The organism is Pseudomonas sp. C5pp (assembly GCF_000814065.1).
GTDB classification, from domain to species: Bacteria; Pseudomonadota; Gammaproteobacteria; order Pseudomonadales; family Pseudomonadaceae; genus Aquipseudomonas; species Aquipseudomonas asiatica.
In genome coordinates this window covers 53499-99055 of the sequence record NZ_JWLN01000023.1, presented here as the reverse complement: position 1 = coordinate 99055, position 45557 = coordinate 53499, and the positions used below count along the sequence as shown (strand labels likewise).

At 54.9% G+C, this 45557-nt stretch carries 41 protein-coding genes (1 of these 41 only partly in view); 17 read left to right on the top strand and 24 right to left on the bottom strand.

Annotation, left to right across the window (positions count from 1 at the left end; translation table 11 throughout):
- The 3 genes from RR51_RS18945 to RR51_RS18940 form a co-directional block, all read left to right on the top strand.
- Positions 1-582, top strand: a 582-nt coding sequence (locus tag RR51_RS18945; RefSeq protein WP_236693279.1) for a hypothetical protein, incomplete at its 5' end; no start/stop codon positions are given.
- Positions 583-633: 51 nt separating this feature from the next.
- The gene (locus tag RR51_RS29505) at positions 634-2061 is read left to right on the top strand and encodes a hypothetical protein (RefSeq protein WP_196997244.1); all 1428 of its coding nucleotides are present in this window, start codon (positions 634-636) and stop codon (positions 2059-2061) included.
- Between the two features lie 189 nt (positions 2062-2250).
- A complete protein-coding gene (locus RR51_RS18940; RefSeq protein ID WP_012269855.1) occupies positions 2251-2778 on the top strand; it encodes a hypothetical protein in 528 nt (175 codons plus the stop codon).
- A gap of 101 nt (positions 2779-2879) precedes the next feature.
- On the opposite strand, the gene RR51_RS18935 is transcribed toward RR51_RS18940, so the two are convergent.
- The 3 genes from RR51_RS18935 to RR51_RS18925 all read right to left on the bottom strand — a co-directional run bounded on the left by RR51_RS18935 (position 2880) and on the right by RR51_RS18925 (position 5828).
- Positions 2880-3203 (bottom strand): hypothetical protein, encoded by a 324-nt coding sequence (locus RR51_RS18935; RefSeq protein WP_010951457.1) that lies wholly within the window; start codon positions 3201-3203, stop codon positions 2880-2882.
- A 117-nt stretch (positions 3204-3320) separates the two neighbouring features.
- Positions 3321-3995: a heavy metal response regulator transcription factor gene (locus RR51_RS18930; protein ID WP_003253420.1), complete on the bottom strand. Its 675-nt coding sequence runs from the start codon at positions 3993-3995 to the stop codon at positions 3321-3323.
- Positions 3996-4484: 489 nt separating this feature from the next.
- Positions 4485-5828, bottom strand: a complete 1344-nt coding sequence (locus tag RR51_RS18925; protein ID WP_003253422.1) for an OprD family porin — start codon at positions 5826-5828, stop codon at positions 4485-4487.
- Between the two features lie 404 nt (positions 5829-6232).
- On the opposite strand from RR51_RS18925, the gene RR51_RS18920 reads away from it, so the two are divergent.
- From RR51_RS18920 to RR51_RS18895, 6 genes are all read left to right on the top strand, one after another.
- Entirely contained in the window at positions 6233-7504 is a 1272-nt protein-coding gene (locus tag RR51_RS18920) for a TolC family protein (protein ID WP_010951456.1), read from the top strand.
- 68 nt (positions 7505-7572) lie between these two features.
- The gene (locus RR51_RS18915) at positions 7573-8823 is read left to right on the top strand and encodes an efflux RND transporter periplasmic adaptor subunit (protein ID WP_010951455.1); all 1251 of its coding nucleotides are present in this window, start codon (positions 7573-7575) and stop codon (positions 8821-8823) included.
- Between the two features lie 24 nt (positions 8824-8847).
- On the top strand, positions 8848-12009 hold the full coding sequence (locus tag RR51_RS18910) for a CusA/CzcA family heavy metal efflux RND transporter (protein ID WP_010951454.1): 3162 nt from the start codon (positions 8848-8850) through the stop codon (positions 12007-12009).
- 476 nt (positions 12010-12485) lie between these two features.
- Entirely contained in the window at positions 12486-13907 is a 1422-nt protein-coding gene (ltrA, locus tag RR51_RS18905) for a group II intron reverse transcriptase/maturase (RefSeq protein WP_010952877.1), read from the top strand.
- A gap of 184 nt (positions 13908-14091) precedes the next feature.
- Positions 14092-14415 (top strand): DUF2790 domain-containing protein, encoded by a 324-nt coding sequence (locus RR51_RS18900; RefSeq protein ID WP_003253432.1) that lies wholly within the window; start codon positions 14092-14094, stop codon positions 14413-14415.
- A 202-nt stretch (positions 14416-14617) separates the two neighbouring features.
- Positions 14618-16615 (top strand): heavy metal translocating P-type ATPase, encoded by a 1998-nt coding sequence (locus tag RR51_RS18895; RefSeq protein WP_010951452.1) that lies wholly within the window; start codon positions 14618-14620, stop codon positions 16613-16615.
- Between the two features lie 92 nt (positions 16616-16707).
- On the opposite strand, the gene RR51_RS18890 is transcribed toward RR51_RS18895, so the two are convergent.
- The 4 genes from RR51_RS18890 to RR51_RS18875 all read right to left on the bottom strand — a co-directional run bounded on the left by RR51_RS18890 (position 16708) and on the right by RR51_RS18875 (position 20870).
- Entirely contained in the window at positions 16708-16932 is a 225-nt protein-coding gene (locus RR51_RS18890; RefSeq protein WP_010951451.1) for a hypothetical protein, read from the bottom strand.
- A gap of 127 nt (positions 16933-17059) precedes the next feature.
- On the bottom strand, positions 17060-18085 hold the full coding sequence (locus RR51_RS18885; RefSeq protein WP_010951450.1) for a hypothetical protein: 1026 nt from the start codon (positions 18083-18085) through the stop codon (positions 17060-17062).
- Positions 18086-18383: 298 nt separating this feature from the next.
- Entirely contained in the window at positions 18384-19691 is a 1308-nt protein-coding gene (locus tag RR51_RS18880; RefSeq protein ID WP_009395904.1) for an OprO/OprP family phosphate-selective porin, read from the bottom strand.
- A gap of 210 nt (positions 19692-19901) precedes the next feature.
- Positions 19902-20870 (bottom strand): LysR family transcriptional regulator, encoded by a 969-nt coding sequence (locus RR51_RS18875; RefSeq protein ID WP_010951447.1) that lies wholly within the window; start codon positions 20868-20870, stop codon positions 19902-19904.
- A gap of 257 nt (positions 20871-21127) precedes the next feature.
- Here RR51_RS18875 and RR51_RS29500 point away from each other — a divergent pair, with 257 nt between their 5' ends.
- The 3 genes from RR51_RS29500 to RR51_RS18865 are packed head-to-tail and all read left to right on the top strand — an operon-like array spanning position 21128 to position 23944.
- Positions 21128-21547, top strand: coding sequence for a GtrA family protein (locus RR51_RS29500; RefSeq protein WP_010951446.1), 420 nt, complete (start codon positions 21128-21130; stop codon positions 21545-21547).
- A complete protein-coding gene (locus tag RR51_RS18870; RefSeq protein ID WP_010951445.1) occupies positions 21513-22496 on the top strand; it encodes a glycosyltransferase family 2 protein in 984 nt (327 codons plus the stop codon). The genes RR51_RS29500 and RR51_RS18870 overlap by 35 nt, the downstream gene beginning before the upstream one ends.
- The gene (locus RR51_RS18865) at positions 22490-23944 is read left to right on the top strand and encodes an ArnT family glycosyltransferase (protein WP_039614377.1); all 1455 of its coding nucleotides are present in this window, start codon (positions 22490-22492) and stop codon (positions 23942-23944) included. Before RR51_RS18870 ends, RR51_RS18865 begins: the two co-directional genes overlap by 7 nt.
- 83 nt (positions 23945-24027) lie before the next feature.
- Here the strand turns inward: RR51_RS18865 and RR51_RS18860 are convergent, their stop codons facing one another.
- Positions 24028-24249 carry a hypothetical protein gene (locus RR51_RS18860; protein ID WP_039614376.1) on the bottom strand — a complete coding sequence of 74 codons (222 nt, stop codon included), beginning with the start codon at positions 24247-24249 and terminating at the stop codon, positions 24028-24030.
- A gap of 266 nt (positions 24250-24515) precedes the next feature.
- On the opposite strand from RR51_RS18860, the gene RR51_RS18855 reads away from it, so the two are divergent.
- The gene (locus tag RR51_RS18855) at positions 24516-25103 is read left to right on the top strand and encodes a hypothetical protein (RefSeq protein ID WP_010951442.1); all 588 of its coding nucleotides are present in this window, start codon (positions 24516-24518) and stop codon (positions 25101-25103) included.
- A 57-nt stretch (positions 25104-25160) separates the two neighbouring features.
- Here the strand turns inward: RR51_RS18855 and RR51_RS18850 are convergent, their stop codons facing one another.
- Positions 25161-26579, bottom strand: a complete 1419-nt coding sequence (locus RR51_RS18850) for a heavy metal sensor histidine kinase (protein WP_010951441.1) — start codon at positions 26577-26579, stop codon at positions 25161-25163.
- Positions 26576-27250, bottom strand: coding sequence for a heavy metal response regulator transcription factor (locus RR51_RS18845; RefSeq protein WP_003253457.1), 675 nt, complete (start codon positions 27248-27250; stop codon positions 26576-26578). The genes RR51_RS18850 and RR51_RS18845 overlap by 4 nt, the downstream gene beginning before the upstream one ends.
- Before the next feature lie 689 nt (positions 27251-27939).
- Between RR51_RS18845 and RR51_RS18840 the strand changes: the two genes are divergently transcribed.
- Positions 27940-28266, top strand: coding sequence for a DUF2790 domain-containing protein (locus tag RR51_RS18840; RefSeq protein ID WP_010951440.1), 327 nt, complete (start codon positions 27940-27942; stop codon positions 28264-28266).
- 32 nt (positions 28267-28298) lie between these two features.
- Here the strand turns inward: RR51_RS18840 and RR51_RS18835 are convergent, their stop codons facing one another.
- The 3 genes from RR51_RS18835 to RR51_RS29495 form a co-directional block, all read right to left on the bottom strand.
- Positions 28299-28649 (bottom strand): DUF3147 family protein, encoded by a 351-nt coding sequence (locus RR51_RS18835; RefSeq protein WP_011953105.1) that lies wholly within the window; start codon positions 28647-28649, stop codon positions 28299-28301.
- A 157-nt stretch (positions 28650-28806) separates the two neighbouring features.
- On the bottom strand, positions 28807-29712 hold the full coding sequence (locus RR51_RS18830; protein WP_010951438.1) for a cation diffusion facilitator family transporter: 906 nt from the start codon (positions 29710-29712) through the stop codon (positions 28807-28809).
- A 54-nt stretch (positions 29713-29766) separates the two neighbouring features.
- Entirely contained in the window at positions 29767-30105 is a 339-nt protein-coding gene (locus RR51_RS29495) for a zinc ribbon domain-containing protein (protein WP_079732563.1), read from the bottom strand.
- 490 nt (positions 30106-30595) lie between these two features.
- On the opposite strand from RR51_RS29495, the gene RR51_RS18820 reads away from it, so the two are divergent.
- On the top strand, positions 30596-32293 hold the full coding sequence (locus RR51_RS18820; protein ID WP_003298414.1) for a phosphoethanolamine transferase: 1698 nt from the start codon (positions 30596-30598) through the stop codon (positions 32291-32293).
- 122 nt (positions 32294-32415) lie between these two features.
- Positions 32416-32544, top strand: a complete 129-nt coding sequence (locus RR51_RS31775; RefSeq protein WP_003253468.1) for a hypothetical protein — start codon at positions 32416-32418, stop codon at positions 32542-32544.
- Between the two features lie 143 nt (positions 32545-32687).
- Here the strand turns inward: RR51_RS31775 and RR51_RS18815 are convergent, their stop codons facing one another.
- From RR51_RS18815 to RR51_RS18765, 11 genes are all read right to left on the bottom strand, one after another.
- Complete coding sequence (locus RR51_RS18815) at positions 32688-32894, bottom strand: hypothetical protein (protein ID WP_003298411.1); 207 nt, start codon at positions 32892-32894, stop codon at positions 32688-32690.
- Positions 32895-32908: 14 nt separating this feature from the next.
- On the bottom strand, positions 32909-33118 hold the full coding sequence (locus RR51_RS18810) for a hypothetical protein (RefSeq protein ID WP_003298409.1): 210 nt from the start codon (positions 33116-33118) through the stop codon (positions 32909-32911).
- Between the two features lie 220 nt (positions 33119-33338).
- Positions 33339-34262, bottom strand: a complete 924-nt coding sequence (locus RR51_RS18805; protein WP_010951435.1) for a hypothetical protein — start codon at positions 34260-34262, stop codon at positions 33339-33341.
- Positions 34263-34572: 310 nt separating this feature from the next.
- Positions 34573-35442: a hypothetical protein gene (locus tag RR51_RS31290; RefSeq protein ID WP_016497350.1), complete on the bottom strand. Its 870-nt coding sequence runs from the start codon at positions 35440-35442 to the stop codon at positions 34573-34575.
- Positions 35443-35444: 2 nt separating this feature from the next.
- Positions 35445-36128, bottom strand: coding sequence for a transcriptional regulator (locus RR51_RS18795; RefSeq protein ID WP_126404318.1), 684 nt, complete (start codon positions 36126-36128; stop codon positions 35445-35447).
- Entirely contained in the window at positions 36125-36967 is an 843-nt protein-coding gene (locus RR51_RS18790) for a TIGR04255 family protein (protein WP_010951432.1), read from the bottom strand. The genes RR51_RS18795 and RR51_RS18790 overlap by 4 nt, the downstream gene beginning before the upstream one ends.
- A gap of 645 nt (positions 36968-37612) precedes the next feature.
- The gene (locus RR51_RS18785) at positions 37613-37972 is read right to left on the bottom strand and encodes a histone-like nucleoid-structuring protein, MvaT/MvaU family (protein ID WP_010951431.1); all 360 of its coding nucleotides are present in this window, start codon (positions 37970-37972) and stop codon (positions 37613-37615) included.
- A 56-nt stretch (positions 37973-38028) separates the two neighbouring features.
- The gene (locus tag RR51_RS18780) at positions 38029-39945 is read right to left on the bottom strand and encodes a TniQ family protein (RefSeq protein ID WP_010951430.1); all 1917 of its coding nucleotides are present in this window, start codon (positions 39943-39945) and stop codon (positions 38029-38031) included.
- Positions 39946-40020: 75 nt separating this feature from the next.
- Positions 40021-40980 carry a TniB family NTP-binding protein gene (locus tag RR51_RS18775; protein ID WP_010951429.1) on the bottom strand — a complete coding sequence of 320 codons (960 nt, stop codon included), beginning with the start codon at positions 40978-40980 and terminating at the stop codon, positions 40021-40023.
- Entirely contained in the window at positions 40977-42935 is a 1959-nt protein-coding gene (locus RR51_RS18770; RefSeq protein ID WP_016497347.1) for a DDE-type integrase/transposase/recombinase, read from the bottom strand. Before RR51_RS18770 ends, RR51_RS18775 begins: the two co-directional genes overlap by 4 nt.
- A complete protein-coding gene (locus RR51_RS18765; protein ID WP_011953077.1) occupies positions 42916-43554 on the bottom strand; it encodes a TnsA endonuclease N-terminal domain-containing protein in 639 nt (212 codons plus the stop codon). The genes RR51_RS18770 and RR51_RS18765 overlap by 20 nt, the downstream gene beginning before the upstream one ends.
- Before the next feature lie 1360 nt (positions 43555-44914).
- Here RR51_RS18765 and RR51_RS31600 point away from each other — a divergent pair.
- Positions 44915-45557, top strand: the 5' portion of a protein-coding gene (locus RR51_RS31600) for a hypothetical protein (RefSeq protein ID WP_039614375.1). Its footprint extends 89 nt past the window's final position; only the first 643 of its 732 coding nucleotides appear in the window; it begins with the start codon at positions 44915-44917; its stop codon lies off the right edge, out of view.

The following is a 45557-nucleotide window of genomic DNA, read 5'->3' as shown; positions in this document are numbered from 1 at the left end:
CCCAAAGCTGTCCTTCAAGAAAGGCAGCTAACGGCGAGAAGCGGTCATTTTGTATCTACAGGTTTCGGGGCGATTCACTCGTCTGATGCTCAGGAGCACCAGGATGGGCGTCAAGGAGGTGGTCATCTTGAGGTGGACTATGCTGACCAGTTGCTCTCAAATCTAATCGTGAGGTCCTCCATGGCAAACCCCAATCTGCTGGCTCTATTCAGAGATGAAGTCCTTCTGACCGGGCCTGAAAGCTCCCTACCTAGCAACCTATCTCAGTTCTGGCTTGAGGAGCTCCAGAATCATCTGGAGAGGTATTTCGACGGTTTGAACTCGGAGTCAGATGCAGAAGAGAAGGATCTCGACATCTCCCTCCCACTCGCAGCGATCATCCACATCTTGTTCGCAAAAAATGGTGGGGAGGAGATATCCGAGAGCTCTGAAAAGCTGTACGAGTATTTCCAAGACTACCGGCTCGAACTGGCCCTTGAAGAGATCACGCGAAAGACTCATGTGGCTGCCGAGGCTGCAACCATTGAGACCATCTTCACCAACCGAGACGTCCTGGTGGAGCAAAGCCCCCTTCTTCAATAGGTACCTCCACCGATGCCATCGCCGGCGGGCACGCTCCGAGGCATTGATGGAATGCATTTTGACGACTGCCGAGATCAGCGAATGAAAGAAATTGCTGCGCCGATGTTCGATCTAATCGCTTTGTCGCTTCCACGAGGGTTGGGGTTTGGGGACAGCCCGCCAGTAGGGGCATGGCTTAGTGAGGACGGAATTTCTTGTGCCGCTCTAACCCGAAATATCAATTCCGGCAGCTTCGGAATTGTCACCTTGCGGCGTCGTGTCGATAGCGTGTGGGTGCTCCTCAGCCATGGTGAGTGCACCACTGGCGAGTCCGAAGCCCGCGCCTCAATCAGCCATTTTCTCTATACCCAAGCCCATCCGCTTCCACTCCCTTCAGGTGAACGACGACGTGCTCCTCTAAGCAGAATGGGTAAGCGCACACCAAGCGTGGTGTTCAAATCACTATTTGATCCAAGCCGCCGTATTGGGGCGTGGGCGCTGAATCAACTGTATCTCGCACTGCCATCCCCAGACAGAAATTGGGTTCCCGATTGCCAGACTGAGAATTTTCACACCCGCCTCTGGGAAGCCCACCTATTAGCGATTTTTCGTGAACAGGGACTCTTGGTCACCCAGCCTAAAGAATCACCCGATTTTCACATCGAGAATAGGCTGGGAGATGAGGCCTGGGTTGAAGCAGTGACAGCCAACCCGGAAGAGCGGTATGAGCATTTTGGCGCCTCGCCGGTCCCCCCACCCGCTGACCGACATGAGCGTTTCTTAGGAGCGGCTGCAGAAAGGTTTGCGAGGACCATCCAAAACAAATTGGACAAGCGTTACGAATCCCTACCGCACGTGGAGGGTAAGCCGCTCATTCTGGCCTTAGCCGATTTCCATGCGCCCAGTTCAATGCTGTGGAGCAGGGAGTCGCTCATCAGCTATCTCTATGGCTTTGCAGTTCACTCATCTGCGCATCGTGGTACGCACCTGATAACTGTGGAGGAAGAGACATCTCTGCTATCAGGGCGCCCCAACGGCCTATTTACGCTAATGGAAAATGCCCATCTTTCAGCGGTCATTTTCACCAATGCCTGCACAGTGCCAAAGCTCAGCCGAGTGCCGATCTCAGGTGGAGCTCATCTAGACGGGTACCGATACTTGCGGTTTGGTGAGTTTTTCGACCGTTCTCCGGGAGCATCACGAGGTATCCCATTTCTGTTGGATGTAGCGTCCAGCGACTACGGTCAGCTCTGGCCGCAATATGGCTACGAGCCGTGGTCTGCTGAAGTGGAGGTATTCCATAACCCTATGGCACTATACCCGGTGCCTAATGAGTTGATACCAGAAGTCACCCACTGGAGAGAAGTAAACGGAAGAGTCGAGTGCGAATCTTTCTTTGATGTATCCATACTCCGATCCAGAACACTCGTCCTCAGTGCAAACGCTAAGGTTCCGTCACTCGATGAGTTGCTGACAGCAGCCAGTCCTCCAGAGCTCTGACGGCGGCGGGGTGGCCGCATCGTTGCCACGCAGGTAGATGAGAATTTCTCAGCAAGCTACCCAGCCAGGGGAAGGACATGAGATCCCCTGCGCAATTCAGGACCGTTGAAGCGTCACCTCTCTTCGGGTAAAAGCATGACCGTCATACAACGCTACAACAGCGTCATACCCGAGAGCATAGGAAGAAAAATGTCGATCCAAGGACTAAAACGATACTTTGGAAACAAGATTCACGCAGTGATAATGATGGCCCCGCTTAAGCGGGAAATGATACGCCTCGGCATATGCACCCTTATGGCGATTATTCTGAATATCATCTTGTATACCGGCGTTGAAGTAGACGGCACCATCAAGCCGTGGGCAGAAACCCCGATAAAACTGTTTGCATCGTCGATGTTATTCGCCTTCATGATCAAGGCTTTTCTGCCAGTTCTCGGCTGGACGATACTGAAAGCAATGCTGTTGAGTGCGAACAATGCCTTCAGCGGCATACTGAGTTTTTTGGGCAATCAGTTCACAGGCGTCATGTACTGTACCGGAATTATTATGGGTTCTATCACGATTAAATTGTATATGGTTTCCGGGGTTTTAGACTCTGAGTTTGCTTATCTGTCCGCAATCGTATTTGCTTCCGGGGTTTTATATTTCTATGTGCTGCAATGCGCCATTCAAAAAACAATGAGTCCGGCCCTGCGTACACCAGCAGTACCGCGTTAAACCACTAGGCTGTGACTATTCATCTCTGGTGCTCAGTAGGCGCTCGCTCTGCTGAACCCTCACCCATACACAACCATTAATGGACTGGCCCGCCTTCGACTTTATGAAGAAGGCGAGCGAGCACGTGACTGATTGCGCATGTATTCCGAGATGAGACTTTCGAAATTGATGTCCGCCTCCTCAACGAGAATATTGACGTGACAGTACAGCTCTTCAGGACCTCTGAGATAATTGAAAATCCTTGATCTAACGATGCCGCAAACCCCTTCTTTGACCGCCGTAGAGGGGAGGTTGATAACATCGCCAACGCACGGGATAAGAGCTAGGCCATGGTCGCTGTTGAAGACAATGTCAGCTGGACAGGCATCAATGCTGGCATCGGATTGTCCTTGCGAAACCTGCTGATAATCAATGCTATACCTCATGTACAGCCTACCTCATTTGTTGAGTGAGGAATCAGCGCCGCGGATCGTAAACAGAAACCTCAAGTTCGCAAGCGACGGGAGCATGTAGCGGATTTTCGGTACTAGAGAGCTTGGCAACTATCGTTTTTCAAGCACATACCCTACGCCCCGAAGCGTATGTATCAGTTTGGTCTCGAAAGGGTCATCTATCTTGGCTCTGAGTCTTCGAATCGACACCTCTACAACGTTTGTGTCGCAGTCAAAATTCATATCCCAAACCTGCGAAATAATTTGGGTGCGGCTCAGCACCACACCGGTATTACGCATCAGGTAATGCAGTAACGCGAATTCTTTCGTGGTCAGGTCAATGCGCTGACCGTCCCTGAATGCCCTGTGCCGGCTCTGATCAAGCTCCAGGTCAGCGACGCGAATGACCTCTACGGATGCAGGGTGATCTGACCTGCGCATCAAGGCGCGAACCCGGGCCAGCAGCTCAGGGAACTCAAATGGCTTGATCAGGTAGTCATCTGCTCCGTTCTCCAGCCCCCGGACCTTATCCGCCAGCCGGCTTCTCGCCGTCAGCATCATGATACGGGAAGGGCAGTTTTTACGACGCAACAACTCAAGGACCTGCCAACCGTCCATCTCTGGCAGATTTATATCCAGGATAATCAGCTCATATTCGTGCTGCTTAGCCAAGAATAATCCATCTGACCCGGTGTGGACGCAATCTACGACATAGCCACATTCCGTCAGACCTTGACGCACATACTCCGCAGTTTTTACTTCATCCTCAATTACCAGAATTCGCATGGGATTTTGTCTCGATATCACTGAGCAATTAACCGCGCACGCGCGCCGGCATTATTGAAAGGGATGGTAAATCAAAATGAGCGTGCCGGGGCTCAAATGACGGATTTGTAATTTCTAGGTAATACAGTTGATAGTCTGGCGGTATATCTTGTCGCGGTTTGGGTTTGACAGTTGCGGGCCCTCTCTCCAGCAGGTGATTTGACCTTATGAAGTATTGGGTTATTTTCTTCTTTGTGCTGGCTTCGTTCCGCTCAGATGACGGCGAGGTCGCTCACATTGAAGAGACTGGTCATTGGTGTAGTCATGAACTTCACCGGCATGCGATGCGTACAATCGAACGCCTACTTGAATTTTAGGCAAAAAAAAGGCGCCCAATGGGCGCCAAATATCCACCTTTTACCAAAGGAGCACTTAAGCCACTCAAGGTGAATGCGTAATGCTCGTTTTACTAACAGGACCCGCCAATGGATAACTGGCCCAGTTAGCGAATTACAGAATCGAAAGCGGGTACTCGATGATTACACGAGTTTCATCCAGATCCGATTCGAAAGCAGTGGCACGCGTGGTTGCCTGGCGCAACCGGAAGGACAGATCTTTTGCCGGACCGGTTTGGACAACGTATTTGACTTCGACGTCACGCTCCCAACGCTTCTGATTGTCGAGCGGGTTGCCGTTGTCGTCGGTGCGCATGTAGAACTGGTTAGCGTTCGAGTAATCCGCACCCGAGCCTCTGGCGTAGCGCGTCATGAACGTCAGGCCTGGAATGCCGTAGCTGGTGAAGTTCAGGTCATAGCGCAGCATCCAGGAACGCTCTTTCGGCGAGTTGAAGTCGCTGTACTGGATGGAGTTGTCGACGAAAATCGAGTCCGACTGACGCAGGTAGTCGAAATCGTCGTCGCCGTTGTTGCGCTGATGCGACAGGGCCAGGGTGTGGGCACCGTAACGCACACCGACCTTGGCACTCCAGATGTTGTTGTCGAATTCACCCAGGCGCTTCTTACCTTCATCTACGGCTTTGTAGTAGTTGAAGCCACCGATCAGCGCCAGATCGTCGCTCAGCGGGTAAACCACGCTTGTGCCGGCGTAGTACTGATTCCAGACGTCTTTCAGCTGGCTGGCGTAGACGCTCACAGTCCAGTTGTCGTTGATCGAGTAGTCACCGCCACCGTAACCGATCCATGGCGAGTTGACCGGGCCGCCGTAGAACGTCACGAAGTTGTCGTTCAGGTTGCTTGAGACCGGCTGGCTCATCGCATGCAGACGACCACCCTGGAGGGTAAGGCCCTGGATGCTGGTGTTCTCAACGGTCACACCGCGGAAACTCTCTGGCAGCAGGCGAGAGTCACCCGATGCGACGACCGGGGTCGATGGGAAGACATCACCCACTTTCACGATGGTATCGAACAAGCGGACTTTGGCTGCGCCGCCGACCTTGGTGTATTCGTCGCGAGCTTCACCCTTGTTATCAACGGGCAGCACGTCGAAGGAGCTACGGCCGCCGTTGCGCCCATCACCGGTGTCGAGCTTGAGGCCGATCATGGCAAAGGCATCAACGCCAAAGCCAACGGTACCTTGGGTAAACCCGGAGTTGAATTTGCTGATGATCGCGTGCGCCCAGGCTTCGGAGTAGCCGTTCGTATTGCCCTTGCCACTGTTGTAAGTGGGGGCGGTGCTGTCGCGGTTATCACGGTTGAAGTAGAAGTTACGGTTCAACACTGTAAGGCTGCTGCCTTCAATGAAGCCTTCTGGCTTGTCTTCAGCTTGTGCCGAAATAGCATAGCTTCCAGACAGCGCAGAAACTGCCGCCAAATACAGTGGTACTTTGATTTTCATCCGATGCTCCTTTGATTCACGGCAGTTTTTATTATGTTTACCGGCGCGGGTGTCGTTAGTTGTTCTGACCCGGCGGCGCGCCTAGCGTAGCGCGAGCTCATATTTGCAGGCCGAAGATAACGGGAGGGTGATAGGACAATTACAATTTCGTCATCTACCTGTTATTCGGCACCTTCGCACCGCGTGTTTGCCATCTCTGTTGCTTGTATCGAAATCATCGTGTCGGGTTGGGTTTCCCAGTATTTACGGGCATTACAAAGCTTTCTTACGAAATTGTAATTTTCTAGCCACCCCTCTGATAGCTACCGCTCATTAGAGTGCCATCACCTAATCAAGTGGGGCTTGGCAGCTGTTTCGGCGTTCTCGCCAAGCTTTATCGAAGTTTGTGCACGAGGACCATCAAAGTGCCCCGGTATAACCGCAATGTCTTACCCAAGACCCCCGTCTCGCCCTGGAAGATCGCTGCACTCTGTGCAGTCATCTCTGGGTTGATGGCGCCTGCAGCCCTTGCCCAAAGCATCAGCTTGCCCCAGGCGCTTTCGACGGCCATGGATGCCAACCCAGACCTGGCCGCGGCCAGGCAAGAAATTGGGATCGCTGATGGTGCTCGCAAGCAGGCCGGGCTTATCCCCAACCCCACAATCTCGTATGACGTGGAAGACACCCGTCGTAACACCAGCCAGACGACTGTCTCTCTCAGCCAGACCCTTGAGCTGGGCGGTAAGCGGGGGGCTCGTGTTGACGTCGCCACATACGGGCAGACCGCCGCACAGCTTGAGTTAGACCGTCGCGTTAACGGCCTGCGTGCAGATGTCGTCCAAGCCTTTTACGCCGCGTTGCGGGCCCAGACAGGTCTCGACCTGGCCAAGCAATCTCTCGAACTGACTGAGCGCGGTCTTCGCATCGTCGATGGCCGTGTTCGCGCAGGTAAGTCGTCCCCAGTGGAGGCGACCCGCGCTCAAGTGCAACTGGCCGAAGCCCAGCTGCAAGTTCGACGTGCAGAAACGGAAAAAGCGACCGCTTACCAACAGCTCGCTCAAATTACCGGGAGCTCAGTCACCGTGTTTGATCGACTCGAATCGCCAACCCTCTCCCCGGGCTTGCCACCTCGCACTGAAGATCTGCTGGCTAAGCTCGACCAAACAGCAGAAATGCGTCAGGCCGTGGTGCAGATAGACAAGAGCGATGCCTCGCTCGGCTCAGAGAAAGCTCAGCGTATCCCGAACCTTACTGTCAGTGTAGGTAGCCAGTACGACCGCTCTGTGCGCGAGCGGGTCAACACTGTGGGCCTGTCTATGCCTTTGCCGCTGTTCGATCGTAACCAGGGCAACATTCTTTCCGCTTCTCGTCGTGCAGATCAGGCCCGGGACCAGCGCAATGCTGTTGAGCTGCGCCTGCGCACCGAAACCCAAACCGCGTTGAACCAATGGTCCACCGCCATGCAGGAGGTCGAGTCCTACGACAAGACCATTCTGCCTTCAGCCCAACAAGCCGTAGAGACCGCAACCCGCGGCTTCGAGATGGGCAAATTCGGTTTCATCGAAGTGCTGGATGCCCAGCGCACCTTGATCGTCGCTCGTGGCCAATACCTCGAATCGTTGGCAGCGGCGACCAATGCGCGTGCGCAGGTGGAAAGGGTTTATGGCGAAGTCGGCTCAACCGCCGGCACTCGCTGAACGGGCCAAACATTTTCTTCGGCACACAGCCTTGAACAAGCCGGTGCCTACGATCAGCAGGAGTAGCAATGGATAACAAACGCAAGATCGCCCTCGCGGTAGCCGCTGTGGCAGCCCTCGGATTTGGCAGCCTTGCCTGGAACAACAGTTCCGGACAGCAGGCCGCCAGTACTGCCGAGCATGGCGCTAACGATGGCCATGGCGACGAAAAGAAAGCCGCATCTGCCGCCAAAGAGGAAGGTGATGAGGGCCATGGTGAAGAAGGCCACAGCGAAGAGGGCGGTGAAGAAGAGGGCAAGCTGACGCTCAGCGCTGAACAGATCAAGGCCGCTGGTGTTGCCCTGGAAGCTGCAGCGCCTCGTGACCTCGGTACCGTCGTGAGCTTCCCTGGCGAAATTCGCTTCGACGAAGATCGTACTGCCCACGTGGTTCCTCGTGTTCCTGGCGTTGTTGAGGCTGTCCAGGCCAACCTGGGCGAGACGGTCAAGAAAGGGCAAGTCCTCGCGGTAATCGCCAGCCAGCAGATCTCTGACCTGCGCAGCGAACAACAGGCCGCACAGCGTCGCGTCGAACTGGCGCGTGTGACCTTCGAACGTGAGAAGCAACTGTGGCAGGACAAGATCTCTGCAGAGCAAGACTACCTCCAAGCACGCCAAGCGCTGCAAGAAGCGGAGATCTCCTTGGCCAACGCCAAGCAGAAGGTCGGCGCAATCGGTGCCTCGGTTAACTCCGTTGGCGGTAATCGTTACGAGCTCCGCGCTCCCTTCGACGCCGTGGTAGTGGAGAAACACCTGACCGTCGGCGAAGTCGTCAGCGAGGCGACCAACGCCTTCATCCTTTCCGACCTGAATCAGGTCTGGGCGACCTTCGCAGTTCCGCCGACAGATCTGGGCAAGGTCACGACTGGCCGTGCAGTGAAAGTCTCTTCGCCTGACATGAACGTCGAGGTCGAAGGGAAGGTGGGTTATGTCGGCAGCCTGCTGGGCGAGCAAAACCGTGCAGCTACTGTCCGCGTCACCTTGACCAACCCCAACGGCGCCTGGCGTCCAGGCCTGTTCGTAAACATTGCGGTCACCTCCCAGACCGATCGAGTTGCCGTAGCGGTCCCTGAGCACGCTGTGCAGACCGTTGAAGACAAACCTTCGGTATTCGTACGCACCCCAGATGGCTTTGACACCCGCCCGGTAAAACTGGGTCGCCGCGACAATGGGTACGTGGAAATCATCGACGGTATTGAAGCCGGCGCCCAGGTAGCAACCAGTGGCAGCTTCACACTCAAGTCCGAGCTCGGCAAAGCTTCTGCCGAACACGGTCACTGATGCGAACTGACAGGATGATTTCTCATGTTTGAACGTATCATCAGATTCGCCATCGAGCAGCGCATCGTAGTAATGATCGCCGTTCTGATCATGGCGGGTATCGGTATCTACAGCTATCAAAAGCTGCCCATCGATGCGGTACCCGATATCACCAACGTCCAGGTGCAGATCAACACTGCAGCGCCTGGTTACTCGCCCTTGGAAACCGAACAACGGATCACGTTTCCAGTTGAAACGGCCATGGCCGGTCTCCCGGGCCTTCAGCAGACCCGTTCCCTGTCTCGCTCTGGCCTGTCTCAGGTCACCGTGATCTTCAAGGATGGCACTGACATCTTCTTTGCCCGCCAGTTGATCAACGAGCGGCTGCAGGTTGCGAAGGAACAGCTGCCAGAAGGTGTAGAGGCCGTCATGGGTCCGGTATCTACCGGCCTCGGCGAGATCTTCCTGTGGACTGTTGAAGCCGAAGATGGCGCGGTCAAAGAGGACGGTACGCCGTACACCCCGACCGACCTGCGCGTGATCCAGGACTGGATCATCAAGCCTCAGCTGCGTAACGTCCCGGGTGTGGCCGAGATCAATACCATCGGCGGTTATGCCAAGCAGTTCCTGGTTGCGCCGGATCCAAAGCGCCTGGCTACCTACAAGCTGACACTCAATGACCTGGTCGCAGCGTTGGAAAGTAACAACGCCAACGTCGGTGCCGGCTACATCGAGCGTAATGGTGAACAGTTGCTCATCCGTGCACCGGGTCAGGTAGGCAATATCGAAGACATCGCCAACATCGTGATCACCAGTGTGGATGGTGCACCGATTCGCATCAGCAGCGTTGCTGACGTCAGCATCGGTAAAGAGCTCCGTACAGGTGCTGCTACTGAGAACGGCCGCGAAGTCGTGCTCGGTACCGTGTTCATGCTGATTGGTGAAAACAGCCGCACCGTATCTCAAGCTGTCGCCGCCAAATTGGCGGACATCAACCGCACCCTGCCAAAGGGCGTGGTGGCTGTGACTGTTTACGACCGTACCAACCTGGTTGAAAAAGCCATCGCGACGGTGAAGAAGAACCTGGTGGAAGGCGCGATCCTGGTTATCGCCATTCTGTTCCTGTTCCTCGGCAACATCCGTGCGGCTCTGATCACCGCGATGGTGATTCCGCTGTCCATGCTGTTCACCTTCACAGGCATGTTCAACAACAAGGTCAGTGCCAACTTAATGAGTTTGGGGGCACTCGACTTCGGCATCATCGTCGACGGTGCCGTGGTTATTGTAGAAAACGCGATCCGTCGACTGGCTCATGCGCAACATAAGCATGGCCGCATGCTCACCAAAACCGAACGCTTCCACGAGGTCTTTGCCGCGGCGCGAGAAGCTCGCCGGCCGCTGATCTTCGGTCAGCTGATCATCATGGTGGTGTACCTGCCGATCTTCGCCCTCACCGGCGTCGAAGGCAAAATGTTCCACCCGATGGCCTTCACCGTTGTGATGGCGCTGCTGGGTGCAATGGTCCTGTCCGTTACCTTTGTTCCTGCAGCTATTGCCATGTTCGTCACTGGCAAGGTGAAGGAAGAGGAAGGCGTGGTCATGCGCACAGCTCGACTGCGCTATGAACCGGTTCTGCAATGGGTGCTGGGACATCGGAACATCGCTTTCTCGGCCGCAGTAGCCTTGGTCGTGCTCAGTGGTTTGCTGGCAAGTCGTATGGGTAGCGAGTTCATCCCAAGCCTCAGTGAGGGTGACTTTGCGATGCAGGCCATGCGTGTGCCTGGAACGAGCCTCACTCAATCTGTCGAGATGCAGCAGCGTCTGGAGAAAGCGGTGATTGCGCAGGTGCCTGAAGTTGAGCGGATGTTCGCACGCTCGGGTACCGCAGAAATTGCATCTGACCCGATGCCGCCGAACGCCTCTGACGCCTACATCATGCTCAAGCCTCAGGATCAGTGGCCTAACCCGAAGAAGCCTCGTGATGAGCTGATTGCTGAAGTGCAGAAGGCCGCAGCGGGTGTTCCAGGAAGCAACTACGAGTTGTCGCAGCCAATCCAACTGCGTTTCAACGAGCTGATTTCGGGCGTGCGTAGTGACGTCGCTGTGAAAGTCTTCGGCGATGACATGGACGTGCTCAACAACACCGCCAACAAGATCGCGGCAGCGCTCAAAGCGGTCCCGGGCTCATCGGAAGTGAAAGTTGAGCAGACATCCGGCCTGCCGGTGCTGACCATCAACATTGACCGCGAAAAAGCAGCACGCTACGGCCTGAACATCGCGGATGTTCAGAACTCGATCGCTATCGCCGTGGGTGGCCGTCAGGCCGGCACGCTGTATGAGGGCGACCGTCGGTTCGACATGGTAGTACGCCTACCAGAGACCGTTCGCACCGACGTAGCGGGTATGTCCAGCTTGCTGATCCCGGTACCTGCCAATGCGGCACAGGGTGCCAATCAGATCGGCTTCATCCCGCTGTCCCAGGTCGCCAATCTGGACCTGCAACTGGGCCCGAACCAAATCAGCCGCGAGAACGGCAAACGTCTGGTTATCGTCAGCGCCAACGTTCGAGGCCGCGATCTGGGGTCCTTCGTTGAGGAGGCGACCGCATCGCTGGACAAGAAGGTGCAAATCCCTGCGGGCTACTGGACGACTTGGGGGGGCCAGTTCGAGCAGCTGCAGTCGGCTGCCAAACGCCTGCAGATCGTTGTTCCAGTCGCCTTGCTGCTGGTCATGACCTTGTTGTTCCTGATGTTCAACAACCTGAAGGACGGCATGCTGGTCTTCACCGGTATTCCATTCGCACTCACCGGTGGTGTTGTGGCGTTGTGGCTGCGGGACATCCCACTGTCGATCTCGGCAGGTGTCGGCTTCATTGCACTGTCCGGCGTTGCAGTACTGAACGGCCTGGTGATGATTGCCTTCATCCGCGGGCTAAGGGAGGAGGGACGAACGCTCAGACAGGCAGTCGATGAAGGTGCATTGACCCGTCTGCGACCTGTTCTGATGACAGCCTTGGTAGCGTCCCTGGGCTTCATCCCGATGGCTTTGGCCACCGGCACCGGTGCCGAAGTTCAGCGGCCATTGGCGACGGTGGTGATTGGCGGGATCCTGTCCTCCACCGCACTGACCTTGCTGGTACTGCCTGCCCTGTATCACTGGGCACACCGCAAGGATGAAGACGGCGACGAGGCCGAAGTGGTTAGCTAACAGCCTCCGCTAAAGAGAAGCCCACAACACGTGTTGTGGGCTTTTTTGTGTGCGCCAGGCATGGCGCGTTGCGCGTAAGCGCAACCCGCTTGGTTGTGGTGGCCAAGTGGGTGACTTGGAGGTGAAAGTCCTCTACACACCCGGCAAGGGGAAGTGCTAGCCGGAGGCAAGGGTGTCGCGGGTGACCGCGAATCTGAAGGAAGCCCGAGGCAAAATGCTGGCCTGACGAACAGGAAGCGGATAGAGGCGGCACAGCGGGGTGAGGTGGCACAAATCGCCAAAGCCCAATACTTGCACGGAACGCTGTGACGTAGATCCGACAGGCATAAGCAGGAAGGTCGCGCGAATTACCCTGGGAGATCTGTACGCTTGCCACTGTGCTACCGCGCGTCGAAAGGCGACGGGATGAGCGTGCAGAAGTCAGCCGAAGCCGTAGTAAGTGGCGGTTAACCGCGCCACCAAGGGCCGAACAGGTTATGCCGCCAGTAGGCGTCGCCGTCTCGTTGGTAACCGTAATGCAGAAATTTCCCACAGCGGAAACTGTCATCCCGAATCCCGGCCAGAAGCCGAGGGTGATGCCTGACAGTGCAAAGGTGCCGGCGGCGTCAGCGACGTGGACGAACGCGGAGCCGGACACGCTGATGGAGCGGGTGCTTGCACCGGCCAACCTCAGGCGTGCGTATCAACGCGTGGTTAGCAACAAGGGGGCTCCGGGTGCCGATGGCATGACGGTCGCTGACTTGGCGGGCTACGTGAAACAGTATTGGCCAACCCTCAAGGCCAGGTTGCTGGCCGGTGAATACCATCCCCAAGCAGTGCGAGCGGTTGAAATTCCCAAGCCGCAGGGCGGCACACGGCAACTGGGTATCCCCAGCGTCGTGGATCGCCTGATCCAGCAAGCACTGCAGCAGCAGCTCACACCTATCTTCGACCCACTGTTCTCGGACTACAGCTATGGTTTTCGTCCGGGCAGAAGTACGCATCAAGCCATCGAGATGGCTCGTGCTCATGTGACAGCGGGACACCGCTGGTGCGTGGAACTCGATCTGGAGAAGTTTTTCGATCGGGTCAATCACGACATCCTCATGGCCTGCATCGAACGTCGGATCAAAGACAAGTGCGTACTCAGGCTTATTCGCCGCTACCTTGAAGCCGGGATCATGTCGGGCGGTGTCGTCAGCCCACGGCAGGAGGGGACGCCGCAAGGCGGCCCGCTTTCGCCGTTGCTGTCGAATATCCTGCTCGACGAACTCGACCGCGAGCTGGAGCGGCGGGGCCATCGCTTCGTACGTTATGCCGATGATGCGAACATCTATGTACGCAGTCCCCGGGCCGGCGAACGGGTGTTGGTCAGCGTCGAGCGCTTCCTGAGAGAACGTCTGAAGCTGACGGTGAACAGGAAGAAAAGCCAAGTGGCAAGGGCGTGGAAGTGCGACTACCTAGGCTATGGGATGAGCTGGCACCAGCAGCCAAGGCTGCGCGTGGCAAGGATGAGCCTAGACCGCTTACGCGACCGGCTCAGAATGCTGCTGCGCAGCGTACGGGCTCGCAAAATGGCGACTGTCATCGAGCGGATCAACCCCGTCCTGAGAGGCTGGGCTAGCTACTTCAAGCTCAGCCAGAGCAAGCGGCCGCTTGAGGAACTGGATGGTTGGGTCAGGCACAAACTCCGCTGCGTCATCTGGCGTCAATGGAAGCAGCCTCCCACGAGGCTGAGAAACTTGATGCGCCTAGGGTTGAGCGAGGAGCGTGCCAACAAGTCAGCCTTCAATGGCCGAGGTCCATGGTGGAATTCGGGAGCGCAACATATGAACTACGCGCTGCCAAAGAAACTGTGGGACCGGCTCGGGCTGGTCTCGATACTGGATACGATTAACCGGCTTAGCCGCGTAACCTGAACCGCCGTGTACGGAACCGTACGCACGGTGGTGTGAGAGGACGGCGGGTGTGAATCCGCCTCCTACTCGATTTAAAGTGAAGTAGATGCACTTACCTTTCAAAATTGTAAGTTTCTCGTCATGCCGGTGATGCCTATGCATTGCTAAGGTTACGCCCGAGAAGTTTTGAAATTGAGAGGGTTTTATGAAAAAGCTAATTATCGCTGCTGCACTTGTTGTTTTCTCGGTGGCTTCGCAGGCCAACACTTTCTCCGAGAGCAAGCAGCTTCAATACACCAAGGAACACCAGACCGCAGTGGCCAAGTACGCGGAGAAAAATGGCAAGCCAATGCCAGAGATTCAGGATTACAAATATGGCATGAAGATAGACGTTGCGAAATTCGTACGTCAGTCGCAGGACCCCCGTACCTGCCAGGTCTATCCACGGTTGATGACCTTCGAGGACTCCCAGGGCACGCTCAAGACTGTTCGTTACTCGATGTATTCGCAATGCATCAACAACAAGTAGTAAACGATTTGAACAGAACAATTAGAGAATTCATAAATGCCAGGCAGTGCCTGGCATTTTTTATTACGCCCGATACCCCATAGCTTCGAAATGTTAACGCCTGGGCTCGGGCAAACCGTGCAATAGATCTTAGCCAACCAACAGAGACGGCTCCCCAACTGCAGAGGGCAATTGGAAGCCTTGACCCCAGAAGGGACGAGTTATGAAGAGTTTGCTTGAACGCCCTGATGACCAAGCCGGGCATGAAGGTCATAGCCATGAGCATGGCGGCATTTTTGGAATGAACACAGAGCTGATTTTCGCGCTGATCTGTGGTGCTCTCCTGGGTGCCGGAGCTCTCGCAGGAAAACTTGGCCTGATTGATCGTCTGCCTCTGATTCTGTACGTGTCGGCCTACGTGTTCGGTGGATGGTTCACCACTAAGGAAGCGGTTACCAACATCCGTCAGAAACGCTTCGAGATCGACTCGCTGATGCTTCTCGCCGCAGTCGGTGCCGCGAGCATCGGCGCCTGGGCGGAGGGGGCTCTGCTGCTGTTCCTGTTCAGTCTGGGGCATTCCCTTGAAAGCTACGCGATGGGGCGGGCCAAGAAAGCGATTGAGGCACTGTCCAAGCTCGCACCAGCCACCGCGATCGTACGCAGAGCAAATGGCACGGTGGAGATGCCCGTGGAGCTGCTGGTTCCCGGTGACGTTGTCATCGTGCGCCCCAATGACCGCCTGCCGGCCGATGGTTTTGTAGTCGTAGGCTCCTCAAGTATCAACCAGGCGCCAGTAACCGGTGAGAGCGTCCCCGTGGACAAGCAACCTGTTCCTGATGCCGAACTCGCACGCAGCAAGCCAGATGCAGTGGATGCAGCCTCGAAAGTCTTCGCCGGTACCATCAATGGCGAAACGCTCATCGAGGTTGAGGTAACACGGCGCTCTACGGAGAGTACCTTGGCGCGGGTCATCAAGATGGTCAGTGAAGCCGAAGTCAGGAAGTCACCGACCCAGCGATTCACGGACCGCTTCCAACGCATATTCGTCCCGTTGGTTTTACTGCTGGTAGTCGGGCTGCTATTTGCCGGCATTTTCCTTGACGAGCCGTTCCGTGACTCGTTCTACCGGGCGATGGCCGTACTGGTTGCAGCCAGCCCCTGCGCGCTCGCGATCGCTACACCAAGCGCCATTCTCTCTGGCATCGCCAGGGCAGCCCGAGGTGGCGTGCTGATCAAGGGCGGTGCGCCACTTGAAGAGCTTGGATCATTGAATGCCATGGCATTCGACAAGACCGGTACCCTGACCGAAGGGCGCCCACGTATCACCGATGTAATACCCATAGGCGGCACGCAGATCGAGGATCTGCTAAACGTCGCCATCGCTGTGGAGTCGATGAGCGACCATCCGCTGGCTGCGGCAATTGTGCGTGACGGTGAAGAGATGATTGGCACACGGCGCCGATTCCAAGCCAAGAACATGAGCAACATGATTGGCCGCGGCGTGCGTGCTGAGCTTGATGGGCAGTTCGTCTGGATTGGCAAGGTCGAGATGTTCGGTACCAATGGTATTCCCGCACTCAGCAAGGCAGCCCTGGAGGCTGCGGAGCGTCTACGTCAGTCAGGCCGTACCACCATGGTGGTACGGCGTGCTGACAAGGATCTGGGCGCTATCGGGCTATTGGACACACCCCGGGAGGGGGCCAAAGAGGCACTCCAGAAGCTTAGAGAGATGGGCATCGAACGCATGGTCATGATTTCTGGAGACCACAACCGCGTTGCAGAGGCTGTAGCCAAACAAGTTGGCTTAGATGAAGCGTGGGGAGACCTGATGCCGGAAGACAAGGTCAAGGCCATCAAAAACCTGCGCCTTAGCGCCAAGGTGGCCATGGTGGGTGACGGCGTCAATGATGCCCCTGCCATGGCCAGTTCGAGCGTTGGTATCGCAATGGGGGCTGCTGGATCTGATGTTGCCCTGGAAACGGCTGATATCGCGCTTATGGCTGACGACATCAGGCAACTCCCATTTGCGGTGGGGCTGAGCCGTCACACGCGATCGATCATCCACCAGAATCTGTTCGTCAGCTTGGGGATTGTGGCCATCCTGGTTCCGTCCACCATCATGGGCTTGAGCATTGGTGCCGCTGTTGCGATCCATGAGGGCTCCACACTGTTGGTCGTCTTCAACGCCTTGCGCCTGTTGGCCTACCGCAGAAGCACCTGATCCCTGAGCTTCAATCATGAAGCTAAGCAGGGAAATGACCTGAAGTAGAAGTACGGGTCGTGCGCGATCAGCGCACGACCCGTACTTTTCTCTCACTCGTCGATCCCGATGCGCTTGAGGCTTTCAAGGGCCTTTCCGCACTCAGGTGAGCCATGCCGTAAGCCGCAGGCCAATGCAGCTTTGAGGCTCATGACACCGGCTACGAAACCGACTTGATTGCCGACTCCGTGTCCGTCCGCAAATCCCTGATCATACGCAATCTCGACAAGCGCATTGATCGCCGCCAGGGTGTCCTGTTTGTTTTTACTCTTTTGCATATCTACTCCGCGAGCATTCAGCTCATATCGCTCGGTTAGGTGGCGGCGCCTTCAGGTTTGGGGTGAGCGAATCCCGCTCCCATAGCCAATCCCTAACGGGGGGCTCAGCCCGCCACCGTAAGGAAAATCAGCTATTGAGAGCAGATGACTCGTTTTGGTCACCCGTGCTGCTCGCCTCACCGCATTGGCACTGAGTGGGTACATCCGGGTAGTCGCTGTGATTCTCAATGAACAGCGTTCGGCAGGTTTCGCACCCATAGATCCGGGGCAGGGATTTAAGGCCGCTCGGAAGCACGTCACTCAGAGGCTCGTTATGCCAAGGAGCCCCGTCAAGGATTCTTGAACGCAGGATGTTTCCCAGGCGCCAGGTGTCACTTTGTGCGCGCCAGGACCACATAGGCGCAGAAAGCGAATACTGGATGAAGGTCTCTTGTGACTGCCTGGATAGCGGGTACTTGGGGCGGGTCCAGCCGGAATCGATGATGCTGAACCCCATGCCCATTTCTGCGCTCGGGTGGGTCTTTTCACCAAAGAAACGGTCATGCGTCGCTGGAGCCGTCGCATGATGGTCAGTCGGTGGGAATACCCACAGATAACACTCATCCCGGTTGACCATGCTGATGAGCTCGCTTGGCCCCCGCATGGGGGAATTTGCAGCCAGGGCGAAGCGATCCTTCCACGACATTTTGGGAGGCGGCGCAATACCAGCAGCGATGGCCAACGTGGCAGTCTTGGGGACGAAGCGATCGCCTAGCTCGTTCAGATCCAGGTTCTTGCAGAGAGCCTTGAAGGCCTTTTTGCGAGTCTTCGAGCTGAAGGAGGGGTCAAGGAGCAGGCGAACCTGGTTCACGCCGATTCCCGCAGTTCGTAGCACCTCAATGACTTCTTCAGCCACACCGACTGCTTGAAGATCGGTCAATCCTAAGCACGTTTTCGCCCGCTCGACCGCCGCGTAGAGGTTGTACTGCCGTGTCTCGTTGTCACGACAGACCTGAATTGGCAGCTTGTCTTGGATGGCAACTTGCGGTGCAACGGAGCCGATGGCCGCGTGGAACAGCTGGTGGAGGTGCAGATGAGAGTACGGGCGGCCAGAAGCCGAGAACGAGGCGTGCAGCTGAGCAGCGAGAGGTTGAAGCAGCTTTTTTGCAGGCATGACTATCCCCTAATGAGCGACGTTGGGGTAGCTGCGCTTGTAGGGCCGTTAGACGCGAAGCTGGACGTCGAATCAGGTTCAATCATGAATAGGAGTCAGGTTTGATTTGCTTGCACGGCCACCATGCAAAGCCCGACGCGGCAATCACATCAGATTCGCCGAGCTTTGGCAAGAGCGGTCATCGGTAAGCGAAAGCAGGTAGGAGGAGGGCGCTCCATGCTTGATCACCTCCAGAAACAGGAAAGCCGGAAGCACGTTGAGCGCTTCCGGCTTTCTCACGTCAGACTGATGAGAGGGATCAGAAGACGTATTGCAGGCGGGTCACGATGGCATTGCCGCTGTCGTCGCCCACGGTGTTCTCGTTGTTGTCGGTGCGCACGTTGATGTAGTTGGCACTGACTTTCACCGCCTCGTTGACGTACCAGTTCACACCCACCGTGTGGCTCTTGGCCTTGCGCTCGTTCGATTGGTCCGCCGCGGTGACCAGGTTGCCGTCTTCGACCTTGATATCGTCAAAGCGGTAGAAGACTTCCCAGGCCCCCAGTTCCTTGTTCTCTGGTTTGATAGTGTCGAACTTGGCACCATCGAGCTTGTAGATACGCGGCTCGCCGGTCAGGGTGTAAGCCATCTGGGCGTAGTAACCGGAGGCCTTCATGTCGTTGTTGGCCTGGTCAGCTTTCAGCTTGCGGCGAAGGTATTCCGCTTGAACCGAGAACGGGCCGGTGGCCCAGGCACCTTCGAGACCCCAGACCGAGTCGTCCTTCCACAGGCCATCTTGTGCAGCAGCACCGCCAAACAGCATGCGGTTGCCGTTGGTGCCGGCATCGCCGCCGCCATTGGTATCTACACCGCGGACGCCCAGACGCGAACGAATCCGGGTATCGACCGCACTGTTTTTGAGGTCGCGGTAAGCGTACTGAGCACCGACGTGCAGGACGTTGCCATCACTGTGCAGCGGTGCGAACACGCCACGTACGTTGTAGCGCTTGGTGCTGTCGCCATCCGAGTTGTTATTGGTTTCGCTGAAAACGCTACCGGAAACATAAGCCATGTCAGCGATGGTGCTGGTGGCTTGAACACCCATGCCGGCGTTGTCGTTGATCCAGTCCGCCAGGTCGTACGAGAGGTTCCGCTCCATGGCGGTGGTCCACTTCGAACTGGTGGCTTTCTCAAGACCGAAGTCGGTGTAGAAACGGCCAAAGCGCAGTTGCACCGGCTTGAAACCCGTGTAGGTCAGGCTGGCTTCGTCGAAGTAGCCGTCGGAGTCGTTGCCCGTGTTGCGGGAAAGGTCGTAGTTGAGCTGATACTTCCAGTCGCGGTACAGCACGCCACCGAGCTCAAGGTAGGCGCGACGGAAGTAGCCTGCGTCAGCGGTATCGCCATTCTTGGTGAAGACACCATCGAAACGGCCGTAGTCGGCCTGAACTCGGCCGCCCAGTTTGAAACTGAATTCCTTGTCAGAAGTCGATACTTCAAGACCGCCCTTGGTCTTCAGAACGATGTCAGCTCCGTCAGTGGTTACTGTTCCGGAGAATGCTTGCGAGGAAAATGTGCCTATTATTGCGGCAGCCAACAGCTTTTCCCGCATGTTCGAAGAACGGATCATTGCTTGCCTCTCGTATGTTAAGTGCTTAGCTACCGACGTTATATTTCGCCCTGCGCCGGCCTAAATTTATCTTGCAGATGGGAGCAGGCCACGGTTGTCACCTGCTGTAACAAGATGCCTTTGTTCTAAGCACTCTGACTAGGTTGCAAGCGAATATGACAGTTGTGTTTCTGTAGTGTTAACGGAGGAGTTTCAAACCTAACAAAACTGTTACCGAACAAGCCAGTCCTTCTTATCAAAGAAGCTCTTCTTGATCAATCTTCGAATTTCCAAAACCTGCGGATTGCGGACAAGCTTCGTTTTGATAACAAGATAGACATCTTTCTCCTCCAGGTCGTCCAGGAAACCCGGCACGGGTAGGATATTTCTCTCCAGTTTTCGGCTGTAGTCGGGCAGCACTCCAATACACGCACCGCCAACGACAAGGCCTCGTGATAGGTTGTAGCTCTTTACCCGAGTGGTACCGCCCTGATGCTCAGCCATTATCGATGCCCACTTTCGTGAGCCCGCCAAGATCTCTTCATCCCAAGGGACAACGAGCATGAAGTTGTGCAAATCCAAGCTCTCCACTGGAAGGGTGACGCTTCTTGAATAGCGGCTGGAAATGAACAGGGCGTGCCCAATCCGGCCAAGCCGTTCAAACCTATACGTAGGATGGCGATCAAGCGCGCCTTTATCATCTGGGCTCACCAAAGCGATACCCACATCGACTTCACACTCAGAAAGCATCTGCGTTGTGCATTCTGAATGGATTTCCAGCTGCATTTCGGCATGATCACGCACGTAGGCGACTAGATCGCGGTTTACGATGTCGTTCAGCACTGGCTCTGTGATCGCGATGGTAAGCCTGGGGACTTCCTTTTCACCGGACTTGCCAAGGCCGTCTGGGCCGAAGAGCTGGCACAGGTAATGGCTGACCCTCTCGCCTGTGCGGGTCAGGGCAAGCTTGTTGTGTTTGTAGACAAACACGGGAGCACCAATGTGCTCTTCCAGTTTCTCCAAGCGTTTCCGCAGGCCTACCACTGGCACATTGAGCCCTCGGGCAGCCTGTTTGAAACTGGCACAACGTGCTGTTGCGAAAAACTCTACGGCCAGCTGATCATCAATTGGCAAATCATCCAATATGTCAGGGCTGTAAGGAACAACGGTGCTTGTATATGTTTCATTTTGTGTAACCATTAGGTCCCCCTTAATTCGGGGAATCTATCTCAATGCCACCCGGTGTTTCCTTATCTTGTCAACATTGTAATCCACGGGTCATGCATGCGTTATCGGAAGGCTTTTATTTCGAAAGCGTAATTTTCAGGCAATCCCTCTGATATTGTAGCGTGCTAGCCTAGTGCGCCGACTTGTTACTTACCATATATAGATTCGGCTAATTACGCATTTACATTTAGTTCACTATTTTTTCACCTTTGCCTCCATAGGCTTTGGGCATGGAAAATCAAACCCCACCTCTTACTACCTTACTGATTCGTTATCTGGGGATCGGCTTCATAGCAACGGGAGTCCATTATGCGGTGTTCCTATTGCTGGTTACGACAGAATTCGTTACTCCGTTACTGGCCAGTATCTGTGGCGGCATGGTTGGCGCAATCGCGAGCTTCATTGGAAATAGGGCGCTCTGTTTTGTGGCAGATGGCTCTCGTAAGTTTCAGCCTGTCAGGTTTGCACTGGTCGCGTTAACCACAAACTTCGGCAATGGCGTGGGTATGTGGTTCCTCATCAAGTCGAATCTGTCACCGCTCATCTCCCAAGTCGTAGTGACCTTAAGCCTCACTGCACTTGGATTCATTGCACATCGTTTTTGGACATTCAATCATGCAGACATTACATCGCTTTCCCGAGCGCCCTGATCCCTTGTTAACCATCGTGGTCCCTTGCTTCCAGGAAGAGGAAACCATCCCCGAGTTCCACCAGCGAATCACCCGCGTGGTGAAGCGCTTACCCGTCTCCTGCGAAATCCTCTATGTCGACGACGGCAGTAATGACCGGACGGCCGACATTCTTCGCCACTATCAGGATGGGTCATCTGTACGTTGCCTGTCCCTGAGTCGCAACTTCGGCAAAGAGGCTGCACTGAGCGCCGGGATAGACCATGCCCGTGGCAGTGCGCTGATCTTCATTGATGTCGACCTGCAGGATCCACCAGAGCTCATCGCGGCCATGGTGGACTACTGGCAACGCGGCTACGACGTGGTGAACATGCAGCGCAACCTGAGAATCGGTGATTCGTGGTTCAAGCGCATGAGTGCCCGGGCTTACTACTGGGTCATGCAGCGCCTGGTGGAGAAGGTGGACATGCCGGCCGATGTCAGCGATTTCCGATTGATTGGGCCTGCGCCGCTGGCAGCCCTGCGGGCCCTGGATGAACGCTCCAGGATTCTCAAAGGCATGATCGGCTGGGTAGGCTTTCGTACCATCGAACTGCCCTACAATCGCACTGTTCGCCATGCCGGGAGCACCAAATGGAATGCAGCTGGCCTGTTCAATCTGGCCATCGAGAGCATCGTCAGCTTCTCTCGCAAACCACTGCGCATTTTCAGCCTCATCAGTTTCGGTCTTTTCGTCTCCAGCATCTGCTACATGCTTGCGTCGCTTGTGGCAGGCAGTTTCGACATCCATCACCTGATCGTCGGAATGGCTTCATTCATGTGCGTCGGTGTCGCCATGGTGGGGGAGTACCTGGGCGTGACACTCGCGGAAGTGAAGCGCCGGCCTCTCTATTTCCTGAAGCACAGCAACAAGGCAGATCCCGTGTCACTCCACCCTTCGATGGCTTCGATCGAGGGTAAGAAATGCTGAACCTGAAGAACGAGAGGACGCTGTGGTGGGTCCTGGGTTCGATTTTGCTATTGCGTTTGGTGGGGCTGGGCATCTACCCGCTGATGGACACATCTGAGGCCCGTTACGCTGAAATGGCTCGCAAGATGGTCGAGTTGAATGACTGGATCACGCCCATGTTCGACTACGGGGTACCGTTCTGGGGCAAGCCTCCGTTGTCCTTCTGGACCCAGGCCGCGAGCATGACGGTCTTCGGCGTTAACGAGTTCGCTGCGCGCTTCCCAGCGTGGCTACTCCACCTGGCAAGCTGTTTCATCATCATCAAACTCGGCACGCAGCAGATTTCTCGTAACGCCGGCATCTGGGCTGCCATTATTTTTTCCAGCACCACACTTGGCCTGGTCTCCAGCGGTGTTGTGCTGACTGACCCTGTTTTGTCGTTCTCGATTCTGCTGGCCAGCTACGGTTTCTGGCGTTGGATGAAGTGCGCCAGCAAGGCGGATGCCTACCTGATGTTCGCAGGTCTCGGGCTGGGCTTGCTTGCCAAAGGGCCGCTGACCCTGGTGCTTATGGGGGCGCCGGCATTCGCCTGGTTCGTTATCTACAAGGAATGGGGACGGGTACTGAAGCTTCCCTGGATCAGCGGCCTTGTGCTTATGTTCGGTATATCCGTGCCTTGGTATGTCGCGGCCGAGATGAAAACGCCCGGCTTCATGGAGTACTTCTTCGTTGGTGAGCACTGGAGCCGCTACGTCGTCAGTAACTGGGCGGGCGACCTGTATGGCAGTGCTCATGCAAAGCCATATGGCACCATCTGGATCCAGCTCGGATTGTCGCTCCTTCCATGGGCCTTGTTCCTACCACTGCTGATCCGCAAGCGTGGATCGATGCAGCGCTTCGAAGCCTACCTATGGCTCTGGGCCTTGGCGACACCGGTCTTCTTCACATTCGCTGGCAACATTCTGTGGACCTACCTGCTACCTGCACTGCCAGCTTGGGCATTGCTGCTGTCCGCACGGATCAGCGAAGTTGGCCCGAAGACCACCTGGGCTTCCGCTGCGAGCGCTTTAGTGTTGCCAATCATCGGTGCGGGCATCATCTACGCCGGAGTACTAGAAGAGCGACCACAGAATCAGCGAGATGTGGTTCAAGCGTGGCTGAATGTGCAGACCGCTCACTCTGCTCCCCTGATCTATCCTGGCCGCCGCTCATACTCATCGGAGTTTTACAGCAGCGGGAAGTCCGAGAACATCAAGGATCCTGCCCAGTGGCCGCAGGATGGCTCGTTCTATCTGTCCAGACGCTTGCGAGACAGCAAGGATGGTCTGCCCGCTGATCTGGCTTGCACCCCGATCACCGAAGCGAACGCCAGCCAGCTCCTGCTTTGCCATTGGAAACGTACCGTACAAGGTGCCGAGGGGCTGGCTGGAGAAAGCAATGCGGGAACGCCTCGCAAGAACGAAGGCTAAATTCCATGCACAAAAAAGCCAGGTTTTTACCCTGGCTTTTTTGTCGATTACTTTCGTCATTTGAAGTCCTATATAACCGCCGATTAATTGTCGGTTTGCTCCTTACCATCCTTGCTTTCTTTCTTTTTCTCTTGAGCGACTTGTTGTTTGTTCTGGTCCGAAGAGTCATCGCTCCATAGGCGAGCCTGTTCGGTTCGGAAGTTCTCGTTGAACTGTTTCGTTCGCTCGAAGCCGCCTTCAGCGTAAGCGGTACCCATGAGACCCAGCAGCAGGCTGCCAATAGCGATAGATTTGACAAATTTCATTGTGAACCTCGGTTCATACTAGGCCAACCTGATTAGCGGCCTTTGTTGGTTTGTAGTTTAGGAACGCGAAGCTAACGACAAGGTGAGTCAATAATTACAATTCCGTAATTTTGGCTGCAGATAGGATGCGTTAAATCTTCAAATCTGGAAGGATCATGTCTATCTCGGCACTGTCGAGGGCGACTTCGAATTTTCTCTTAAATTACAATTTTGATATCTAGCGCGTTAATTCAGCGCGGCGTTGTTGGCCGCCCTAGGAGATAGCCATGAATGACATAGAGCCCTGGGCAGTTGCTATCGGTGACTTTCGCCGCTGCACTGAAAAACTCACTGTCCAGCTCGATGAGCTGACCTCGCAGACGCGCACCTCCAGCGCTGTTCTGGAGAGGTCGAACGAACTGGTGGAGCAGGTGGACGCTGTCGGCCGGCAGATTCAGGAGGAGGTGCGAAAGGCGGAGAAGGCTTGGTCGAACGCGGAGGAGGTTGCCTTGCGCGCCGCTGCATCAGCGTATTCAGCTGCATGCCGCGGAGTCGACACCGCCATCCAGCCACTGATCTCGGAGCTTACAGCAGCGACAAAGGCGGCGGACGCCTCTATCCAGGAGCTCAAGCGGGCACCGGTGCTGGCCAAGCGTTATGTGATGGTGGTCGCCACGGCGTTCTTCATTCTGGCGCTGATCTGTGTCTACTCGACCATGCGCCTGATCGATGCCGCCGGCAGCGTAAGTGCTCAAGAGAAAGTGAATGCTCAGTACTTCTCACACCTGTGGAAAAACGCCAATCCTGACGAACAGAAGATTATTAAGTCGGTGATTCTGCGGTCGCCCATGGACCCTGTGGTCCTTCGGCACTGATGCATTGAGGCAAACAAAAGGCCCGTCGATTGACGGGCCTAATCGTGTCTGCGCAATTTAAGCGGCGGTCATTGCCGGCTGCATTTGCTGGGCTTCCGGAAAGTGAAGGTGGAACCAGGTGAAGTTTTCTTCGGTCACCTCCACGCTCGCCGATCCCTGGTGCAGACTCATGATCGACTGCACAATGGCCAAGCCAAGACCGGTACCGCCTTCGCTCCGTGCTCGGCTCTTGTCCACACGGTAGAACCGCTCAAACAAGTGCGCGTGGTGTTCCTTGGCAATACCACGGCCGGGGTTGCCGACACTCAACGTCGTACCGCTCGCACTATGCTGCACCTTAACGTAGACCGTGCGGCCGCGAGGGCAGTAACGGATCGCGTTCGAGACCAGATTCGAGACGGCACGTTGAACCATCAGGCGATTCCCGCGCACCACGTCATCACTGCCGGAGATCTGCAGCTGAATCTCGCCTTCTTCTGCTGAAATGCTGAAGAGATCGCACACTCGCTGAACCTCGTCGACCAAGGAGACGGATTCGAACTCCACCATTGATGCTGGATGACTGACCTGGGCCAAGAACAGCATGTCGGAAACCATGCGGCTCATGCGGTCCAGCTCTTCTGTGCACGACTCCAGAACCTCCCGGTACTCGGAAAGCGATCGTTCTCTGGTCAAGGCAACCTGGGCCTTGCCCATCAGGTTGGAAAGCGGTGCTCGAAGTTCGTGAGCAAGGTCGTCAGAAAACTGCGAGAGCTGCTGAACCCCATCATCCAGGCGAGCCAGCATGATGTTGATGCCGTCGGCGAGCATTTTGAGTTCTGCCGGCATCCCATCAGTTGGAAGGCGATGGTCGAGGCTCTCGGTTGAGATTTTCGAGGCGATCTTGAGGAACTTGGTCAGTGGTAGCAGGCCTCTGCGCACAGTCCACCAGCCAATGGCCAAGATCAGTGCGAGGATGACGGGGGACATCATCAAGGCCCAGGTCAGCAACGCATCGAGCAGCGCCTCACTGGATGACTGGTCCATGGTCATATAGACGCTGACCTCTGTTCCATCGCCCAAACGCATGATTCGAGAAGCACTCAGCAGAGGACGGTCCTGCGTATCACGCCATTCGTGCTCTTTGGGCTGGGCCGCCGGCTGAAACTTGTGCACCTCCAGATTGACCTGTTTCGAGCCAATCGAGAGCAGGGGAGTCTGATTCTGTGAGGTATCGAATATGCTCACATACAGGTTGTTGTGGCCCATGACCAAATCGACAAGCTGATGCGCATCCGCGTTGACGCCGGAGATGTCCGGGATGGTGGACAGGTTGTGAGCCATCCCCGCCATCTTTACTTCCAGGTCTGCTCTGGCATTTCTTTCCAGAGCCTTGCCTACCATCAGATAGCCAAAGGTGGCGAACAGAAGCAGCAACGCTGCGCTCATCAACCCAACTTTTAACCCCAGCTTTGCAGCCAGGCTGAATGGCCTCATGCGCGTTCCTCAAAAACGTACCCAACGCCACGAAGCGTGTGAATGAGCTTGGTTTCAAACGGGTCATCGATCTTCGAGCGCAAGCGCCGGATGGCTACATCGATGACATTGGTGTCGCAATCGAAATTCATATCCCAGACCAACGAGATGATCTGAGAGCGAGTCAGCGCTTCGCCCGTTCGGCTCATGAGCAGGTGCAGAAGCGCAAATTCCTTGGTGGTGAGATCGATGCGTGTGCCACCGCGGAAGACGCGATGGCGGACGGAGTCGAGTTCCAGATCGGCAATTTTCAGCGAGCTCTTCTCGACTAACTCATCACCACGGCGTTGCAGCGAACGGATGCGAGCAAGCAGCTCAGGGAATTCGAATGGCTTCACAAGGTAGTCATCCGCGCCGCCGTCCAAGCCCTTGAGCTTGTCATTGATGCGTCCGCGGGCGGTCAGCATGATGATGCGGACCCGGCTGGTCTTACGGATGGTTTCCAGCAGGTCCCAGCCGTCGATACCCGGGAGGTTCACGTCCAGGAGGACCAACGAATAGACATTAGTGTTGAACAAGTGCAGAGCATCTACACCGTTGTGCACGATATCTACGACATACCCGCTTTCGGATAGGCCCTGCTGAAGATATTCGGCAGTTTTAATTTCGTCTTCCACAACTAGAACGCGCATAACTTATCTCAAGGTGTGAGGAAGGAGTTGGCCTAATCCGCCAAGATTATGGTTGCAGGCTGTTCGAAAGTTTGGCTGAGGGTATGGCATGTGGTAGTCGCTACCTCTGTCCATACGCCGGGTCACCTGAGGACGCTTGAATCTTAACGCGAAGAAGCTGGCCGCGGCGAAATCCTACAAATTTGTAATGTAGCCGCAAGATTTCTGACAGTCATGCAGGCTCCACCCCTAAGCATAGCGGATTCTGGGGCCTGCGGCGGTGTATGACAGATTCGCCTGGCAGGTGGAATCGGCCAGGACAGGCAGCATTTCGGTCGTTAGCTTGCAAGGACTGGTACTGGCCTTGGATCGAGGGCGCCACGCAGGCAGACCCCATGCACGGCCGCAAACCGCAGCGCCTTTCTGCAAATTAGTTCACGTGGCGGCTCGATATTCTCTCGAATAATTATCTTACAATCTATTACATGTCCAAATTGTAATTGCACGATCATCTTGGTGTTAGCCTCCTTTGCTAGTTTAAGGGCAGCGGAAGAGGCATCGCTGCTTTGGAAATTGTCTCATTTCAAAGCAGCTTGGCAAGAGCACCGAGCAGTTGTTCGCGCCAGTGCATTCACCTGTAAACCATACGCTCCTTTGGTAGGTGAATTTTAGCGCCCCCCTACGGGCGCTTTTTTATTAAGGGACTTCTTATGAACACTACTGTATCAGCGATCGCCGTGTTTATGCTCTTTACATCACTAACAGCCAATGCCCAAAGCGGTATGGAGATCAATAAACACATCGAGCGTACTGCTAGAGAGGCTACAGCGGATTATGCTCAACGCGTAAAAAAGCCCATGCCTCAACTAGAAGACTACGCCTATGGCATGGACCTGGACGTTGGTAAGTTGGTGTATGTATCACCCAATGTGCGGTACTGCGGTAATGTAAGAAGCATGATGACCTACGAAGACTCGAAAGGCGAACTGCACATGGTTCGCTACCTGGTGAAGGGCGAGTGTGTTAATAGCCGTTAAGACTCATCAAGATGATCCCTGCGGCCACCGGATCATAGAAGCTCAATGCCGAACCGGCGCAGCAGTATGGCGAAGCCTCCGAAGCTGGCCATTGTGATGAGGATGCTGCTGATCAGTGTCGGCCAAAAGCCGAGCTTAGGTAGCAGCAATGGAAAAGCAATAAACATCGGCAGGGTCGGAAGCACGTACCAGAACGTGTACCAAGCATGGTTGGAGATCTTCTCCATGCTCTGGTTCTCTAAATAGAGCCAGACCAACGTCACGACCGTGACCAAGGGTAGGGCGGCGACCAAGCCGCCCAGCTTGTCGCTGCGTTTCGCCAGCTCTGACACGAGAATCACTATACCGGCAGTGAGTAGGTACTTCGTGATGATCCAGGCCATCGCTGAGCCTTCTGGAGGTTGTTGACGAGGGCAGGCGAAGCCATTCACCAACCCCCTTGAAGCGCTCCTGCCGTTTACGGCATCCCTCACCGCATTTTTTTTGCAACATCACCCTCAGCCAGGAGGGTGATGTGTTTGCATGGTGTTTACCGATCGGTCAGTGCGAGGGTGAGGGAACGCTCTCGTGGAAAGCTGCCCGCTCGATCTGGATGGTGCAGTGATGGATTTCGAATGCATCGCTGACAGCATCCACGACGGCCGCCAACACAGCATCCCCATCTGCAGAATCCCGAACCACTACGTGCGACGTCATCACGTTACTGCCACTGCTGACAGCCCACACGTGCAAGTCATGAACGTCCGTCACGCCATCTACTCCGAGGATGGTGGCCTCGATTGCCGTAACGTCGAGCCCCCTCGGGACACCCTCCATGAGGATCCCCAGGCTTTCGCGAAGCAACTGCCACGTCCGCGGCAGAACCCAAAGGCCGATCGCCACAGCGACAATCGTGTCGACCCAGGTCCAGCCGGTGAAGCGGATGATAAGTGCCGCGATGATTACGCCAAGCGAGCCGAGCATGTCGCTCCAAACTTCGAGGTAGGCTCCTTTGACGTTGAGGCTTTCGTTGCTCGCAGATGCCAGAAGGCGCATCGAAATTAGGTTGATGATCAGGCCGGCGATTGCGATCCACATCATCGCTCCGGTAGCGATCTCCGCCGGCATGAAGAAGCGCTGGTAGGCCTCATACAAGATGTACATCGCCACCAGGAAGAGCAGCACGGCGTTGAACGTCGAAGCCAGAATTTCCAGGCGCGCATAGCCGAAGGTTCTTTTCTGATCCGCCGGCCGCTTGGCTATCTGAAGTGCAATCAGTGAGATCGCCAAGGCGGCAGTATCTGTGAACATGTGAGATGCGTCCGACAGCAGCGCCAGGCTGCCGGTAATCCACGCACCGATCACTTCTGCAATCATGAAGCTGCCAGTCAAGCCGAGCGCCATGATTAGCTTCTTCTGATGCCCCTCGCGTACTGCAGCGCTGCCATGGTCATGATTTGAACCCACGTATTTCTCCTTGCGCAGGGTTGTGGTCTCGTTGGCCTTCCTGTCTACCTAGCCTTAGAGCGTCGCTTGGCCACACTGACTGCAAAATCTTGCTCCTGCACTCAGCAGCGAGCCGCAGGCGGTGCAACCACTCGATAGCGGTGTTCCGCAGTTTAGACAAAAGCGTGCTGACGGATCGTTGGCCGTCCGGCACTGCCTGCAGCCCTGCAGATCTTTGATGGGGGCAGGAGTGGGAGGGCGCCCGCCGTCATACACCTGATTACCGCCGTCGCAGCCCTGCTGCCGGCCATGGCGATCATATTGCTCGGCCCCATGTCCCCCGCTGTGGTGCTTGCCTCCACCGTGGTTTCCACGGCCATGGTGCCCGCCCAGGATGTTTTTGAAAAAGCTCATGGTATTCGCCCCTCATTGATGGGTGACATATTAACGAGCAAAAGTTGAAAATTATGTTCTGCTCGCGAGAAAGACTTGTAAGTTGAATTGAAAGTTCAAAATTAGCCTACGACAAAACGAAACCGTTTTGTTTGTGAAATTAAATTTATCTAGCTGAGCGGAGCATTGCTTTTGGTGGGTAGTATTCCCCTAATTTTGATCATAGCGTGATCAATGACAATCAAAACAGCAGTAATTGGATTTCTGTCAGCATTGTAATCCCGAGGTCATCGTGTCGTTATCAGGTCCCGGAAATAATGCGCTCAGCGAGATTCATTTCTCTTTTTATCCCTATGCCTCACACATACTAAGCGTCCCCAACGCCTAGGGGCCTAAGGCCTCTGACGCTCCGCACATTGCGCAATCGCTCAGCATCTGTCGACGGTTTGCCTTGTAGCTCCCGCTAACTCCATAGCTACCGCCATGGATAAGCAGCTTCCAGAGTTTGATAATGACACCTTCCAAATCCATTGTTCACACCCTGTTAAGCAAATGGATCTTTGCTATTCGCAATGCGCGGCAGAAAGGCATCAGTACTAATTTGCTAATCGGCCTGGTGACTTTTTGGTTACTGCTATTCGCGAACGCTGAGCTCTGGAACGTGCTCTGGAAGCTGGTATTCAAAACCGATGAAGTGAACTGGCAGCTAGCGGCTAGCCTCCCAGTCATAGTATTCGCATGGGTGTTTACCGTTCTGAGCTTGCTGTCATGGGGGCGGCTGGCCAAACCCATACTGTGCCTGGTACTGATCAGCGCGTCTTTTGCGAGTTACTTCATGAATGCCTACGGCATCGTGATCGATTACACAATGTTCACCAACGTTGTGGAGACCGACGTCGCTGAGGCAACCGAGCTGCTGAATTGGAAGCTCGGTCTTTGGGTCGCAATGGTTGGGGTGTTGCCCGTCTACCTGATTGCCCGGGTTCCCCTCCGGCGCAAGCCTTGGGCCAAAGCTTTGGTCAGCAGGTTCATTGCTCTGTCGCTCGCTCTGTTGACCTTATCTGGCATCGCGTTGAGTCAGTACCAGTCGTATGCCTCCTTGCTGCGCAACAATCGGGAGATCCGGCTGATTCTGGTACCTACCAACTTGTTTGCGGCTGGCCATGGGTACCTGAAGCGTCAGCTGGCCTCACCTAAAACGCTGACGGCCATTGGTACTGATGCGGTAGTTAATCGACAGGGTGCGGCTCGTAAACCCAGGCTGCTGGTACTGGCAGTAGGAGAGACCGCTCGCTCCGCCAACTTCTCCCTCAACGGCTACTCCCGTGAAACGAATCCGGAACTAGAAAAGCGAAATGTCATTAGCTTCACGAACGTGAGCTCCTGCGGTACCGCTACCGCGGTCTCGCTGCCATGCATGTTCCTGGACGTGGGTAAGGCCCAGTACAAAGATGGCTTGGCCAAGAGCCGAGAAGGGCTGCTCGACGTGCTTCAACGCGCTGGCATCAGTGTCATGTGGACTGACAACAACTCGGGGTGCAAAGGGGTCTGCGACAGGGTTCCCAACCACAAGGCTGCCTCTCACGCGGATTCCCAACTGTGCACCAGCGAGGAGTGTAAGGACGGGGTGCTGCTCACGGAGATGCAAGACTTCATCAAGCGCCAGGAAGGCGATGCTGTCCTGGTGCTCCACTACAAAGGCAGTCACGGCCCGGCCTACTACAAGCGCTACCCCTCGCAATTCAAGAAATTCGCACCGGTGTGCGAGACCAACGAGCTCGACAAATGTAAGCAGGAGGAGGTGGTCAATGCCTACGACAACTCAATCCTCTACACCGATTATGTGACTGCAAATCTCATCGATATCCTGGCGGCCAACACCAAGTTCGACACTGCGCTGATGTACGTTTCGGACCACGGCGAATCGCTGGGGGAGGGTGGGCTCTATCTACACGGGCTGCCTTACGCGATGGCTCCTGACGAGCAAACAAAGGTGCCGTTGGTACTTTGGATGTCTGACTCGCTCGCGAAGAGCGAAAAGGTCAACGTGGGTTGTTTGAAAGCTCAAACCACGTCACCGCTGAGCCACGACAACCTGTTCCACACCGTGCTCGGCATGATGAACGTCCAGACGTCTTCGTATCGCTCAGCGCTGGATTTCACTGCCCCTTGTAAGCCCTTTGTCGGAGGCTCTTATTCTGGCCTCTGAATGTTCGATGTGGACCGGATCATCGGCCAGGCGGTTCTGCACCAGCCTGCTTTGACAGCTGAGAGAAGCTGGACTAATTACATAGCTGCATTCAACAACCCAAGCGGAAAAGGAAGTTTTGCATGAGCATCAAGCCAGGCCCAAAGCGCACCAATGAAGATGGCACTCCGGACAAAAGGCAGCGAGTCACCCCTGAAAAGCAGAAGGACCATCCGGACCTGAAACCCCACAAGCACAAAAAGGGGGAGTAAGAAAAAAGCAGCTCTCGGGAGCTGCTTTTTTTTTGGGGCTGTGTGCAAACCCTCCCGACCGTCTCGCTGATCAATCGGACCGCGTCGTGAGTCTTCCGCTTGGCTTGATGGATTCTGAAGCTACCTCCGGATCGGTTATCCCTTCAGTGCGGACGACGAGACTGATATCCCAGAGCGTTGAGCTGATACTCGCTGACAGCCCGAAATTGTGATTCTGCGATTTGACGCAGGCGCTCAACCTCTTCGGCAGATGAGCCAGAAGCCTGCGCCTCGTGGTATTGCTTCATCGCATCCACTGCGTCGGTATACATGGGGTGGTCGGGGAGAAGAGCTGGCATCTTTTTCGTCATGTAGCGGCAGGTCCTCACTGGATAGTCGACGGTGGTTTACCTGCTTTGAGGAGCTGAAAATCAATGACCGCCTGATAGAGCGAATCTGCCAATGGGTGAAGACGCTGTACCTCAAGGTCTGGCAATCCAGCAGCCTCCGCTTCGTGGGCCTGTCGGATAGCTTCAAGCGCTTGCCTCATCAGTGGCTCACCAGCCTCGACCATTCCAATGAATGTGCGCTTCACAACATTTTGCTCCATTCAGCTGAAGATGAATTATAGGACACCGCGGCGTGGCAAGGCCCCGAGCAGCATAGGTGTTCGACGCCCGACTGAACGAATCAATGAGGAGCGCGCTGGCCTGGGGAGTGGCCAGGGCGCGTGTCGTAGCTACGTTGTAAACCACTTTTTTTCACTGTAAACCACTGTGGTTACAGTGAAAAAAAGTGGTTTACAACAGGCCTCCTCAGGCCTGAGTCAGCTCCAGCAGATCGCCCAGTTCCTCCCGGGCCATCTTCACTCTATCCATTCTGCGATAAGGATGATCAACCGGCATCCGGATAAGGGATTCGAACCAAGCCGAATCGAATTTGATGACTTCCTTGTGAATGTGCTCAAGCTCACCTCCGCGAGGCTGTGACACTACAAACTCCATGCTTTCAACCAAGCCGGACGCTTCACTGTCTTTGACGATTCGATGGCGGATGAAACTCATTTTGAGATCAAAATATGCCGCCTTCGAACCAGGCACCTTCTTCGATTCCAGCCGACCAGTGCTGCTGATTTCCGCCCCTGGCACCTCAGCGGCAATAGCTTTCACCAGCTCAGCATTTCCAATGACCTTCTGGCCAAACAGGCGGGTGGCGTCCGACATGTAAGCAAAGATCCATGGCACATTGCGAAGCGTCGCGCCGGTATAGAGGTAGCCACGCTCTCCCTTGTAACGCTGCAGCATGCCTCTCAACGCGTTCTCGGAAAGGACCAGTTGGGTCTCTTTCTCCAGGATGTAAACCACGCGATCGAACTGTTCGATCAATAGCTTGAGAATCTTCCGTGGGACGCCGTCAAACCTGGTTTTTCGTTCTGTTTTCTTGTGCTGGCGAGGCTGGAAGTACGGGCAATCGTTACGGGCCTCACTATCAAATGGAGCGATGCCGCGAATGCTCTTAGTAGCATGTTTCCCGAATGGGTTCTTCACGTTAGGCGGTAGCTCATACAGCCCAACCAGCTGGACAGGGTTGTCGCATGCCGGGCATACAGCAAACTGAGCTAGCTTGCCGGCACTTCCAGGCTGGTACCATGGATCTCTGCGGAAGGTCTCGGCCTCGAAACCTTCCTTGTCGATGATCTTGCTTTCTGTGTCTTCGATGCGGACCTTATAGACATCCATCTTTGCTGAAACCGTATCAATAGAGGGTCTCTGGATGGTAACGAGCGAGGATAGGCAGCAGTAGGCCTAACTGACCCTTTTGGTGGTCACCCACTGGTTTGAGGCCCGCCCAAAGCATGCCTGATCGACCTGGGCGGGCCCTAGAAACAACTAACCCCCTGGTGCGCAGTACAGGTCTGGGACCTGCCCGAGGCGTGGGGGCTATTCTTGGAGCGACAGTGACACCGGCTCCGGAGAAAATCAATTGGTTTGTAGAGCAGCCGGTCAGCTAAGGTCAAACCCAGATCCTAAAGGGGAGGCCGATAGCAGCTCAGTCAGCATCATCGGCACCTTCTTCATCTTCATCGGTATCCCCAACACTGAGCCAGTCGTGAAGGTTGTACCGCACGAAGTCTTCCGCATCGAGCATGGTAAAGTCTTGGAGCACCGTGACGTCTGCTCCACCGAAGTACAGCCCATCGTTGAGATTTCTGGCCACCCCGAGCAATTCATTCAGCTGGTCGTGCAGCTCATTTGCGCGCCTGGCGTGCTCTCGTTTGGTCAAAAACCGGAACACCACCTCGTAGGGCTCAGCCGGGTCGCGAATCTCGCCCTTGGGGTTGAAGGAAACCCAAGCACTAGCGAAAAATTGGTTGTTCTGATGGAGGAAATCGTCGACAAGCACGGCGATGCCCTTCATGCCGTCGTCACCTTGGTCTGCCTTCAGGCGGTTGACCAACTCGTCCGGCATCGCAATACGGTTGTAATGGTGGGACATCCAGTATGAGAAATACTGACCGTTTTCTTCGCTCAGCGTGATTACCGGATTTCGGTGGAGCGTCGGAAGCACGGCTCTCTTGGTCCACACACGCTTGTGAATCTTGAGCTCCAAAACCTGCTTTTCCGCGTGCTGCAGGTGCAGCGTACGTGGATTGAGGGCGTGCAGCTGCTTATCAAAGGCCTTTTTCTTTACCTTAACGGCAATCCACTCTATCCACGGCGCATCACAAAGGTTGCGTGCATGCACCGTGCAGGAATGGGAGGCCAACATCCAATAAGCTGGAGCCACCCCCTCGAATTGGCCTTTCAGGACCTCCTCGGATATGTGTTCAATCAAGGCGTCACCTGAGACGGTATCTCCTTGCAGCCAACCAGCAGCGCTAATGGCACTTACGATCTCTTGCTCAGGTGTATCAGCCATAATCAAACCAAATTCGAACCGCCCGATTTTTCTAACCTGGCGATGGTTTTGAGGTCCCTATCACGTAGCTGCTGCGCCTTGCCAGCCAACTCCGCAACCATTCCGTACACACCTTTAGCGCCATTTCGATTCCACGCTTCATCCGAAAGCGCATCCTGAATCAGGCGGCCATCGGCGGTTGGATAGAAAAGCACCCGATGCAGATACTGCGCTTCTTCGGCGTTAACTTGGCGCAACGCCTCAGTTAAAGCCGCAAGCCTCTCGGGAAAACCAGTGGCGGTTTTTCCAGTCCGCCAATTGTACACGGTCTGACGAGACACGTTGAAGATCTGCGCGATGGAGCTATCTGACAACTTGAAGTCGCTCCTAAGCTCCTCGATTAAGGCCGGCGCTACGTCTTCGGTAACATTGGCATCCTGGCTGGTGTCCACCTCGGTCCAGGCACCAGCATGCACGCCATGAAAGCTCATGCCTGCTGAGCCGATAAGTTGTGGATAGGGCAGGGAGGCAGTCCCAGGAGCGACTACTACCGAAACGGCCAGCATCGCTGTGAAAGCAATCGCCAATACAGGGTTTGCTGTCGTGCTACCTACACGCGGAGCAATTTCAGGGTTTTCCCAAGTAGAAGATCTGCTTACAGCAGCCCCGGTAGGATCAATCCATTGCCCATTCATTGCTGTAGTCATTTCGCCTTCCCCCAAACCTCAAAGGCATGATCTTTCGCGACTGTCCTAAAAGCAAAGTTAGCAGTCTTATGCAAACCGTCGAGTCTCGTGCAGATCTCCTCGGTTCCCAGTCGTTCGGCTAACTGCAGCGGCCAATGCGCATCCGTATCGAGAAGAGCACCATTTTCGCTAACAGGCACAAATGCACCTTGCAGAGGAGCACCATGCTTGGATGAATTCCTCGATTGCTTAGCAATTTCGAAAACCATGGCCGGCTCGACCAAATCTTCCGGTATCCACATACCAGTCTGCCGCCAGCATCTGATGTGCAGATACTCCGGATCTAGATGGTAGGTGGTAGTAGAGATTCCAAGCTGCTCCTTGGGGACTTTCCCATGCGCCGCTAGCTCATCGCATTTAAGTGGGAGCATGGCTTCCGGAAGGTAGTCGGCTAGGGTCTCACCTTCAGCTGGTTCAATTTTATCGACGTACCGCATCCCGATAGCGGTGATATCCAATGCACCTGCTTGCCCTACCAGCGCCTCAATGCACTCACGGAAAAGCGCTAAGTGGTTATCAAAATGAAGATAATTTGTGCTTTGCAGGATCATGTGATCCATGGCCAGCACGCACGCGTAGTCAGCATCCCGATTAAGGAACGCCCAAGAATTCGGTTCTCCGCTGTGCATCACTCCAGGCGGCACGCCCTTGACCATCTGGAAGAAGCCCGGGAGGCTCTGACGGATCGTGTGCTGAATGTCTGGGATCAGCTTTGGCAGCTTAAGAATCGGGGCAAATCTGATTACGCTCAACGCATAGATAAGCGGCGCCCTTGCTAAGACCCCTTCGCGTTCTGACATGTTAACTCCTCCACCGCGCCCAACGAGGGACCGGATTCTACATCATTTGACAAATCCTTTGACAAGAACTGTATAGCAGGGCCTTTCGATTTGACAAGCGGTCCCCGTGAGGGATGGAGTGCAGAAAACGCCTCCATCAGGAGCTTACTCGTCATTCCAGAAAAGCCTCTACAGACACCATCGCTAAGCCTCTGAGGAAGCACGAATTTTTAATCAGAGCTCTTCCTAGCAGTGAGAAGAAACTCAACGAATCGTCACCAGATAGCTCAATCCAGGGGAACGCTTGCTCTGATGGGGTGGTTCAGAAACGTGCTGTCTGGTCCAGATTTCTCATCTACGAAGAGCACGAAGAGCTCTTGGATCCAGAGTTTGAGGCCGTGATTGGCTGAATGGAGAGGTCGGAAAGAGGACGGGTGATCCAGTGAAGCACAAGCGCAGTCAGGAGGCTTGCGATGGTGTTCACTGAGATTGAGACGAGAGCATTCCGCATTTTGGAGAGTCCATTTTTTGAAGTGGACCTCTATTTAATGCGCATAAACTGTGTGTCACCACCACCCGCAGAAAATTTCGTCACGCCCCAGAATGGGAATTTGCATTCGGGGCGCACCACGATTCATCTCGTGCCAGAAGCCGCCTGCAGTGCAATCAATTGGCGAGCCAAGACTCGACTACCTCAGCGCCATACTCGTTTTTCCAAGCCTTAAGCGTACGCTGATTACCACCCTTGGTCTCAACAACCTCTCCGCTGTGTGGATTCTTGTAGACCTTTACTTCGCGTGGTTTCCGAGAGGTTTTTGGGGCCATATCAGTGGAAGCCACCGCTTGCGGATCGAGGATCAGCACCACTTGGCGCAGGCCGTAGCCATACTCGTTGAGCAAACTGCGCAGCTTCGTTTCAAATTCCATTTCCTGCTTCAGGGCAGAGTCATTTTTCAGCGCTTCCAGCTCCGCCAGTTGGGCTGCGAGCTGTTGTTCGAGCAGGCGGAATTCAGCGAGACGGGACATAAGATTCTCCAAAATGGGTTCGATGATTTTAGCAATCAAGAAAGAAAGCGTGCTAACTATCTTGATCCCACATGCCTGAATCGGCAATCACGAGGCTGAGCGATCGGTGTGGATAAAAACGTGATGGCTTCAGGATCGTCGATCTGGGCGGCTTCACTTGCGAGGTAATCGATCAGCTTTTTGCTTCTTACCCAAACGTACTGCCGGCAAGCCGCGTTTGGAATGGATGGCCCCGCAACGGGGCGAAACCTGGCCTCCCAAAGGTGCTTGAACGCCTCCCTGGTCGACTTCCCCAAATACACCGCAATCTCCGGTCCCAAGATATAGCCACGCCTGAATCTGTCGATGGCTTGAGGCTTAACCATCAATTGCGTACGCCGGCCTCGTTCGACAGCAGTGCTCCATAGCAGACCCAGTCGAACGAACGCGTATGCGCATTGTTCTTTGACGCCTAACAGCGCAGCAGCCTTGACTACCGACAGGCCGGGAAAGACCGGACTCTTGTTCTCAGCTCGGGCTTGTTGCCACGCTGCAAAATCTTGCGGCTTGAGTAACCACGCCCCTACCGCAACCGAGCCATTCTCAGCTGGGCCGTAAGCGCGAAGTTCACCTGCACGTATTGCCTGAACCAACTCGACCAACCCACCCCCCTTGGGCAGAGAATGCTTGGCCAAGTAGTTGATCGACACCAGGCTCTGGTCAGAGCTGGTAGGCAGCTTCTCATCAATCAATTCGTTGATCGAGCGGCAGTCAATCAGCCACCTTTCGCCTGGGCGCGGTTCTCCACCAAAGAACTGGAGGGTACCACCAGCTAGCAGCTGCCTAACCCGATTGCGACAGAGGCTTAGCAAAGTCGAGGTTTCTTTCATATCAGCCACGCCCTGGAGATGCTGCGAGATTGCCTTCAAATGATCCAGGTCCACGACCGTAAAGACTCGATCTTCATGGACCTTCTCCCGATAGGCGATTTGTCCCTCCTGATGAAGGCGTTTTATGACTGATACCCCGAGACCACAAGCTTCAGCAGCAGAATCGAACGACACCCAACGATGTCTCTCAATCGTCTCCTCACTCAAATTGCGATTTCGCTTCGCTAACGGTGCTTCCCACGCATGCTGCAGAAATGATTCGAACTCTCGACGAAGAAAGTCAAAACAAGAGTCATCCAGATCACGGTGGATGTCGTGGTATATCGGGCCGAACGATCTGCTGAGCGTCCAATGTTCGTTATCGGAATGGACTGCCTTGAGGCCACTCAGCAGTTCTCTGAATGCGAGAGGCCAGTTCATGAGAACCACGCCCGCCGCGTTTGCCATAAGCCGCGATATCTCTAGCGAACCCGAATCAGCAACCTTCAGCGGCTGGGTTCTTTCCGTAGGCAAACTTCTGACAGCGAGACGCGATGACAACTCGTGAAACTGTTCGTAGGTGAGGGCCGCCAATCCCGCGTCAGCTGGCAACGAGTCGGCGTAAAACCTATCTTCAAAGCCAGAGGTGAGCCAGGCGGCCGTATCACTCGCCGGCGCGATCTCAAAATTGGTCCCACTCAATGAGGTGCCACACGCTTGGCAACTATTCGCACTCATTGCGCTTGGATCGGTTTCCTTCAGACAGTTGGGGCACCGCCCGTGGAGTTCAGTGCCGTGGACAGAACACGTCGTAACCAGGGTCAAGCCCCAGCTTTCTCTCCAATAACCGGCTTCGCCCAAACAGATCGGACAGTAACGAGCGTGATGAGTCGTCCATAACTTGACCCCCTTGGGCCTTGGATCACGAAACTCAGCAGATACCGCAGGCCAGCTCAGTGGTCCTTCCATCATCTGCAGCCAGTCCGCAACATCGGTCTCGTCGGCTCGTGCAAAGGCGGTGAGCAGTTCCTTTCTGGGTAATCCGTTGGCTTTCGCCAGGCGCTGCAGGTACCCCAAAAGACTTTCGTCTTGGTGTGGTCGTGGGTTGATTAAAAGACCAAACATTCCTACACATCCATGAAATCGAAGACATAAAAATCAGGGGAGTAGAGCCGGGCCGATAAGCCCGGCCCTTGGCCGTCAGGTACTGCTCTCTTCGAACGTCTCAAACGGCTCCCGCTTCCCGAACAGAGGCTGGAAATTGAAGCTCGCACTGAAGGGGTTTCGATCCTCGGTGGCGTAGCTCCAAACCTCGTCTTCAAAAGCCTGGGCCAGCACAGGAAGTTCAATCCCGACAAGGTCCTGGACTTGAACCAGCCAAACAGCCCTGTCCACAATCTTGATGAGGTAGTCGATCAATCCATAGGAAGCCAGGTAGAAGCGTTTAATCATCGCTGGCTCTACAAAACTGATGGTTTGAACAGGCAGTTCGCCCTCGATTGCCTGCAACAACATCACGAAATGAAGAGACGTATTAGCGGAGAAGGTGAAGCGATCGTATGCCACCGTGGCCGAAAACCTGCGTCGCAGTTGCTCGTTTGCTAGCAGGAGATTTTCGGTGCGCTTCAGCCCAATCAGAACAAACGCGATACTGGTTTCATTCATCAGACTCTTGATCCAGTCTGCTGCCTCATACGCACCATTACGACGATAATCGACCAGGTGCTGCGCCTCATCGAGGACCAACATCTCCACGCCAAGGTTCTTCAGCAGCAGGACTACTCGCGCAAATTTAACCTCTGCCGAATGTCCTCGTGCCTCTGCGAAGGGATCCTTCAGCTCTGCCAAAATGGCTGCTGCCAGGTTCTTTTTGGTTGGAGACGAAGGCATCTCGACGAACAGAACTGTCCGCTTCTGTGGGTCATGGCTCTCCAATTCCTCCAATGACCGAATGTACTCCTTGACCAATGTGCTCTTGCCCACTCCGCTTGGACCTTGGATCAGCAACCCTTTACTTGCTCTGGTACGCCGACTATCGCCGTGGATATCGCCTAGTCGCGTCAACGCTCGCTCGACTTGAGGGCTGTGAATAAAACGATCGCGGAGCGTAAAGCTGTATTCACCATGCTCGTAGCATTCGTACAGATTGATGGCGTTCATGGCTTAGAACTCCCAGCAGGGCGACGAACCGAGACCTTGAAGGCTGCTGGCGGAATGTTAGGAATAGAGTCACCGGTCCATTCCACTTCAGCGAGTACCTTGGGTGGAGGCGTGCTTTCGGTCACTCGACCCTCCTTGTCGATTTTCGCTATGGCAGCTGCGCGTCGTTTTCTGAGCGTCTGCGAACGGCGGGCCTCGTCTGCATCTTCCATAATTTCCTGGTAGCACCTGTGCGTAGCCTCGAAGCTAGGCTGCTCATTATATTTTTCTCGCAGCGCTTTCTCGGCAGCCTTCCACACCTCCCTGCTCTTACCGGCCATTCGCTCATCTTTGGCGGGCACTTTGAAGAACAAGTTTCTGAAGCGGTCGTGAACCCAAACGTGCCCGGCTTCGTCTCGATAGCGGACGTTTACCTTTTCTCCGTCTGCCAAACGCATACGGAGCTCAGCAAGTTCCGTAGAGTGGTAGCCCACTTTGGCAACCTCGATGCCGTAATGGTGAACCTTCACCGAGGCCCGCTTGGCCAGAATGCACTCCAACGAGTCCAGGTCGACGGGAAGGCTGATGACATGGTTCGCCTCGCTAGTCCCCCAGACTTGAGCCGGTGTTCTGTTGTCCAGCCCCCGATGAGGAGTCTGGTGGTAACCATCGACGATCCATTTCACTACCACCGCCTCCAATTGAGGGAGCGTGAAACATGCATTCTTCTCCGAGTCGTAATCGCCACGCTGCTGGATATTCGAGAAGGTGGTACCCGGGAGGTTGTGGATAAGCCCCAGGTTCTGTGTGCTGAAAAAGCGTTCGACGGCACCTTTCCTTTGAGGGGCCCTTGAAGCGGGATACATGATCTCGATACCCAACTCGTTGAATCCCATGATGAGATCGCCCGCGTGAAATTCCGCTGCGTTGTCTGGGACTATTCGAGCCGGCAGCCCACGTGCCCACCATTCATTTCTCACTTTCGGAAAGCGCTTCAGCAATTCGGCTTTTGGACGGATTGAGCGTTCGATCACACGAAGCACGGTTTCCGTATTTGGCGCCGACAGGTGGAGCAAATATCCCATCACCATTCGAGAGAAGCGGTCGAGGACGATCGTCAGATAGGGGCGCCCAATGCACAGCCCCGAGGTTTCATCCACAAGCTGGACGTCCAACAAGGTGTGATCAATTTCCCAACGTTCCAAAATCTCATGGACACGTAGGACACCCGCCGCAACACGGTGCTTCTTGTCTGCTGCGTGTTTTCCGAGCCTCTCCTTATCCACAAGGTACGGATCCAGCTTGGCGATGTACCTTCGGACAGTCATTCCGCTTGGGATCTTGAGCTGATCCGAAGGCAAACGACTTTTGTTCCTCTCTTTTATCTGATCTTCGAATTCTGAAACGACCACGCTGACCGCTGGAATCGTATCCTGCAGGTAGGTTTTATTAATCACCCCTTCAAGAATAACTTCGAGCTCTCCCTGTATCGCGGCAGCCCGACCCTTTTTGGCATGCTGAGGGATAAGCTTTACTACGTTCTGGCCAATGTATTTGGCTGCCCAACGTCGAATAGTGGAAACCGAGGGTGCGCACGCATCCCCAATCTTTTTGGCGATATCTCTAAGTTTCTTGATCATGTCTTCGTCACCCGGTAGCTTGTATTTACCGCGCTTAGTTAGGTCGTCCAGATACTTGCGTCGACGCAATGCCTCATCTCCATGTTTTTTGGGGAAGCATGAAATATCTGGAGGGACGTTCCGCACATACGGAACCTTCCCAAGGTATGGCTGATCAGCGGAGATCTCGATCTCGCGCTTCTCGTAGGCCTCATAGAACTCCTTCTCGGATAGCTTCGTGGGCTCACCAAGCTCATCGAAAAAGAGCAGCTTCCGGTCAATAAGCCTCTTCTCAAGCACCATCAGTACGCCACGAACGATGACGACCAATTTCACCCTAAGGGAAAAGGTTTGCATGACGGTGCCCCCCTTGCAGGAAGACCGGGGAGTCAGTGTCAATTGACCTATCAAGGTCAATGCCCACCACCCCAAGGCCTAACAAGCGCCAGGCTTTCCCCTCACCAACCACGTAGAGCAGATCTGCAACGGTCATAGGCGGCCATTCGTTGAAGGTCGCCATTACCTCCTCCAACGCCTGATGCGAAAGCTCTGGACCGCGCCGGTGATACATCAGCCTTCTAAGATTGGTAGCCAGGGGTTCAGCTTCAATTAACTTTTCAGTGATCACCGAAAAGTTACGGGCAGTGGCGTTGAAGTAGCGCTCAGCGGCATCCAGTCGCTGCCTGACGCTGGCAATCTTCAGTCGGTCGTGAGGCTTCACTTCAAACCACCACTCGCGCCCATCCGCGAGGAAAACCTGTACGTCTGGGTAATATTTGAAGTAGCCCTGGAGCGATGGAACACGTTCCTCACTGGGCTGCGGGACGTAGCCGATGACCGCAGGAGACAGCTCAAGAAGCCGAAAAAGAGCGCCTTCGAGCTGGGACTCCCAGGGCACAGGCTTTTTATTTTTGAGCGATGGGAAGTAGCCGCGGTAATGGTTGGACCGCCGCGTGACCACCTTTCGTACTGTCATGAAACACCTCCGAAAATCTCGAAACGAGCGCCGACGCTGCGCCAAAAAATCAAGGCGCAGGGCGGGCGAAGTGAGGCCTTTCGACAGGCAACACTGTGCCGTCGAGTAACCTCGCTAAGGTCGAAAAAATGGGAGAGGATTGACAGTCGCTTCGAAAAAGCAGACATTGCGGGTTCTGAGGACGCAAGTCTGCTTCGCTAAGCGCGGTCAGTCCTCTCGGGATTGATCGCGTTTTTCTACATTTTCAGGTCTCCTTTTCTCTCATTGGTCATGACTCTCATGACTGATCAGAATCTAAAGCAATCGGCTTGCTCTCTTTATTACTAAACGGCCACTTCGTGATCGCTGGAGCAATTTGGATCAGGTCTGAAGCTCTCGCTTCAAACAGCTGATTTGGCTGAAAATCTTCAGTGCAAAGCGGAAAAGTTGGTCATAGATCTTATTCCAACATCCCTTCGAAATCTACAAAAAATCCAAAATGGCAACTTCCACCAAATTCCATTTCCATACTAAATTGTTCAAATTAATACTTAACACGTACGCTTAATTAACTATTAAGGTGTTCAAATATTAGTTTTAAAGTCCTCTCAATCTCTCTGCTGCTCAGATCCGCCCGCCGACCCTCTCAGCACTTCCAGCGCCCCATCAAATCACTTCCTCAAATCCCCCCATCTGCATCATTTTCCAATGAGCGGAGTAGGGCGCCCCGGCAGGAATTCCAGGCAAAAAAAGCCCGCGAAGGCGGGCTTGATGGTGACCGACAGGGGCCATGGTTGAAGCCCGGCCGGTCATCTATTTGTGAAAGCGTGCAGCTTTTCTGTGAACCTACAACGCCTGCACTGCCGGCCTGAAATGATCTGTCCCCTCTTTCCTGGTCTGCCCCAGCACTCGACCTGTGGTACCATCTTATTACGCATACGTGTTATGTATCAGTTTGCTTTATGTTGCTAAGGAGGGTGTGTGATCTCTGGTATAGCTCTGGGTTGCGATTACCAAGGTCGGCATTTCGGTGCGTCCTATCCCGACGCGCAGTGTGTTGATGGGTTTCTTTGGGATGAGGACAGTTGCGACGAACCAGGTGGCGCCTTGCGCCATGGCGGTGACATCCCCTGCCCAAAATGTAATTGGGCTGCGCATGCTTCGTACTTCGCCACTGACGAAGCAGGGCTCGCGCCGGCCCTAGGTCAAAACGATCGGCAGGGGGGCACTGCGTCTGATCAGTAGTCACGTTTGTCGCTGGACTGTGAACCACTCCATTCCCTCTGATCCGATGAAGGAAATGACGCTGTGACACTACATCTTGTGTCCTCTTCAGCTGCTTTCAACACAATATCTAGTGGTACTAAGGAAATGAGCGACCATGCCATCTGAGTCCGATTTGCTCGAAGTGCACCAGCCAATCAACCCCGACGCGACAAGCGTTGATGTGACCTGTCCGCACTGCCATACCACCGAAGAGTTCCATGCCTCGACCTGGCGACAGCAAGACCCACAGGGGCATTTTTCGTTGGCGCCGATTCGCGCCTACGGCGTGACCTGTGCAGGCTGCCGCACTGATTTCCGTTTCAAGCTGACTGCGGCGGTAAACCCTTGGCCAGCAGGCCGCACGCTCGACGTTGCGTGTCCGGCCTGCCAGCACACGGTCACGACCCAGATTGCTGTGGTCCGGCAGATGGATGGGCCTAGCAGGCCAGACACCTGCGACGCATGCGGCAATGATTTTGAGGTGTACGCCGATGGTCGCGTGATTGTGATCGAATACGAGCGATCCAAAGGCCGGCGCAATTTGCTGCTTGAAGCTATGAAGGCCGGGGGGCAGGTGATTTTTGATCCCCGTGGCGCCGAGACTGCGCCCTTCATCACCGATGTGGAAGTGCTGCTGGGGGGCGTACCCGTAGTGATCCATGCGGATGGCACAGAGCAGTTTTTGGATGATTCGGCGGAACCTGTCTATGCCTATTCGCCACGCCTAGCAGCCGATGAGCTGGAAGCGTTCTGCAAGG

Excerpts from the sequence above, each read along its gene's own strand:
- RR51_RS29505 (WP_196997244.1), top strand. The coding sequence starts at position 634 with ATGCATTTTGACGACTGCCGAGATCAGCGAATGAAAGAAATTGCTGCG.
- RR51_RS18940 (WP_012269855.1), top strand. The coding sequence starts at position 2,251 with ATGTCGATCCAAGGACTAAAACGATACTTTGGAAACAAGATTCACGCA.
- RR51_RS18935 (WP_010951457.1), bottom strand. The coding sequence starts at position 3,203 with ATGAGGTATAGCATTGATTATCAGCAGGTTTCGCAAGGACAATCCGAT.
- RR51_RS18930 (WP_003253420.1), bottom strand. The coding sequence starts at position 3,995 with ATGCGAATTCTGGTAATTGAGGATGAAGTAAAAACTGCGGAGTATGTG.
- RR51_RS18925 (WP_003253422.1), bottom strand. The coding sequence starts at position 5,828 with ATGAAAATCAAAGTACCACTGTATTTGGCGGCAGTTTCTGCGCTGTCT.
- RR51_RS18915 (WP_010951455.1), top strand. The coding sequence starts at position 7,573 with ATGGATAACAAACGCAAGATCGCCCTCGCGGTAGCCGCTGTGGCAGCC.
- RR51_RS18910 (WP_010951454.1), top strand. The coding sequence starts at position 8,848 with ATGTTTGAACGTATCATCAGATTCGCCATCGAGCAGCGCATCGTAGTA.
- ltrA (WP_010952877.1), top strand. The coding sequence starts at position 12,486 with ATGCCGCCAGTAGGCGTCGCCGTCTCGTTGGTAACCGTAATGCAGAAA.
- RR51_RS18900 (WP_003253432.1), top strand. The coding sequence starts at position 14,092 with ATGAAAAAGCTAATTATCGCTGCTGCACTTGTTGTTTTCTCGGTGGCT.
- RR51_RS18895 (WP_010951452.1), top strand. The coding sequence starts at position 14,618 with ATGAAGAGTTTGCTTGAACGCCCTGATGACCAAGCCGGGCATGAAGGT.
- RR51_RS18890 (WP_010951451.1), bottom strand. The coding sequence starts at position 16,932 with ATGCAAAAGAGTAAAAACAAACAGGACACCCTGGCGGCGATCAATGCG.
- RR51_RS18885 (WP_010951450.1), bottom strand. The coding sequence starts at position 18,085 with ATGCCTGCAAAAAAGCTGCTTCAACCTCTCGCTGCTCAGCTGCACGCC.
- RR51_RS18880 (WP_009395904.1), bottom strand. The coding sequence starts at position 19,691 with ATGATCCGTTCTTCGAACATGCGGGAAAAGCTGTTGGCTGCCGCAATA.
- RR51_RS18875 (WP_010951447.1), bottom strand. The coding sequence starts at position 20,870 with ATGGTTACACAAAATGAAACATATACAAGCACCGTTGTTCCTTACAGC.
- RR51_RS29500 (WP_010951446.1), top strand. The coding sequence starts at position 21,128 with ATGGAAAATCAAACCCCACCTCTTACTACCTTACTGATTCGTTATCTG.
- RR51_RS18870 (WP_010951445.1), top strand. The coding sequence starts at position 21,513 with ATGCAGACATTACATCGCTTTCCCGAGCGCCCTGATCCCTTGTTAACC.
- RR51_RS18865 (WP_039614377.1), top strand. The coding sequence starts at position 22,490 with ATGCTGAACCTGAAGAACGAGAGGACGCTGTGGTGGGTCCTGGGTTCG.
- RR51_RS18860 (WP_039614376.1), bottom strand. The coding sequence starts at position 24,249 with ATGAAATTTGTCAAATCTATCGCTATTGGCAGCCTGCTGCTGGGTCTC.
- RR51_RS18855 (WP_010951442.1), top strand. The coding sequence starts at position 24,516 with ATGAATGACATAGAGCCCTGGGCAGTTGCTATCGGTGACTTTCGCCGC.
- RR51_RS18850 (WP_010951441.1), bottom strand. The coding sequence starts at position 26,579 with ATGAGGCCATTCAGCCTGGCTGCAAAGCTGGGGTTAAAAGTTGGGTTG.
- RR51_RS18845 (WP_003253457.1), bottom strand. The coding sequence starts at position 27,250 with ATGCGCGTTCTAGTTGTGGAAGACGAAATTAAAACTGCCGAATATCTT.
- RR51_RS18840 (WP_010951440.1), top strand. The coding sequence starts at position 27,940 with ATGAACACTACTGTATCAGCGATCGCCGTGTTTATGCTCTTTACATCA.
- RR51_RS18835 (WP_011953105.1), bottom strand. The coding sequence starts at position 28,649 with ATGGCCTGGATCATCACGAAGTACCTACTCACTGCCGGTATAGTGATT.
- RR51_RS29495 (WP_079732563.1), bottom strand. The coding sequence starts at position 30,105 with ATGAGCTTTTTCAAAAACATCCTGGGCGGGCACCATGGCCGTGGAAAC.
- RR51_RS18820 (WP_003298414.1), top strand. The coding sequence starts at position 30,596 with ATGACACCTTCCAAATCCATTGTTCACACCCTGTTAAGCAAATGGATC.
- RR51_RS31775 (WP_003253468.1), top strand. The coding sequence starts at position 32,416 with ATGAGCATCAAGCCAGGCCCAAAGCGCACCAATGAAGATGGCACTCCG.
- RR51_RS18815 (WP_003298411.1), bottom strand. The coding sequence starts at position 32,894 with ATGACGAAAAAGATGCCAGCTCTTCTCCCCGACCACCCCATGTATACC.
- RR51_RS18805 (WP_010951435.1), bottom strand. The coding sequence starts at position 34,262 with ATGGATGTCTATAAGGTCCGCATCGAAGACACAGAAAGCAAGATCATC.
- RR51_RS31290 (WP_016497350.1), bottom strand. The coding sequence starts at position 35,442 with ATGGCTGATACACCTGAGCAAGAGATCGTAAGTGCCATTAGCGCTGCT.
- RR51_RS18795 (WP_126404318.1), bottom strand. The coding sequence starts at position 36,128 with ATGACTACAGCAATGAATGGGCAATGGATTGATCCTACCGGGGCTGCT.
- RR51_RS18790 (WP_010951432.1), bottom strand. The coding sequence starts at position 36,967 with ATGTCAGAACGCGAAGGGGTCTTAGCAAGGGCGCCGCTTATCTATGCG.
- RR51_RS18785 (WP_010951431.1), bottom strand. The coding sequence starts at position 37,972 with ATGTCCCGTCTCGCTGAATTCCGCCTGCTCGAACAACAGCTCGCAGCC.
- RR51_RS18780 (WP_010951430.1), bottom strand. The coding sequence starts at position 39,945 with ATGTTTGGTCTTTTAATCAACCCACGACCACACCAAGACGAAAGTCTT.
- RR51_RS18775 (WP_010951429.1), bottom strand. The coding sequence starts at position 40,980 with ATGAACGCCATCAATCTGTACGAATGCTACGAGCATGGTGAATACAGC.
- RR51_RS18770 (WP_016497347.1), bottom strand. The coding sequence starts at position 42,935 with ATGCAAACCTTTTCCCTTAGGGTGAAATTGGTCGTCATCGTTCGTGGC.
- RR51_RS18765 (WP_011953077.1), bottom strand. The coding sequence starts at position 43,554 with ATGACAGTACGAAAGGTGGTCACGCGGCGGTCCAACCATTACCGCGGC.